The 41,244-nt window shown below is 73.7% G+C and carries 30 protein-coding genes (1 of these 30 cut by a window edge); 9 read left to right on the top strand and 21 right to left on the bottom strand.

Going from position 1 to position 41,244, the window contains the following annotated elements; all coding sequences use genetic code 11:
* Nucleotides 1-214 precede the first annotated feature (214 nt).
* The 6 genes from ACZ7H1_RS10075 to ACZ7H1_RS10050 form a co-directional block, all read right to left on the bottom strand.
* Nucleotides 215-1,510 (bottom strand): MFS transporter, encoded by a 1,296-nt coding sequence (locus ACZ7H1_RS10075; RefSeq protein ID WP_470785311.1) that lies wholly within the window; start codon nt 1,508-1,510, stop codon nt 215-217.
* The gene (locus ACZ7H1_RS10070) at nt 1,507-2,679 is read right to left on the bottom strand and encodes a PLP-dependent cysteine synthase family protein (RefSeq protein ID WP_470785310.1); all 1,173 of its coding nucleotides are present in this window, start codon (nt 2,677-2,679) and stop codon (nt 1,507-1,509) included. The genes ACZ7H1_RS10075 and ACZ7H1_RS10070 overlap by 4 nt, the downstream gene beginning before the upstream one ends.
* A 170-nt stretch (nt 2,680-2,849) precedes the next feature.
* Nucleotides 2,850-3,401, bottom strand: coding sequence for a hypothetical protein (locus ACZ7H1_RS10065; protein ID WP_470785309.1), 552 nt, complete (start codon nt 3,399-3,401; stop codon nt 2,850-2,852).
* 86 nt (nt 3,402-3,487) lie between these two features.
* A complete protein-coding gene (locus ACZ7H1_RS10060) occupies nt 3,488-5,404 on the bottom strand; it encodes an APC family permease (protein ID WP_470785308.1) in 1,917 nt (638 codons plus the stop codon).
* A gap of 66 nt (nt 5,405-5,470) precedes the next feature.
* Complete coding sequence (locus ACZ7H1_RS10055; protein ID WP_470785307.1) at nt 5,471-5,929, bottom strand: (2Fe-2S)-binding protein; 459 nt, start codon at nt 5,927-5,929, stop codon at nt 5,471-5,473.
* Nucleotides 5,930-5,943: 14 nt separating this feature from the next.
* On the bottom strand, nt 5,944-8,181 hold the full coding sequence (locus ACZ7H1_RS10050) for a xanthine dehydrogenase family protein molybdopterin-binding subunit (RefSeq protein ID WP_470785306.1): 2,238 nt from the start codon (nt 8,179-8,181) through the stop codon (nt 5,944-5,946).
* Between the two features lie 509 nt (nt 8,182-8,690).
* Here ACZ7H1_RS10050 and ACZ7H1_RS10045 point away from each other — a divergent pair.
* Nucleotides 8,691-10,112, top strand: coding sequence for a PP2C family protein-serine/threonine phosphatase (locus ACZ7H1_RS10045; RefSeq protein ID WP_470785304.1), 1,422 nt, complete (start codon nt 8,691-8,693; stop codon nt 10,110-10,112).
* Nucleotides 10,113-10,260: 148 nt separating this feature from the next.
* Here the strand turns inward: ACZ7H1_RS10045 and ACZ7H1_RS10040 are convergent, their stop codons facing one another.
* Nucleotides 10,261-11,754: a DNA-binding protein NsdB gene (locus tag ACZ7H1_RS10040; protein ID WP_470785302.1), complete on the bottom strand. Its 1,494-nt coding sequence runs from the start codon at nt 11,752-11,754 to the stop codon at nt 10,261-10,263.
* Nucleotides 11,755-12,019: 265 nt separating this feature from the next.
* Between ACZ7H1_RS10040 and ACZ7H1_RS10035 the strand changes: the two genes are divergently transcribed.
* Both ACZ7H1_RS10035 and kstD read left to right on the top strand, forming a co-directional pair.
* Nucleotides 12,020-13,165 (top strand): aminoglycoside phosphotransferase family protein, encoded by a 1,146-nt coding sequence (locus ACZ7H1_RS10035; protein WP_470785301.1) that lies wholly within the window; start codon nt 12,020-12,022, stop codon nt 13,163-13,165.
* Nucleotides 13,166-13,370: 205 nt separating this feature from the next.
* A complete protein-coding gene (gene kstD / locus ACZ7H1_RS10030; protein WP_470785300.1) occupies nt 13,371-15,140 on the top strand; it encodes a 3-oxosteroid 1-dehydrogenase in 1,770 nt (589 codons plus the stop codon).
* A gap of 51 nt (nt 15,141-15,191) precedes the next feature.
* Here the strand turns inward: kstD and ACZ7H1_RS10025 are convergent, their stop codons facing one another.
* The 8 genes from ACZ7H1_RS10025 to ACZ7H1_RS09990 all read right to left on the bottom strand — a co-directional run bounded on the left by ACZ7H1_RS10025 (nt 15,192) and on the right by ACZ7H1_RS09990 (nt 23,889).
* The gene (locus ACZ7H1_RS10025) at nt 15,192-15,692 is read right to left on the bottom strand and encodes a hypothetical protein (protein ID WP_470785299.1); all 501 of its coding nucleotides are present in this window, start codon (nt 15,690-15,692) and stop codon (nt 15,192-15,194) included.
* Nucleotides 15,693-15,839: 147 nt separating this feature from the next.
* The gene (locus ACZ7H1_RS10020) at nt 15,840-18,674 is read right to left on the bottom strand and encodes an ATP-binding protein (RefSeq protein WP_470785298.1); all 2,835 of its coding nucleotides are present in this window, start codon (nt 18,672-18,674) and stop codon (nt 15,840-15,842) included.
* Nucleotides 18,675-18,766: 92 nt separating this feature from the next.
* Nucleotides 18,767-19,171, bottom strand: a complete 405-nt coding sequence (locus ACZ7H1_RS10015) for an ACT domain-containing protein (protein ID WP_470785296.1) — start codon at nt 19,169-19,171, stop codon at nt 18,767-18,769.
* 150 nt (nt 19,172-19,321) lie between these two features.
* Nucleotides 19,322-19,561: a DUF397 domain-containing protein gene (locus ACZ7H1_RS10010; protein WP_470785295.1), complete on the bottom strand. Its 240-nt coding sequence runs from the start codon at nt 19,559-19,561 to the stop codon at nt 19,322-19,324.
* 92 nt (nt 19,562-19,653) lie between these two features.
* Nucleotides 19,654-20,829 (bottom strand): thiolase domain-containing protein, encoded by a 1,176-nt coding sequence (locus ACZ7H1_RS10005; RefSeq protein ID WP_470785293.1) that lies wholly within the window; start codon nt 20,827-20,829, stop codon nt 19,654-19,656.
* Complete coding sequence (locus tag ACZ7H1_RS10000; protein ID WP_470785292.1) at nt 20,826-21,890, bottom strand: thiolase domain-containing protein; 1,065 nt, start codon at nt 21,888-21,890, stop codon at nt 20,826-20,828. Before ACZ7H1_RS10000 ends, ACZ7H1_RS10005 begins: the two co-directional genes overlap by 4 nt.
* The gene (locus ACZ7H1_RS09995) at nt 21,890-22,849 is read right to left on the bottom strand and encodes a Zn-ribbon domain-containing OB-fold protein (protein ID WP_470785290.1); all 960 of its coding nucleotides are present in this window, start codon (nt 22,847-22,849) and stop codon (nt 21,890-21,892) included. The genes ACZ7H1_RS10000 and ACZ7H1_RS09995 overlap by 1 nt, the downstream gene beginning before the upstream one ends.
* A 239-nt stretch (nt 22,850-23,088) precedes the next feature.
* A complete protein-coding gene (locus ACZ7H1_RS09990; protein ID WP_470785288.1) occupies nt 23,089-23,889 on the bottom strand; it encodes a crotonase/enoyl-CoA hydratase family protein in 801 nt (266 codons plus the stop codon).
* A gap of 161 nt (nt 23,890-24,050) precedes the next feature.
* Here ACZ7H1_RS09990 and ACZ7H1_RS09985 point away from each other — a divergent pair, with 161 nt between their 5' ends.
* Nucleotides 24,051-25,673: an acyl-CoA synthetase gene (locus ACZ7H1_RS09985; protein WP_470785287.1), complete on the top strand. Its 1,623-nt coding sequence runs from the start codon at nt 24,051-24,053 to the stop codon at nt 25,671-25,673.
* 88 nt (nt 25,674-25,761) lie between these two features.
* Here ACZ7H1_RS09985 and ACZ7H1_RS09980 read toward each other — a convergent pair whose 3' ends face one another.
* Nucleotides 25,762-26,622 (bottom strand): alpha/beta fold hydrolase, encoded by an 861-nt coding sequence (locus ACZ7H1_RS09980; protein WP_470785286.1) that lies wholly within the window; start codon nt 26,620-26,622, stop codon nt 25,762-25,764.
* Nucleotides 26,623-26,715: 93 nt separating this feature from the next.
* Between ACZ7H1_RS09980 and paaK the strand changes: the two genes are divergently transcribed.
* From paaK to ACZ7H1_RS09965, 3 genes are all read left to right on the top strand, one after another.
* Entirely contained in the window at nt 26,716-28,041 is a 1,326-nt protein-coding gene (gene paaK / locus ACZ7H1_RS09975) for a phenylacetate--CoA ligase PaaK (RefSeq protein ID WP_470785578.1), read from the top strand.
* A 40-nt stretch (nt 28,042-28,081) separates the two neighbouring features.
* Complete coding sequence (locus tag ACZ7H1_RS09970) at nt 28,082-28,918, top strand: YhjD/YihY/BrkB family envelope integrity protein (protein ID WP_470785285.1); 837 nt, start codon at nt 28,082-28,084, stop codon at nt 28,916-28,918.
* A 130-nt stretch (nt 28,919-29,048) separates the two neighbouring features.
* Nucleotides 29,049-31,481: a penicillin acylase family protein gene (locus tag ACZ7H1_RS09965; RefSeq protein ID WP_470785284.1), complete on the top strand. Its 2,433-nt coding sequence runs from the start codon at nt 29,049-29,051 to the stop codon at nt 31,479-31,481.
* A gap of 58 nt (nt 31,482-31,539) precedes the next feature.
* Here ACZ7H1_RS09965 and ACZ7H1_RS09960 read toward each other — a convergent pair whose 3' ends face one another.
* The 3 genes from ACZ7H1_RS09960 to ACZ7H1_RS09950 form a co-directional block, all read right to left on the bottom strand.
* Entirely contained in the window at nt 31,540-32,667 is a 1,128-nt protein-coding gene (locus ACZ7H1_RS09960; RefSeq protein ID WP_470785283.1) for a calcium:cation antiporter, read from the bottom strand.
* A 140-nt stretch (nt 32,668-32,807) separates the two neighbouring features.
* Entirely contained in the window at nt 32,808-34,415 is a 1,608-nt protein-coding gene (locus tag ACZ7H1_RS09955; RefSeq protein WP_470785281.1) for an acyl-CoA synthetase, read from the bottom strand.
* A gap of 11 nt (nt 34,416-34,426) precedes the next feature.
* Nucleotides 34,427-35,533, bottom strand: coding sequence for a nitronate monooxygenase (locus ACZ7H1_RS09950; protein ID WP_470785279.1), 1,107 nt, complete (start codon nt 35,531-35,533; stop codon nt 34,427-34,429).
* A gap of 147 nt (nt 35,534-35,680) precedes the next feature.
* Here ACZ7H1_RS09950 and ACZ7H1_RS09945 point away from each other — a divergent pair, with 147 nt between their 5' ends.
* Together ACZ7H1_RS09945 and ACZ7H1_RS09940 are read left to right on the top strand one after the other, a co-directional pair.
* Nucleotides 35,681-37,534, top strand: a complete 1,854-nt coding sequence (locus ACZ7H1_RS09945; protein WP_470785277.1) for a serine hydrolase domain-containing protein — start codon at nt 35,681-35,683, stop codon at nt 37,532-37,534.
* Nucleotides 37,535-37,630: 96 nt separating this feature from the next.
* Nucleotides 37,631-38,335, top strand: coding sequence for a YoaK family protein (locus tag ACZ7H1_RS09940; RefSeq protein ID WP_470785275.1), 705 nt, complete (start codon nt 37,631-37,633; stop codon nt 38,333-38,335).
* Nucleotides 38,336-38,360: 25 nt separating this feature from the next.
* On the opposite strand, the gene ACZ7H1_RS09935 is transcribed toward ACZ7H1_RS09940, so the two are convergent.
* Together ACZ7H1_RS09935 and ACZ7H1_RS09930 are read right to left on the bottom strand one after the other, a co-directional pair.
* Nucleotides 38,361-39,935 (bottom strand): phytoene desaturase family protein, encoded by a 1,575-nt coding sequence (locus ACZ7H1_RS09935; RefSeq protein WP_470785273.1) that lies wholly within the window; start codon nt 39,933-39,935, stop codon nt 38,361-38,363.
* Between the two features lie 47 nt (nt 39,936-39,982).
* A protein-coding gene (locus ACZ7H1_RS09930; protein ID WP_470785271.1) for a serine/threonine-protein kinase crosses the window boundary here: on the bottom strand, nt 39,983-41,244 show its 3' portion. 1,174 nt of this gene lie beyond the right edge of the window; 1,262 of the gene's 2,436 nt are visible here — the last part of the coding sequence; the start codon falls outside the window, past its right edge — the gene reads right to left on this strand; its stop codon occupies nt 39,983-39,985.

Raw genomic sequence — 41,244 nt, 5'->3', positions numbered from 1 at the left:
CTACATAGCTGTTTCGCGAGGTGCTGGTACCCCCCTGCTTACCCCTTCCCCCAAAACCACCCCGTCCTCCCCCCCCCCCCCCCCCCCCCCCCCCCCCCCCCCCCCCCCAGGCCCGACCCGGCCCCACGTCACGGCGCCACCCGGCTACCGCCGTCCGGGACGGGGGCCGTGACGTGCACCCGCACCGGGGCGCGGACGGTGGGATCCGGGCCGCTCACCCCGTCGCCGTCACCCCCTCGCCCGCGGCACGGCCCGGCTGCCGCGGCACGGCGGGCGGGGTGCCCGCGCGCAGCGCCCAGGCGCACAGGACGCCCAGCAGTACCAGCGCCGCCCAGGTCAGGGACGCCGCGTCGGCGGCCCGGGCGGTGTCCAGTGCCGCGCCCGTCAGGAGGTTCCCCAGCGTGATCCCCACCCCGCACACGGTGTTGTACAGCCCGTAGTGGGTGGCGACGAGGCGTTCCCCGGCATGTCTGACGACGGTGTCCATCTCGAAGGGGTACGCCGCCATCGTTCCCAGCGCCAGCAGCAGCGCGGAGACCGCGGCCGGCCCCGCGGCCAGTGCCCAGCGGGCCGGGCCGGGGCCGGGCAGCGGTACCGCGGCGGCCGCCAGCATCGGGAGGAACGCCGCCGCCATGCACAGCAGGCCCCCGGCCATCGCCCGGTCCGGCCGCAGCCGCCGCCGGCACCAGGCGGTGACCCGCGTCTGGAAGAGGACCGTGCTCAGCCCGGACACCACGAAGAGCAGCGCGGTCGCCACCGTCCCCGCCGTGCCCGGACCGGCCACGCGCCTGGCCTCCAGCGGCAGCGCCAGGTAGACCTGGAAGGTCAGCACGTACGACCCGCTCATCGCCGCCGCGAACAGCAGGAACCGCCGGTTGGCCAGGATGCCCCGCCATTCGGACAGCACCCCGGGCCGGGGCCCCGGCCCGGTCTCCCCCCGCCGTGCGGGCAGGACCCGCACCTGAACCACGCCCAGGACGGCGAACACGGCCGCGGCCACCACGCAGGTGAGGCGGAAGCCCACCCCCACGAGCAGCATCCCGACGAGCGGTCCGAGCAGGATCCCCGCCTGGTAGAAGACGTTGAACAGGGCGAACGCCTCGACGCGCCGCTCCCCCGCGTCCTGTGCGAGGTAGGCGCGCACGGCCGGGTTGAACAGCGCCCCGGCGAACCCGGTGGCGGCGGAGGCCGCGATCAGCGCGGGCACCGAGTCGACCAGCCCGAGCGTGGCGAAGCCGGCGGTGCGCAGCAGCAGCCCCGCGACGATCAGCGGTTTGTACCCCAGCCGGTCGGCCAGCGTGCCGCCGATCAGGAACATGCCCTGCTGGCTGAAGTTGCGTACGCCGAGGACGAGTCCGACCAGCCAGCCCGCCAGCCCGAGCCCGCCGGAGAGGTGCTGGGCGAGGTACGGCATCAGCATGTAGAAGCCGAGGTTGATCGAGAACTGGTTGACCAGCAGCAGCTGCACGCTGCGGTCGTACGAGCGGACCTGGGCGAGCAGCCCGGTCACCGCGGGCCACCGCCCGCCGTGACCGGGTCGACCACGCGGGCGCAGCGGGTCCAGCGGGTGACCTCGCGCTCGCCGGGGTGGGCGAGTTCGTCCGGTCCCTCGGCCGGCACCCGGTCCAGCAGGCCGTGGCGGGCGCAGTACGCGTCGTCGTAGACGGACTCCAGGTACCGCTGCGGGCCGTCGGGGAAGATCGCCGCGATCCGGGTGCCGCGCGGCTGGGTGCGGGTGAGCCAGCCGGCGACCAGCGCGACGGCTCCGACGCTCCAGCCGCCGGTGGCGTAGTGCGAGGAGGCCAGTCGGCGGCAGGCCCAGACGGCCTCGGCGGGCGCCACCCAGTGCACCTCGCTGAAGCTGGGATAGGCAACGTTGCGCGGGTGGATGCTGGAGCCGAGGCCGCGCATCAGACGGGTGCGGGCGGGCTGGCCGAAGATCGTCGAGCCGATGGTGTCCACGCCGACGAGCCGCAGCCCGGGCTGGATCCGGTTCAGTACGCGGGAGACGCCCGCGGAGTGTCCGCCGGTGCCCACGCTGCACACGAGGATGTCGAGGTGGCCGAGCTGCCCGGCGAGCTCGAGGGCGAGCGGGGCGTACGCGGCGACGTTGTCGGGGTTGCCGTACTGGTCGGGGCACCAGGCTCCTGGCTCGCGGGCGAGGAGTTCGGCGACCCGGTCCCGGCGGGCCTGCTGCCAGCCGCCGCGGGGGTGGGGTTCGCGGACGGTGTCGACGCGGGCGCCGTAGGCGGTGAGCAGCCGGACCATGGAGGGTTCGAGCCCGGGGTCGGTGACCAGGGTCACGGGGTGTCCGTAGACGAGCCCGGCGAGGGCGAGCCCGAGGCCGAGGGTGCCGCTGGTCGACTCCACGATGGTGCGGCCGGGCCTCAGTTCCCCGCGGGTGCGGGCCCGTTCGACCATGTGCAGGCCGGGACGGTCCTTGATGCCACCGGGGTTGAAGCCTTCGAGTTTGGCCCAGAAGCCGCGGTCGGGGCCGGTGAAGGGCTGCGAGACGCGCAGCACGGGGGTGTTGCCGACCAGCCCGGCGAGGCCGGTGGCGGCCGCGAGCGCGGTCCCCTGGCCCAGGACGGGCAGGGGGACGGGCGCCTGGATCTGCCCGGAGGCGTGCAGGGGGGCGTGCACGGGGGTGTGTGCCGTGTGGTCCGTCGGTGAGTGCATGGGTTCGTTCGCCCTCGGTTCGGGTGCGGAAGCGGTACGACGGCTGCATGCGGGCAGGGCAGGGCACGCGGCATGTCCGGCCGGCCGCCGGGGCGGCGGGGCATGGCGGAGGCCGCCTCCGTGGCGGGGGCGGGGATCCGGGTACGCGAGTGGCCCTGCTGCCGGGCTTCCTAAAGACGCAGCACGGCCGACTGGGCCGCGTGCGGTATCGGCACGACGAAGCCGCCGACGGCCGCGGGCACGTGGGAGAGGGGGGCGGTCGGCGCCGCGCCGTCGCGGCACCCGGAGCCGAGGACGGAAGGGGCCGGCAGGGCCAGCACCGGGCCGGGCTGGGGCTGCGCCAGGACGCAGGCCTCCGGCGCGTACGCGGACCCGTGCCCGCCGTGATGCCCGCCGTGGTGGCCACCACGGCGGCCACCCGGGTGCCCGTCGTGTCCGCCCGCGCCGGCATGGCGCCCGGCAGGCAGCGCGGCGATGAGCCCGGCGGGCACGGCAGCAGGCATCACGGCGGGCAATTCGGCGCCGCGCCTCGCGTGGTCGCCGCGCACGCCCTGCTGCCCGGCCGGGACGGCGGCCGGGGCAACGAGATGGGCGGCGGCGGCATCGGGGACGGCCGCGTGGGTGAACAGCAGCCCGAGGAGCGCCAGTCCGGCCACGGCCAGCATCCGCAGGGCGGCCGCCGCACGGCCGCCCTGCGTGCCGGAACGCGGTCCGTCCGTCATCACGCCGTGATCCTAACCCCGGGCGCGGCCTGGGCAGTTGGGTACCGGTGGCCCGTACGGCCGAAACTCATCGCCCTTCCCGCCTGCTACGGACGCGCCGATTCGAGCCGGTAGGGCACGTCGATCACGGCGACTCCCGGGGTGAACAGCAACCGGGCCTTGAGCCGCAGCGCGTTCTGGTTGTGCAGGGGCTGCTCCCACCAATGGCCGACGATGTACTCGGGGATGACCACCGAGACCACGCCCGCGGGGTCCTCGGCCGCCCGCTGCTGGACGTACACGAGGACCGGGCCGACGACCTCGCGGTACGGCGAGTGCAGGATCGTCAGCGGCACGCCGAGGTCGTGGGAGTCCCATTCCGCGCGCAGTCGGCCGGCGTCCTCCTCGGCAGCGGCGACGGTGAGCGCGGTGAGGGTGTCGGGCCGCAGGGCCTGCGCGAAGCCGATGGCCTTGAGGGTGGGCGCGTGGACCGCCGCGACCAGGACGACGACGTGGTGCCGGGCGGGGGTCTTCGGCTTTGCTCCGGGTGCGAGGGCGACCTGCCGGGACACCCGGTCGTAGTGCCGGCGGACGCCCTTCATGCCGAGGAAGAGCAGCGGCATGGCGACGACGACCAGCCAGGCGCCGTGGGTGAACTTGGTGATGAGGACGATGACCAGGACCACGGACGTCATGACCGCGCCGACGGCGTTGATGATCCGGCGGCGGTGGATGTGCACGCGTTCGGCGGCCGGGGTCGCCGGGTCGGCGAGCTCCCGGCCCCAGTGCCGGACCATGCCCGACTGGGAGAGGGTGAAGGAGACGAAGACGCCGATGATGTAGAGCTGGATGAGGCGGGTCAGTTCGGCGTCGAAGGCGATGATCAGGGCGATGGCGGCGAGGGCGAGCAGCACGATGCCGTTGGAGTAGACGAGCCGGTCGCCGCGGTTGTAGAGCTGGCGCGGCGCGTACCTGTCCCGGGCGAGGATGGAGGCGAGCATCGGGAAGCCGTTGAACGCGGTGTTCGCGGCCAGGATCAGGACTCCGGCGGTGACGGCCTGGAGCAGGTAGAAGAGGAAGTGGAGGTCGCCGAACGTCGCCCGGCCGATCTGGGCCAGGGCGGTGGAGGTCGGGGTGCCGGGCGCGAGGCCCAGTTCCGTCGGGTCCGCCGCCACGTGGACCTTGTAGATCATGGCGAGGGCGGTGATGCCAGTGAACATGGTGACCGACAGCAGCCCCATCAGGGCCAGGGTGGTGGCGGCGTTGCGGCTCTTGGGCTTCTTGAACGCCGGGACGCCGTTGCTGATCGCCTCGACCCCGGTCAGGGCCGTGCAGCCGGAGGCGAAGGCGCGCAGGGCGAGGAACACCACGGCGATGCCGGTGTAGGTACCGGTCGCGGTGATCGGCAGCTCGGCGGATTCGGCTCGGATGGTCTCGCCGGCGGCGAGGCGGACCGCGGCGAAGGCGAACATCACGTAGATGACGAGGACGAAGCCGTAGGTGGGGATGGCGAAGATGCGGCCGGACTCGCGCAGGCCGCGCAGGTTCATGACGGTGAGCAGCACCACGAAGCCGATGGACAGGGCGACTTGGTGGTCGTGCAGGGAGGGGATCGCCGAGGTGATGGCTGCCACGCCGGAGACCACGGAGACGGCGACCGTGAGCACGTAGTCGACGAGGAGGGCGCTGGCGGCGGTGAGGGCCGCGCCCGGGCCGAGGTTCTCGGAGCTGACGACGTACGCACCGCCGCCGCCCGGGTAGGCGTGGCAGGTCTGCCGGTACGAGGCGACCACGACGACGAGCAGGAAGACGATGGCGGCGGCGGCGTACCAGGCCAGGTGCAGCAGGGCGACCCCGCCGAGAGCGAGGATGAGCAGGATCTCCTCGGTCGCGTACGCCACGGAGGAGAGCGGGTCGCTGCAGAAGATCGGCAGCGCGATCCGCTTGGGCAGCAGCGTCTCGCCCAGGCGCGCCGTGTCGAGCGGCTCACCGACCAGTACGCGCTTCGGATTGATACGCCTCATTTGGGCATGATCGATGCATTGGGAAGGTTTGCCCGGTTGTGACACACGGACGGGCGGGCACCCGCGTCACCGCATCCGGGCGGCCGCACTGCGGATCGCCTCGCGGATGCGGACGTACGTACCGCACCGGCAGATGTTGGCGATCGCGTCGAGGTCGGCGTCCGTGGGCTCGCTGGTCCGTTTGAGCAGGGCGACGGCGGCCATGATCTGGCCGGGCTGGCAGAAGCCGCACTGCGCCACGTCCTGCTCCAGCCACGCCTCCTGCACCGGGTGCAGGGTGTCGCCGTCCGCGAGCCCCTCGATCGTGGTCACCTCCCGCCCCGCCACCTGGGCGACCGGGACCACGCACGGCCGGATGTCCGCCCCGTCCAGGTGGCTGGTGCAGGCCTTGCAGACGTCGACCCCGCAGCCGTACTTGGGGCCGCGGATGCCGAGGAGGTCCCGCAGCACCCACAGCAGCGGCAGATCGTCGGGGGCGTCGACCGTGACGCTCTGCCCGTTGACGGTGAAGGTGTGCGAGGGCACGGCGGAACTCCTGGCTAGCGGGGGTAGGGGGTGAAGTCGACGTCGAAGTCGAGGGGGAAGCTGCGCGGCTTCGTCCCCGTGGCGCGTGCGTAGGCGTTGGCGATGGCACCGACCGCGGCGGGCACGCCCAGCTCGCCCGCGCCGCCCGGCTCGCCCGTCGCGGGCATCACGAAGATCCGCACGTCCGTCGGGGTGTCGCGCTGGCGGGCGTACCGGAACTGGCTGTAACTGCCCTCCAGCGGAAGACCCTTGTCGATGTGCAGACCGGCCCGGAGTGTGGTGGAGATGGCGTCCGTCAGTCCGCCGAGCAGCTGCGCCTCCAGACCGCGGGGGTTGACGGGGCGGCCGACATCGGCGGCGATGACGGCCTTGGTGACGCGCACGTGCTCCGGGTCGCGGGTGTCGATCTCCACCAGACAGGCCGTACGGGACTCGTACTCCTCGTGGAAGCCGACGCCCTGCGCCACGCCGGCCGGCAGCTCCCGGCCCCACTCCCCCTCGGCGGCCACCTTGTCCAGGACGGCCCGCTGGGCGGCGTTCTTGAGGAAGGTGCGCCGGAAAGCGACGGGGTCCTTGCCGAGCCGCCGCGCGAGCTCGTCGACCACGATCTCCTCGGCACCGCGGGTGTTGGCGGAGTACACCGAGCGCCAGGAGCCGGTGGGGATGCCCATCGGGACCTCGGCGAGCGCCTGGGTGGTGAGCCCGAAGTGGTAGGGGGACTTCACCGTGGTCAGGAACAGGGTCTGGGCGAGGGTGGCGTTGCCGATGCCCAGGGGCAGGTTCGCGGCCGTGGCGGTGAGCATCTCCCCCAGGCCGTGCCGGAAGTCCGTCTCGGCGGCGGCGACCCGGTGTTCGAAGGAGAGGACCTCGCCGAGCGCGTACGTGGCGCGGATCCGGTGGTGGGTCGCGGGGCGCATCCGGCCGTGCCGGGTGTCGTCCACCCGGGTCCACATCAGCCGGACCGGGCGGCGGCAGGCCTGCGACACCCGGGCGGCCTCCAGGGCCGCGTCGAAGAACAGCCGGCGTCCGAAGGAGCCGCCGGACTGGACCACGTGCACGGTCACCTTGTGCGCGGGCAGGCCGAGTTCGGCGGCGATCGTCTGCTGGGCGACGATGGGCGACTTCAGCCCGGACCAGATCTCGGCCCGGTCCGCGCGCACGTCGGCGACGGCGCAGTTGGTCTCCAGCGGGGCGTGGCTGACGAAGGCGAAGTCGAACTCCGCGTCGACGTACGGCGTGAGCAGCGGGGGGACCAGCAGCGGCGGGGTCGCGGCCCGCAGCCGGGCGCGGATGCCGACGTCGGAGAGGGCGTCGGCGGGGCCCGGCCCCCACTCGACCTGGAGGGCGGCACGGGCATCGAGGGCCTGCCCGAACGTCTCCGCGACCACGGCGACGCCCGTCTCGACGGTCACCACGTGCAGGACCCCGGGCATCGCCTCGACGGCGGCCCGGTTGGCGACGGACCGCACGGAGCCGCCGAAGGTCGGCGGGCGGCGCACCACACAGGGCTTGGCCCCGGGGACGTCGAGGTCCAGGGTGTACTGCTGACGGCCGGTCACCATCGCGCGGGCGTCGATGCGGTTCACGGGCCGGCCGACGAGGGCGTGCCGGGAGGCGGGCTTCGGGCTCGCGGGGAGCACCACCAGGCCCGGGTCGGCGGCAGCCTGCGCGAGGCTGCCGTATCCGGCGGTGCGGCCGTCCGGGGCGTGGACGGCGCCGTCGCGCGTGGTCAGCTTGGACGCGGGCAGCGACCAGGTGCGCGCGGCGGCCGCCACCAGCCTGGCCCGCGCCGCTGCGGCGGTGTGCCGGACCGGCCCGTAGAGCGAGCGGATGGCGTTGGAACTGCCCGTGAGCTGGTTGAAGAGCAGTTCGGGCCGAGCGTCCTCCAGCGCGATGTTCACCGACGTCAGCGGGGTGTCCAGCTCCTCGGCGACGAGCATCGCCACGGCAGTGGTCAGGCCCTGGCCGACCTCGGCGCGCGGCAGCCGGAAGTGGACCGAGCCGTCGGTCTCGACCCGCAGGACCAGCAGGTGCGCGGTGGGCGCGCCGGCAAGGATGAAGAGGTCCCCGAGGTCGACGAGGTCCGCGGGGGCGGGCAGGCTGGGCACGACCGCGTGCGCGGACTGCGGGGCGAGGGCGTCGACGCCGAGCCGGGTCGCCACGGCCAGCGTGGGCGCGGCGATCAGCCCCGTGAGGAACGTACGCCGGTCCGTGCCGCGGCCCCCGCCCGGACTCTGACTCTGCGCTGCCATGGCCCAGCCCCAACCCGCCTGCCGTCCGGGGCCGCTCCCCGGTTGATTACCGGCACGTAGAGTAGCGATCACCGGCCGACGGCGGAAGCCTCGGGGTTCCCGCCGGGTCGACCGGCCGTTTTCCGGCCGCACGGACGAGCGGTTACGGGGTCGTTCCCGGGCACTCGAGCCCCCGTCGCACAGTTCGGCCGTACGCTCGATGCCCGCGGTCCGCAACGTCGCTTTCAGGCCGTTCGCCCCGCAGGCCGATCCGACCTCCGGTCACGCGTACCGCCTGCCCCAGGCGCCCGTCCGCGGCGGCGACGCGGCGCACGTCCTGAAGCAATCGTTCCGGCAACTGACCGAAAACGTTCGCACAAGCCAAGGGCGCCGGAAGGCCGTAGACATATGCCAGAAGCAACCCCGTAACGGATGTTGCCAAAGCCCTTACGGGCCCTCGCGCCCTGTGCCACAGTCGTAACCGGCCTTCCATCAGTCCTGGCCGTGCCACGCCTGTATCGGAGTTCCCCATGTCCTCCCACCCGTTCGCGGACCGCCCCGCGCAACCACCCGAGCCCGGGTCGGTGGACGCGCTGATCTCGCAGACCCGGCGGCTGCGCGGCGACGTGGACGCGGTCCGGCGCGACACGGTCGTGGACGACGACGACGCCCAGGGCCGCTGGCACCGCGCACTGTGCGATCTGGCCGTCCACCACCTCGACGACCTGGGCGAGCACTTGGGACAGCTCAAGGAAGGCCTGCCGCCCGCTCCCGAGGTGCTGGAGCCGGCCCCGCAGCCCGCGCCGGAGCCCGAGATCCCCGCGGGACGGGTCGGAAGCGCCGAGTGGAACCTCCTCACGGACGAGGTGAGCTGGTCCGACGAGCTCTACCAGATCTTCGGCCGCTCCCCGGAGACCGGCCCGCTCTCCCTCGACGAACTGGGCTCCACCCTGTTCGCGGACGACCAGCCGCTGCTGACCGCGATGGTCACGGACTGCCTGGTGGACGGCAAACCCATCGACGGCGAGTTCCGCATCGTCCGGACCGACGGCCGCATCCGCACCCTGCACATGCGCGGCGAACCCACCCTCGACGCCGACGGCTGCACGGCCTCGATGTGGGCCGTCCTCCGCGACGTCAGCGAACTGCGCCGCAGCGAGCAGACGGTACGCGAGAGCCACGACTCCCTCCAGCAACGCAGGCAGATCGCCCGGACCCGGCACCGGCTCGCGGTCGAGCTGCAGGAAGCAGTACTGCCCTCCTGGCGCGGCTCACTGCGGTTCCCGCACGGCAGTACGGGCGGGCTCGACCTGGCCGCCCACTACCTGCCCTCCGCCACCAGCGCACTGATCGGCGGAGACTGGTACGACGCGCTCCAACTCCCCGACGGCAGCTCGATGCTGACGGTCGGCGACCTCACCGGGCACGGAGTCACCGCCACCTCGGGCATGGCCATGATGCTCGGCGCCCTGCGCGGCATGGCCATGGCGGGCATCGCACCCGGCCCGCTGATGGGCTGGCTCAACCACCTCCTGGAAGCGTCCGTCCAGCCCGCCCTGGGCAGCGCGGTGTGCTGCCGGTTCGACCCCGCGACCCGCACCCTGTCCTGGGCACAGGCCGGCCACCCCGCACCCCTGCTGTTCCGCGGAGGCACGGGGCGGGCGCTGGTACCGCCGGACGGCGTGCTGCTCGGCGCCACCTCGGGTGCCGTGTACGGGCAGGCCGAGGAGCGCCTCGAAGCCGGCGACGTCCTGGTGCTGCACACCGATGGGCTGGCGCCCCGCAGCATCGAGTTCGAGCTGACCGGCGGGGCCGCGCGGCTGCTGGCCCTGGCGCCCCGGTTCACCGGGGCGCGGTCCGCCCAGGACAGCCTCCGCATGATCGTGGAGGAGTTCGACGGAACCGACCGCGAGGACGACGCGTGCGTGCTGGTCGCACGCGTGGGCGGCTGAAACCCCCTGCCGGTACTGCACCGCCCCCTGCGTAACCGCCCCCTCGCCGGACCGCGCGCGGCCGAGTTCCCTGCGTTCGGATCGCTCTCAGAAGTCAGAGCACTCGCAGTTCACGGTGGTCGGAGCGCTCGGAGCCCTCGGAGCGTGCTCAGATCTCCGTGCCGCGCGGCTTGCGCGTCGGCCCCTTCGGCAGGGCCATCTTGATCTCCTCGCGCAGGTCCTCGATCTTCGCGTACCCCGCGTACTGGCCGGTCAGCCGGTACATCTCCCGCAGCCGGTCCCAGGTCCGGTGCGAGGAGGTCTCCCCCATGGAGACCAGCGCGAGGCGCGCGTACCGGTCGGCCTGCTCGGGATCGTCGGCGATGAAGCAGGCCGAGGCCATCGAGATGTAGTCGAAGATCTGCGAGCGCTGGTGGCCGTCGGCGCGCAGCCGCAGCGCCTCCTTGGCGTGTCGCTGGGCGATCGCCGCGGCGGAGGGGTCGTGGTCGGCGAGGGTACGGAAGGCCAGGGCCTGCATGCCGTGCATGTCGGCGTCGTCGAAGTGCTGCATCCAACTGGGCGGCGGCACATCGGTCTTGTCGGACACGAACAGGTCCTCGGCCTCGCCGAGGGTGCGCCGCATGGCCTGGCCCTTGCCCATCGCGGCCTGCGCCCAGGCCTCGATGGTGTGGAGCATGGCGCGGGTGCGCGGCAGGGTCTCCTCCCCGGAGCCGGACTGGGCGAGCTCCATCAGGTCCAGGGCCTCGTGCGGCTTGCCCAGGTGCACCATCTGGCGTGCGGCCCGGGAGAGCGCCTCTCCGGCCCGCGGGCGGTCGCCGCCCTCGCGGGCTGCGTGCGCGGCGATGACGAAGTACTTCTGGGCGGTCGGTTCGAGCCCCACGTCGTGGGACATCCAGCCGGCGAGCACGGCCAGGTTGGCCGCGACGCCCCACAGGCGGCGCTGGAGGTGGTCGGGGTGACGGTAGGCCAGCATTCCGCCGACCTCGTTCAGCTGGCCGACGACGGCCTTCCGCTGGAGGCCTCCGCCCCGGGAGGCGTCCCAGGCGCGGAAGACCTCGACGGACCGTTCGAGGGCGTCGATCTCCTGGCCTCCGATGGGGGCCGCCTCGTACCGGTCGTAGCCCGCGGGGTCGGCGTGGAGGGTGTTGTCGTAGCGGGGAGCGTCCAACGAGAGGGCCGGGTCGGCGTGCAGCCAGTCGTGCATGGCGCTGCTGAGTGCCGAGCCGGCGGTGAGCGCGGCGCCCGCGCCCATCAGTCCGCGTCGGTTGAGCATGAGGTCCATTCCCGTGAATTCGGTGAGGACCGCAGCCGTCCGTTCCGGCGCCCAGGGCAGCCCGTCGGGGTTTTCCTTCGCCCCCTGCGACTGCTTTCTGGTGGCGCGCCGTTGCCGTACGAACCCGAGGTCCTCGATGGTCACGACACGGCCGAGTCGCTCGGTGAACAGGGCGGCCAGCACCGTCGGCACCGGTTCGCGCGGGGTCTCCCCCATGTCGATCCAGCGCCGCACCCTCGAGGTGTCGGTGGCCAGCTGGTGGTGGCCCATGGCCGCCGCCTGCCGGTTGACCAGCCTCGCGAGTTCGCCCTTGGACCAGCCGGCCAGGCCGAACAGGTCGTTCAGGCGGGTGTTGGGTCCTCTGCTCACGTCAAGCCCCCAGGTTCTCGGCTGTGTTGACAGTAACCCGCCGTCAGATGCCGAGCGACTATTCGCCAGGGTTCGCCAGGGGGAGCCATGTGGTCCGCCACCCTCGGGGGGGTGTCAGGTAGGAATGCGCCTCCCCGACCCGGTCGCCGACCGGGAGCGGACCGGCACTCCCCAGGGTGTCCGCTCCGTTCTGAACCCGTTCGGAACGGTCCGGGACGGGAAGGCGTACGCAACTCGTCGGCGCACGAAGGGATCCGTATCCGTCATGTACGCAGCATCGTCCTCCGTGTCCGCGCCCGTACGGCCGTACCGCACCTTCCAGGCGGGTGGCGGCCCCTACCTCGAGCCGGGTCGCGGCCCGGTGCCGGCGCAAGGCGCCGCACGGGCCCGTCGCGCCCCGGGGACCGGGACCCAGCCGCTCAGTGGAAGACTCGACCTGTCCGGTCCCCAGGGCGCGCAACTGCGCTCGGCACTCGCCTCGGTGCACCGGATCTGTCCCGAGTTCGCACCCGTCCAGGTGCTGCGGCGCAGCGGGCGCTCGGTGCTCCTGGTCGGCACGACCGGACGGACGACCGCCGTCGCCAAGGTTTTACTGGACCACTCACCCGCGTGGGCCGAGCGGTACCGGCATGAAATAAGTGCATACCGGGCGTTCGTCCGGCACCGGCCGCCGGTCCGGGTTCCGCGGCTCATCGCCGCCGACCCCGAGAACTGCACGCTGGTGGTGGAGCGGATGGCCGGACGCGTGGCGGCCCTTCAGCGGCATCCGGTGGAGGCGCCGCCCCGGGCGGACGTACGGGCCGCCCTGGGGGCGGTGTGCCGGGTCAACCAGTGGCGCCCGCCGGCCGAGCTCTTCGGCCGCCCCCTCGACTACGCCTCCCGGATCTCCCGGTACCACGAGCTCGGTCTGCTGACCGACCGGGACCTGGGCGATCTGCAGAAGCTGCTGCACGGGCTGGCGCTGGCGGGCGGGAAGCAGCCCGGCGGACAGTGGCAGTTCAACCACGGCGACGCGCTGCTGTCGAACCTGCTCCTGTCCCCCGCGGGGCCGGTGCTGCTCGACTGGGAGCACGCAGGCTGGTACCTCCCCGGATACGACCTGGCGACGCTGTGGACGGTCCTGGGGGACGCTCCGGCCGCGCGCCGCCAGATCAGCCAGCTGGCACAGTCCGCCGGCCCGGTGGCGCGGGACGCCTTCCTGGTCAACCTGATGCTGGTGCTGACCCGGGAGATCCGGACGTACGAACTCGCCGTGCAGCGTTCGATGCAGGCCGGGGTGCCGGTCCTGCCGGGTGCCCTCGCGGGCGGTCCGGTGCACTCCGGCGAGGAGCAGCGGCTACTGCTGCGGCGGCTGCACGACGACTGCGGGATGGCGCGCCGCGCGGTCCGCGCAGCGGTGGGCACGCGGTAGCCCGACCGGACACTCCCGGCGGCCCGGGAGGACCGAAATCCCGTGGTGCGGGCACACACTGCCTGTACCACGGGATTTTCCGCGTCCGGGGAGCAGTGCGCGTGCCTTGACTTCACATGATCCCGCGAAGACCTTCTGACCCAGCATCAGACCGCCTGGTGTCCGCCGCCGCACCGCGCCCCTCCCACCCCGCTGGAGCCTGCCCATGTCCGCAAGCGCCTCACCGTCCCTCCCCTCCCGTCGCACCGTCCTCGCCGGCGCCGGTGCCGGGGCCCTCGCGGCCGGGCTCCCGGCCGCCGCCGCACGCGCCGACGACGGCCCGCTCCTCGGCACGTACGACGTCGTCGTGGTCGGGTCCGGCGCGGCCGGGATGACGGCCGCCCTCACCGCCGCCCGGCGCGGTCTGAGCTGTGTGGTGGTCGAGAAGGCCCCGACGTTCGGCGGGTCGGCCGCGCGGTCCGGCGCCGGTATCTGGCTGCCCAACAACAGCGTGATCCTGGCCGCGGGGGTGCAGGACACCCCGGAGAAGGCGTCCCGCTACCTGGCGGCCGTGGTCGGCCCCGAGGTGCCCGCGGCCCGCCGGGAGGCCTTCCTGGCCAACGGGCCGCGGATGCTGGACTTCGTGATGGCCTCCAGTCCGCTGCGGTTCCGGTTCATGGACGGCTACAGCGACTACTACCCGAACCTGCCGGGCGGGCTGCCCGGCGGCCGGTCCATCGAGCCGGACCAGCTGGACGGGAACGTCCTGGGCGCCGAACTGGCCCGGCTGAACCCGGCGTACATGCAGGTGCCCGCCGGCATGGTGGTGTTCAGCCAGGACTACAAGTGGCTGACGCTGGCCGCGGTGAACGCCAAGGGCCTGGCCGTGTCCACGGAGTGCCTGGCGCGCGGCACGAAGGCCGCCCTGTGCGGCGAGAAGCCGCTGACGATGGGACAGGCGCTGGCGGGCGGGCTGCGCGCCGGTCTGATGCGGGCGGGGGTGCAGGTCTGGCACGACACGCCGCTGGTGGACCTGGTCCAGGAGGGCGGTGCCGTCACCGGCATCGTCGTCGAGCAGGGTGGCGCGCGGGCCGTCGTGCGGGCGCGCAAGGGCGTCGTCGTCGGCTCCGGCGGCTTCGAGCACAACGCGCAGATGCGGGCGCAGTACCAGCAGCAGCCGGTCGGCACCCAGTGGTCGGTCGGCGCGAAGGAGAACACCGGCGACGGCATCCTGGCCGGCCGACGGGCGGGCGCGGCGCTCGGGCTGATGGAGGACGCCTGGTGGGGGCCTTCGATCCCGCTGCCGGGTGAACCGTACTTCTGTCTGGCCGAACGGACCCTGCCGGGCGGGCTGATCGTGAACGCCGCTGGAGCGCGCTTCGTCAACGAGGCCGCCCCGTACAGCGACGTGGTGCACGTGATGTACGAGAAGGACCGGGGGGCGACGGGCTCGCACATCCCGGCCTGGCTGATCGTCGACCAGAACTACCGCAGCAAGTACCTGTTCCGGGACGTGCTGCCGACCTTCGCGTTCCCGGACTCGTGGTACGGGTCGGGTGCGGTGAAGAAGGCGTGGACGTGGGACGCGCTGGCGGGTCAGATCGGCGTCCCGGCGGGGGCGCTGCGCGCGACCCTCAACCGGTTCAACGCGCAGGCGTGGAACGGCACCGACCCGGACTTCCACCGCGGGGCCACGGCGTACGACCACTACTACACCGACCCGGGTGTCACACCGAACTCGTGTCTGGCACCGGTGTGGGCCCCGCCGTTCTACGCCTTCAAGATCGTGCCGGGGGACCTGGGCACGAAGGGCGGCATCGTCACCGACGAGCGGGCGCGGGCGCTGCGCCCGGACGGTTCGGTGATCCGGGGTCTGTACGCGGCGGGCAATGCGAGCGCGGCCGTGATGGGGCACAGCTATGCGGGCGCCGGGTCCACGATCGGGCCCGCGATGACGTTCGGCTACATCGCGGCGAACGACATCGCGGACGCATGAGCACGTGAGCGCGTGCGCCACTCGGGTGGGTGGCGCACGCGGGGCGTTCGGTCAGCCCTGCTGGAACAGCTCGGCGGGCAGCGGCTTGAGCAGCGCGTAGAGGTCGTCGCTGATCGGCCGGTCCCAGCTGGCGATGGTGACGAGGACGTTGTCGCTGCGGTCGAACTGGACACAGGAGATCCGGGTCTCGGACAGCTTGATCTTGCGGACGATCAGGAGGTTATCGCCCTGCATGACCGGGCAGTCCTCGGTGCCGGTGACCTCGACGTCCTCGTCGTTCTCGAGCGCGGCGAGCAGCTGGGCCACCTCGAAGGGGACCTGCCCCTCGGAGAGCTCGCGGGCCGGGGAGCCCTCGGGGAGGTTACCGATGATCATCGCGGGGCCGCGGCCGCCGAAGAGGTCGTAGCGCAGGAAGACGCCCTGGCAGCTGCCGTCGGGGGCGGGAAGGAGGCCGGCCCCGAGATTCCCAGGCCAGTCACCCGGGTCCATGGCCAGGACGTCGAAGTCCGGGCCGGCGGGTGTGGCGGCGCTGCGGCGGCGGAGGAAGGACATGCGGCCATGGTACGTGTCCGGGGCCTTTCCCCGGGCCCCGGGTCCGCCACTGGCCGGTGCCGCCGGGGACGGTGCCCCGGGTGGTCCCGGGCGCGGCCCCGCAAGGCCTGCGCCGGGACCGCCCGGGCGCTCCTCAGGGGCGCGGGATCAGGACAGGGCCTCCCCGAGGCCTGCCAGGTCCGTGCCGAGCTTGCGGTATGCGGAGGACAGCAGCCGGGCGACTTCCAGCTCGGTGGTGGCCAGGGCGGCGGCGACCTTGGCGGCCGGTTCCCCCGCGGCCGTGAGCCGGGCGGCCTGCTCCTCGCGGGCGGTCAGCTCGCCGCCGCCCGCCAGTGCCGGGCGCGGCCGGGAGCCGACGCCGGAGAGGGCCTCCCGTGCCGTGGCGGCCAGGCCGTCGGCTCCGCAGGCCACGGCCGTCTCCAGGCCCTCGTGCAGGACCGAGGGGCGGCGCAGCTCGATGCCCAGTGCCACCTGGGCGCAGGCGAGCTCGTAGCCCGCCGGGGAGGCGGACAGCACCTCGACGGCTTCTTCCAGGCCGGTCCCGGTGACGTCGGCGGCCATCCGCAGTGCCTGCCCGATGGCGGACTGGGTGCCGAACGCGCGGGCGCGCCGGATGGCGTCCTCGGCCAGGTCGCGGGCCCGGCCGGGGTTCTCCCGGGCTTCGGCGCGGGCGAGGTGCAGCTGCCACGGGCACCAGGACGGGTTCTGGATGCCGCGCGGGGTGAGCCTGCGGCCGACGGCTTCCAGTTCCGCGACGGCGGCCTTGCGGTCGCCCCGGGCGAGGAGCAGTTCGGCGTACACGGTCTGCGAGTCGGGGAAGACCACGGCGGCGGGGAACGGTTCGCCGAATTCGTGGTCGCGGCCCAGCTGCCAGGCCTCCTCCACCCGGCCCCGCGCCAGCAGGATCTCGATGAGGATGGTGACGGCGTACCAGTGCACGGGCGTGCGGCGCCCGACGCGCTCGGCGAGCCGCAGTCCGGAGCGGGCGTAGTCCTCCGCTTCGATCAGGCGTCCGCGCCGGAAGCGGATGTAGCCGAGGAGGCTGTACGCGAAGGACAGGTGCGCGCCGCGCCAGCCCTGGCGTTCCAGTTCGGCCGTGCCTGCGGCGAACAGCTCCTCCGCCCGGCCGGGCCGGTCGGCGTACATGTAGGTGAGCGCGACCACGACGGGCAGCTCGAAGCCGCGGTCCTCGTACGCCCAGCTGAGCTCGTCGCCGAGGGCGCGCCGGGAGTGGTGCAGGACGGTGTCGACGTGTTCGCCGCGCAGGGTGGCGTCCCAGGCGCGCATGCCGATGATGTACCGCTCGGTGAGGTCGCGGCCGCTGAGCCGGTCGGCGAGCTTGGACAGGCGCCGGGAGCGGGCGGGCGAGTCGGGTTCGTCGGACCGGAACGCGTCCCACATGAACTGCTCGGACTGCAGGCGCAGCCGGGTGCGGGCGTCGGGTGCGCTGGCGATCTCCCGGGCGAGGACGGCGGAGGCCTCGTCGTGGCGGTTGCTGTGGGCGAGCACCTGGGCCAGGCGGACGACGATGCCCTGGCGCAGGGCGGAGCCCTCCTCGGACTCGGCGAGCGCCGCGCGCAGGTGGTTGACGGTGTTGGCGGGTTCGGTGAGGAGGGAGGCGCAGCCCAGTTCGTACAGGACGGCGGCGCGCTCGTCGAAGGAGGGCGGTTCCTGGAGGGCGCGGGCGAGCTGCCTGCGGGCGGCTTCGGGTGCGCCGGCGCGCAGGTGCTCCGCGGCGGATTCGCGCAGGAGCTGCACCACGTGGTCCTCGCCGTCGGGGTGCGTCTCGAGCAGGTGCCGGGCTGCGGCGGAGGCCCCGAACCCCGCGTCGACGACGGCCATGGCGGCCTGGCCGTGCATGGCGACCCGTACGGCGTCGGGGATCGCGCGGTAGACGGCGGTGGCGATGAGCGGGTGCTCGAATTCGAGGGTGCCGTCGGCGGAGACCGTGCCGGAGAGGATGCGGGCCTCGCGCAGCCGGTCGGTGGCGTCGGCGGCTTCCTCGGTGCCGAGGGCCGCGACGCGCGCGGCGAGTTCCTGGGGTACGGCGATGCCGAGGACCGCACAGGCCCAGGCGAACCGGACGGTGGAGGCGCCGAGGCGTTCGAGCCGGGCGACGAAGCCGCTGCCGCGCTGGGCGGCGGCGAGGTCGCGCAGCAGCGACGCTCCGGATTCGTCGGGGGTGAGGCCGCGGTCGCGGACCTTGGCGGTCAGTTCGACGGCCTGGAACGGGTTGCCCGCGGTGACGGCCCAGCATTCGCGGCAGAAGGCGTCGTCGGCCTCGTCTCCGACGGTCTCGCGGACGAGCCGGCCGACGGCGTCGGGCGTGAGCGGTTCGAGGTCGATGGGGCGCTGTCCGGCGCGGCCGGGCAGGAACCGGAAGGACTCGGCGTGGTCGGGGAGTTCGTCGGGGCGGTACGCGACGACGGCGAGCAGCGGCAGGTGTTCGGTGCGCGGCGCGAACGCGGCGAGCCAGCTGAGGGATTCCGAGTCGGCCCAGTGGGCGTCGTCGAGGACGAGGACCATCGGGGCGCGCTGGATGGCGAGGTGGGTGAGGACCCAGTCGAGGCCGTCGCGCAGACCCTGGGGGTCCGGCGGTGCGCCGTCGACCGCGGCGCACAGGCCGAGCGCCGGGCCGACGATGGAGTACCAGCTGCCGAGGGTGTCGCGGAGCTCTCCGGCGGAGGTCCCGGCCAGTTGCGGCTGGATCAGCTGCCGGGCGACGTGGAACGGGACGGTCTGTTCCATCTCGCCGCCGCGGGCGCTGAGTACGGTGCAGCCGAGGGCGTGGGCGCGGCGGCGCACCTCGGCGAGCAGGGTGGTCTTGCCGAGACCCGCGGGTCCGGCGAAGGCGAGCAGACCACCGCCGGGGCCGGTCGTCGGCCCGGGTCCGGTGAGCTCGCCCAGAGCTTCGTCCACGGCGGCAAGTTCGGCCTCGCGTTCGAACATGGTGCGCCGCATCCGGAGCTGGCGTTCCGTCATGGCTGGTACCCCCCAGGGCGGTTCGGGGCCATCAGCGTACGCCCGCGCACACGCGGGCGGAGGCCAGATGTCGGGTACTGATCGGATCTTTCTCAGTCGGTCACGGACCGCGCGGCGAGAGCTTCGAGCACGGCGACTGCCTCGGCGGCCCGCTCGGCGGGCACGAAGAGGTGGTCGTGGTGGAAGCCCGCGACGACGTTGCAGCTCAGGCCTGCGGCGGCCAGTTCGCGGGCGAAGGCGCCGGTGAGCCCGACCGCGTCGAGGGCGGAGTGGACCCGCAGGGTGATCCACGCGGCGACGTAGTCGTACCGGAGTCCGGCCGCGTCGGCGTCGTCCTGGGACAGGACCAAGGTCAGCCCTTCGGGTTCCCGCACCGTCGCGACGGGCGTCACTCCTTCGGGGACACCCGCGGGGACGGTGGTGAAGACGTACCGTCCGGGGTTCAGCTCGGGCCGCATCCCGCTGAGGAGGGTGGCCAGGTCGCGCTCGCCGCTCATGGGGGCACCCTACCCGCGCGTGCGGCGCGGCCCGGTGCGCGCGACGGCGGAGTCGGCGGCTGCGGCAGAGCCGACGGCGGAGGTGGGGGCGGCCGTTGCGGAAGGCCGGGCAGCGGCTCTGCCCGGCGGTCCGCCGTGCGGCACCCCGGCTCAGGTGAGGTCGAACTCCCCTTCGCGGGCGTTGAGTACGAACGCCCGCCACTCGTCCGGGGCGAAGATCAGGGAGGGACTCTCCGGCCGCTCGCTGTTGCGCAGGGCGACGAAGCCCTCCACGAACGCGATCTGGACGTCTCCCGTTCCCTGGCTGCCCGACTGCCAGTCCGCCGTGCTGAGATCGAGCTCGGGTTTGCCCCATCCGGTGAAGGACTGGGTCATCGTGCTCTCGGCCATGTGCGTGCTCCTCCCGGTTCCGTCGTCCGTGGGCCAGGGTAGCGACGGACCCCGGTGCGGGACAGGCCGCGCCGGGCGCCGGGGCGGCGCGGTCAGCCGGTCGGCGGGGCGGCGCCCACCAGCCACATGGCGAAGAACTGCGCGCCGCCGCCGTAGGCGTGGCCCAGGGCCCGCCGGGCGCCGGGGACTTGGTGCTCCCCGGCCTGGCCGCGCACCTGGAGGGCGGCCTCGGCGAAGCGGATCATGCCGGAGGCGCCGATGGGATTGGTGGAGAGGACTCCGCCGGACGGGTTCACGGGCAGGTCGCCGTCGAGTTCCGTGACGCCGGCCTCGGTGAGCTTCCAGCCCTCGCCCTCCTGGGCGAAGCCCAGGTTCTCCAGCCACATGGGCTCGTACCAGGAGAAGGGCACGTACATCTCGACGGCGTCGATCTCCCGGCGCGGGTCGGCGATGCCGGCCTGCCGGTAGACGTCCGCCGCGCAGTCCCGGCCGGCCTGCGGGGAGACGAAGTCCTTGCCGGCGAAGAGCGTCGGCTCGCTGCGCATCGCGCCGCCGTGCACCCAGGCGGGGGGACGGGGGGCGCGGGCCGCTCCGGACCGGTCGGTGAGGACCATCGCGCAGGCGCCGTCGGAGGAGGGGCAGGTCTCCGAGTAGCGGATCGGGTCCCACAGCATCGGCGAGGCCTGGACCTTCTCCAGCGTGATGTCGTGCTCGTGCAGGTGTGCGTACGGGTTCTTCAGCGCGTTGCGCCGGTCCTTGTACGCCACGAGCGAGCCGACGGTGTCGGGGGCGCCGGTGCGGCGCATGTAGGCCCGTACGTGCGGGGCGAAGAAGCCGCCTGCCCCGGCCAGCAGGGGCTGCTGGAAGGGGACGGGCAGGGACAGGCCCCACATCGCGTTGGATTCGGACTGCTTCTCGAAGGCGAGGGTCAGGACGGTGCGGTGGACGCGGGCGGCGACCAGGCTCGCGGCGACGAGGGCGGTGGACCCGCCGACGGATCCGGCCGTGTGGACGCGCATCATGGGCTTGCCGACGGCGCCGAGCGCGTCCGCGAGGTACAGCTCCGGCATCATCACGCCCTCGAAGAAGTCGGGGGCCTTGCCGATGACGACCGCGTCGATGTCCGCCCAGGTCAGCCCGGCGTCGTCGAGGGCCCGTACGGCGGCCTCGCGGACCAGGCCGGCGAGGGAGACGTCACGGCGGGCGGCGACGTGCTTGGTCTGGCCGATTCCGACGATGGCCACGGGCTCCTTGGCCGTCTTGCTCATGACGGGTCCCCTTCCAGGACGGCGACCAGGTTCTGCTGGAGGCAGGGGCCGGAGGTGGCGTGGGCGAGGGCGCGGTCGGACGTGCCGTCGTGGATGCGGGCGGCGGCCTCGCCGATGCGGATGAGGCCGGCGGCCATGACGGGGTTGGCCGCCAGGGCGCCGCCGGACGGGTTGACGCTGACCGAGTCGTCCAGGCGCAGGGCCTTGCGCAGGACGACCTCCTGGGAGCTGAACGGCGCGTGCAGTTCGGCGGTGTCGACGGCGCGGGTGAAGGCCCCGGCGCGTTCCGCGGCGAGCCGGGTGGACGGGGAGTCGGTCAGGTCCCGCAGGCCGAGGCCGTGGGCCTCGATGCGGTGGTCGATGCCGGTGATCCAGGCGGGGCGGGAGCACAGCCGCCGGGCGGTGTCGCCGGCGGCGAGGACGACGGCCGCCGCGCCGTCGCCCACGGGCGGGCAGTCGCCGGTGCGCAGCGGGGCGACCTGGTATTCGCCCTGGGGGACGGCGCCGCGGAGCTGGGCGTGCCGGTTCGTCGCGGCGGCGGTGCGGCTGCGGGCGGCGATGGCGGCGAGGGCTTCCTCGTCGGTGTCGCCTGCGTCGACGAGCGCCTGGGCCTGGAGGGCGGCGAGGGCCACCGAGTCGGGCCACAGGGGGGCGAGGTAGTACGGGTCGAGCTGGCGGGTGAGCACGTCGCGCACCGGGCCCGGGGAGGATTTGCCGTACGCGTAGACGAGCGCGGTGTCGGCCTCGCCGGTCTGGATCTTGACCCAGGCCTCGTACAGGGCCCAGGCGCCGTCCATCTCGACGTGGGACTCGGAGATGGGGGGCCAGGCGCCGACGCCGTCGAGGGTCATGGTGAAGGAGAAGGCGCGTCCGGCGAGGTAGTCGCTGGATCCGGAGCAGGTGAAGCCGATGTCGCCGGCTTTGAGGCCGGTCTGCGCCAGGACCTGGTGCAGGACCGGCATGACCATTTCGACTTCGCTGAGTTCGTCGGTGCGGCGCAGGTGGTCGCTCTGCGCGAAGGCGACCACTGCAACGTCACGTATGCCATTGCCGTGTGCCATCACAGCAGCTCCTTGTACGCGTCGTAGTCGGCGTCGGGCTCGCCGGTGGGGCGGTAGTGGTCGGGGTGGCGGCCGCCTTCGGTCCACACGGGCTCCACCCGCAGGCCCATCCGGACCTGGTCGTACGGGATGCCGCCGATCCGGCCGTGGAGCGCGAGGCCGGCGCCGTCGAGGGCGATGTGGGCGTAGACGTACGGCACCTCGATATCGAGGTTCTTCGCCTTGATGTTGACGATGCAGAAGGTCGTCACCGTGCCCGCGGGGCCGACCTCGACGTGGTCGGTGGTGGCCACCCCGCAGGTGGGGCAGGCGCCCCGGGGCGGCACGTACACCTTCCGGCAGGAGGGGCAGCGTTCGCCGACGGTCTTCCGTTCGGCGAGGGCGTTGATGTACGCGGTCTGGGCCCGGCCGGGGCTGTACGTGTAGTCGAGCCTGGCCGGGGCGACGATGCCGGTGACGGGGTGCTCGAAGACGCCGTCGTGCGGGGCGGGTCCGGTGCCCGCCGGACCGTCGTACGCCTCGAAGCACGCGATGTCGGTGATGGCGCCGGACCGCTCGGCCGCCCACCGGACGCGCACCCGCATGCCGGTGGCGACGGCCCCGGGGCCGGGCGCGTCGAGGGCGTGCAGCAGGGCGGTGTCGGCGCCGTCGAGGCGGACCAGCACCCAGGCGAAGGGGGTGGCGAGGGGCTGGTTCGGGCGGGGGTCGGGGTTCCATGCCCAGGTGGTGACGGTGCCGGTGGCGGCGACCTCCACGAGTTCGCGGATCTCCTGCGCCGTCACCGGATCGTACTCGGCGGGCGGGACCATCACACGGCCGTCGGAGGTCTTCACGCCGAGGACGACGCGTTCGCGCAGGCCGGTCAGGAAGGCGCTCTGCACGGGCCCGAGGGAGCGGGTGAAGGGGAACTCGACGACGAGGGGTGCGCGCAGCACCTCGGGTACGGGCGCGGCTGTCACGGGCGGCTCTCCGATTCTCCGCGGCGGGCGGAAGCCGGGCGGACGTCGATCCGGCGCGGGCGCGGTGCGGGCGCGCGCTGGACGGTGCGGGGCGGTTCGTGCGGCAGGTGGCGGGGCGGGGCGGTGATGCGGGCGGTCGTACGGGGCGGTCGTACGGGGCGGTCGTAGGGTGGGGAGCCGGCCGGCGGGGCCCGGACGGCCGGTGCTGCGGTCGGCAGGATCCGGGCCGGCCCGCCGCGTCAGGCGCGGCGGAAGACCGCCGGGCGGCGCTCGGCGAAGGCGCGGGCGCCTTCCTTCGCGTCCGCGGTGTCGAAGACCGGCCAGCCGCGGGTGAGTTCCGAGGCCAGGCCGTCGGTCTCGGTCATCTCGGCGGTCTCGTACACCGAGGCCTTGACGGCCTCGACGGCGAGCGGTCCGCACGCGTTGATCTGCTCGGCGATCTCCAGGGCCTTGTCGAGCGCCGTGCCGTCGGGCACGACCTGGCCCACCAGCCCGATCCGCGCGGCCTCGGCCGCGCTGTACGGGCGGCCGGTCAGCAGCATCTCCAGGGCGTGGGTGCGGGCGATCTGGCGGGGCAGGCGGACGGTGGAGCCTCCGATGGGGAACAGGCCGCGCCTGACCTCGAAGAGCCCGAAGGTGGCGCCTTCGGCGGCGACGCGGATGTCGGTGCCCTGGAGGATCTCCGTGCCGCCGGCGACGCAGTAGCCCTCGACGGCCGCGATGACGGGTTTGCGGGGCCGGTGGTGGCGGAGCATGGCCTTCCAGTGCAGGTCCGGGTCCGCCTTGAGGCGGTCCCGGTAGTGGTCGCCCGCCATGCCCTTGCCCGCCAGGGCCTTGAGGTCCATCCCGGCGCAGAAGTCGCCGCCCGCGCCGGTGAGCACCACCGAGCGGATCCCGTCATCGGCGTCCGCTTCGAGCCAGCCGTCGTAGAGCCCCACCAGCAGGGGCAGCGAGAGCGCGTTCTTCGCCTCGGGCCTGTTCATGGTGAGCACCAGCGTGGCGCCGTGCCGTTGCACGCCGAGGTGTTCCGTCCCACCCATTGCCGTCCTCCCGTCTCAAGACCTAGAACAGGTTGCAGGAGGGGCGGTTCCAGTTCAATAGCTTTCTGACACTCAGTCAGATTTCTTCGGGTGCCTCCCTTCCGCATTGCGTTGGCTGGCGCTCTAATGACCGCCATCGGATTCCGGGGTCAGGAGGAACGGTGGAGTACAACCTTGCCGACCTGTTCGAGTCGGTCGTCGACGTGGTCCCCGACCGTGAGGCCCTCGTCTACGTGGACCACCCCGGGACCGGCGCCGAGCGGCGGCTGACGTACCGGGAACTGGACGAGGCGGCGAACCGCGTCGCGCACCACCTGCTGGACGCCGGCCTGCGTCCCGGCGAGCACCTGGGGCTGCACCTCTACAACGGCGTCGAATACCTCCAGACGGTGCTGGCCTGCCTCAAGGCCCGGCTGGTCCCGGTGAACGTGAACTACCGGTACGTGGAAGAGGAGCTGGTCTACCTCTACCGGGACGCCGACCTGGCGGCGCTGGTCTTCGACGGGGAGTTCACCGAGCGGGTGGCGGCCGCCCTGCCGCAGACGCAGAAGCTGCGGCACCTGGTCCGGGTGGGCGCGGTGCCGGACGGCGCCCCGGAGCTGCCGGCCGTGGCCTTCGGCGAGGCCGAGGCCGCCGGTTCGCCCGCCAGGGGCTTCGGGCCGCGCTCGGCCGACGACCTCTTCATCATCTACACCGGCGGCACGACCGGCATGCCCAAGGGCGTCATGTGGCGCCAGGAGGACCTGTTCTTCGCCGGGCTGTTCGGCGGCGAGCCGACGGGCGAACCCGTCAAGCGGCCCGAGGAGCTGGCCGAGCGGGTCGCGGCGCGCGGCGCCGGGCTGACCTTCTTCCCCACTCCCCCGCTGATGCACGGCACCTCGACCCTGACGTCGTTCGTGGCCTTCAACTACGGCCAGCGGATCGTCATCCACCGCAAGTACGTGCCCGAGGAAGTGCTGCGCACCATCGCGAAGGAGAAGGTCTCCAGCGTGTCGCTGGTGGGCGACGCGATGCTGCGCCCACTGGTCGACGCACTGCAGGGCCCGCTCAGGGGCACCGACATGTCGTCGCTGTTCAGCGTTTCCTCGTCCGGGGCCGTCATGTCGGACACGGTGCGCGCCCAGTTCCAGGAGCTGGTGCCCAACGTCCTGCTGCTGAACAACTTCGGCTCCTCCGAGTCCGGTTCCAACGGCAAGGCGACGGCCGACTCGGGCCCGGAGAAGGGCTTCCGGCTGGAGGTCAACGAGCGTACGCAGGTGGTGGACCCGGCGACGCACGATCCGGCGCCGGTGGGCGTGCCGGGGCGGCTGGCGCAGCGCGGGTACGTCCCGCTCGGCTACTACAACGACCCGCAGAAGACCGCGGAGACGTTCTTCCGGCGCGGCGACGAGCGGTGGGTGCTGCTCGGCGACATGGCGACCGTGGACGAGGAGGGCATCGTCACGGTGCTCGGGCGGGGCTCGCAGTGCATCAACACCGGCGGGGAGAAGGTGTACCCGGAGGAGGTCGAGCAGGCGCTGAAATCGCATCCCGACGTGTACGACGCGCTGGTCGCCGGCGTTCCGGACGCGAAGTGGGGCAGCCACGTCGCCGCCGTGGTCCAGGTCCGCGCGGGAGCACCGGAGCCGACCCTCGACGAGATCCAGGCCCACTGCCGCACCAGGCTGGCAGGCTACAAGGTCCCGCGCCAGCTGGTGATCGCCCCGGCGATCCAGCGCTCCCCGAGCGGCAAGGCGGACTACCGCTGGGCCAAGTCGGTCGCAACGGCGGCGGACGCGGGCTAGAACTCCGCGGCCCGATCGGCGCCGCACCCGCCGTGCGGCGCCGGTCCGGTCGTCCGGAGCCGGTCCGGTCGTCCGGAGCCGGTCCCGGTCAGGCCGCCCCGGTGCCGTCGGCCAGGAAGCGGGCGATACGGGTGGCGAACCACTGCGGGTCGTCCAGCCACGGGTAGTGGCCGGCGCCCCGCCGGACCTCGCACTCGGCGTGCGGGAAGAGCGCGGCCAGTTCCGCGGCCCGCGCCGGGTTCGGGTTGCCGTCGAGACCGCCGGCCAGCACCAGCACACGTACCGCGAGCCCGCCGAGCGCAGCCCGTACCGCCCCGGGGTCGCAGTCGCCCTCCGGGCGGTAGCGCAGCGCGGCCTTGCCGTTGGCCTGGCCCGCCTCCTGCGCGACGTGCGCGCGGGCCGCGTCGTCCCAGCGGGCGTAGAAGAAGGGCGCGACGAGGTCCCATGCGTCCTCCCCGTCCGCCCGGCCGGTGAGCAGCTCCTCCAGGACCGGGTAGGCCTCCTCGTACCACGGCTCCCCCGCCCGCAGCCGGGCCGCCGCGAGCCGGTGCTCCAGCGGGGTCGCCAGGCCCGCCGCCCAGACCGGGGCGGTCACCATGACCAGCTTCCGCACGCGGTGGGGGTGCGCGGCCGCGTACAGCACGGCGAGGTTCCCGCCCGCCGAGTGGGCCAGCAGGTCCATCTTCTCCAGCCCGAGGCGGACGCGCAGCGCCTCGACGTCCGCGACCTGGCGGTCGGCGCGGTAGGTGTCCTCGTCGGCCGGGATCTGCGAGTCGCCCGTACCGCGCAGGTCGAGGAGGACGAGCTGCCGGTGGCGGTCGAGGCCGCCCAGGTCGCCCAGATAGGCGGAGGCGCGCATGGGCCCGCCCGGCAGGCACACCAGCGGCTCGCCCTCCCCCCGTATGTGAGCGGCCAGTTGTGTTCCGTCGTACGTCGCGAAGATCAGCATGACCGCATCCAAGCAGAGCGCTTGACCAAACCGCCCGCCCTTTGATTGCCTACGATGACCGAACGATCGGTCGGTATCGGGGAGGCAGTGGTGGTGGCGGATCTCCTGGACGCGGCGGAGCGGCTCGACCGCGCGGAACTGACGGCCCTGCAGCTGGAACGGCTGCGGGAGACGCTGCGGTACGTCTACGAACGGGTCCCCTTCCACCGGGCGGCCTTCGACAAGGCGGGGGTCCGCCCCGAGGACTGCCGCACCCTCGCCGACCTGGCCCGTTTCCCGTTCACCACCAAGGCCGACCTGCGGGACACGTACCCCTTCGGCATGTTCGCCGTCCCCGGACCGGAGGTCCGGCGGATCCACGCCTCCAGCGGCACCACGGGGCGCCCGACCGTCGTCGGCTACAGCGACCGCGACCTGCAGACGTGGGCCGAGGTGGTGGCGCGCTCCATCCGCGCCGCCGGCGGCCGCCCCGGCCACAAGGTCCACGTGGCGTACGGCTACGGCCTCTTCACCGGCGGCCTCGGCGCGCACTACGGCGCCGAGCGGCTCGGCTGTACGGTCATCCCCGCGTCCGGCGGGATGACCGAGCGCCAGGTCCGGCTGATCCGGGACTTCGAGCCCGAGATCATCATGGTGACCCCCTCTTACATGCTCACCCTCCTGGACGAGATGGAGCGGCAGGGGATCGACCCGCGCCGGACCTCTCTGCGGACGGGCATCTTCGGTGCGGAGCCGTGGACCGAGGAGATGCGGCGGGAGATCGAGGACCGGCTCGGGATCGACGCCGTCGACATCTACGGACTGTCGGAGGTGATCGGCCCGGGGGTGGCGCAGGAGTTCGCCGAGACCAAGGACGGCCTGCACGTGTGGGAGGACCACTTCCTGCCGGAGGTGGTGGACCCGGTGACGGGCGAGGTGCTGCCCGACGGCGAGCTGGGCGAGCTGGTCTTCACCTCCCTCACCAAGGAGGCCATGCCGGTGATCCGCTACCGCACCCGGGACCTGACCCGGCTGCTCCCGGGCACGGCCCGGCCGGCCTTCCGCCGGATGGAGAAGGTCACCGGCCGCTGCGACGACATGATCATCCTGCGCGGGGTGAACCTCTTCCCCTCCCAGATCGAGGAGATCCTCCTGCGCACGCCCGCGGTGGCCCCGCACTTCCAGCTGCGGTTGACCCGGCAGGGGCGGATGGACGCACTGACGGTACGGGCGGAGGCCCGGCGGGACGCGGGGGCGGGCGAGCGGGAGGCCGCGGCCGGGGCGGTGGTCCGGGCGGTGAAGGAGACCATCGGGGTGTCGGCGGCCGTGGAGATCGTCGATCCGGAGACCCTGGAGCGCTCGGTCGGCAAGATCAAGCGGATCGTGGACCTGCGCGAGGCGCCGTCGGACGAGGAGGATGGTTCCACCCGTTTGGTCTGATAATGACCGCATTGAGGAGGGTTCGGGGTAGTCGAATCCTGTGACGCACCCTCGCCCGCACCGGCTCAGGCACCTGCACGACCGCATCCAGGCCTCCCCCACCGGGCTGGCGTGGAGCCGCGGCCGCGAGATCGAGCTGATGCACCGGGCCATGGGCTTCGCGGCGCTCGGCTTCCTCACCCTGGTGCCGCTGCTGATCGTCGTGGCGGCCGCGGCGCCGGCCAGCGGCGAGGGCTTCGGCCGCTGGCTGGGGCAGGCCCTCGGGGTCTCCGCCGACTCTCGGCGGCAAGTGGAGATCCTGTTCGGCATGCCGGGCCAGGCGCTGGAGCGGACCACCGCCTTCGGTCTCGCCGCCCTGTGCGTCTTCGGCCTGACCTTCGGCTCCGTGGTGCAGACCGGGTACGAGAAGGTGTGGGACCTGCCCACCGCCCGCTGGCACACCATGTGGCGGCACGTCGTCTGGCTGGCCCTGCTGATCTTCTACCTCGGGGTGCTCGTCGCCGTCTCGGTCCCGTCCGACAGCGTCTTCGCCACCCTGTTGGGCGGCACCGCCGACCTGCTGAGCACCTGCCTCTTCTTCTGGGGCTCACAGCGGCTGCTGCTCGGCGGCCGGGTCCGCTGGCGGGCCCTGCTGCCGGGGGCCGTCGCCACCAGCCTGGGCCTGCTGGGCCTGCGCGTCTTCTCCCAGCTGGTGTTCTCCCCGCTCATCGCCTCCAACGCCGTGACCTACGGGCCCTTCGGAACCCTCCTCGTGGCCCAGTCCTGGCTGGTGGGAGTGGGCTTCGTGGTCTACGGCGGGGCGCTGGTCGGGCGCCTGGTCCACGAGCACCTCACCCTCAGGCGGCTGCGCGAGTCCGGAACCCTGCCGGGGGCGTGAGCGGCCGGCCGCGGGCCGCCGTGCCCGTGCCTGTCGCCGGATGCCGACGGGGGCTCAACCCTGCTGCGTGAGTTCGGCGTCACCTCTGCCAGGATCAACCAGAAGAATTCACAAGCAACTTGGGGGAACATTGCACCTCCGTACGCGCTTACGACGGGTCGCGCTGCTCGGCGCCGCACTGCTCACCGCGGGCACCGCCGTCTCCCCGGCCGCCGCCGCGCCCGAGCCCTCCGCGAACGGCTCCGCGCCGTCCGGCAGCGGCCTCTCCGCGGTCCTGCGCTACACCGAGCACGGCATTCCGCACATCGTCGCGAAGGACTACGCCGGCCTCGGCTTCGGCACCGGCTGGGCACAGGCCGCCGACCAGGTGTGCGTCCTGGCGGACGGGTTCGTCACCGTCAGGGGCGAGCGCTCGCGCTGGTTCGCTCCGGACGCGGCGACCGACTTCTCGCTGTCCTCCGCCGGCCGCAACCTCTCCAGCGACCTCTACTTCCGCGGGGTCCGGGAGTCCGGCACGGTCGAGCGGCTTCTCGCCGCACCCGCCCCGGCCGGGCCCAGCCGTCCGTTCAAGGAGCTGATGCGCGGCTGGGCCGCCGGGTACAACGCCTGGCTGGCGCAGCACCCGGTCACCGACCCCGCGTGCAAGGGCGCCGGCTGGGTGCGTCCCGTGACCACCGAGGACGTGGCGGCGCGCGCCTTCGCGGTCTCGGTGCTGGGCGGCCAGGGCCGCGCGGTCGACGGCATCACCGCCGCCGCGCCGCCCGGCACGGGCATGCGTACCGACGGCCGCCGGGACCCGGATCCCGAGACGGCCGCAGCAGCGGCGCGCGAGCTGTTCGACACCGGGCGCGCCGACATGGGCTCCAACGCCGTGGCGTTCGGCGGCACGGTCACGGCGAACGGCCGCGGGCTGCTGCTGGGCAACCCGCACTATCCGTGGCAGGGCGGCCGGAGGTTCTGGCAGTCCCAGCAGACCATCCCCGGCGAGCTGAACGTCGCCGGCGCCTCGCTGCTCGGCACCCCGGTCGTGAACATCGGTTACAACGACAAGGTGGCGTGGAGCCACACCGTGTCCACCGGTGTCCCGGCCAACCTGCACCAGCTGTCCCTGGTCCCGGCGGATCCGACGGCGTACCTCGTCGACGGGAAGCCGGAGCGCATGACCAGGCGGACCGTGACGGTTCCGGTGCGCGACGGGCAGCCGGTCACCCGCGCCCAGTGGTGGACCCGGTACGGGCCGGTGGTGAGCTCCCTCGGCGCCGGGCTCCCGCTGCCGTGGACGGCCACGACGGCGTACGCCCTCAACGACCCGAACGCACAGAACCTGCGCGGCTCCGACACCGCCCTCGCCTTCGGCAAGGCCCGCTCGGTGGCCGGGGTGCAGGACGCGCTGCGGCGCACGCAGGGGCTGCCGTGGGTGAACACGGTCGCGGCGGACGCCGCCGGCGGCACGCTGTTCACGCAGGCGCAGGTGCTGCCCCGGATCACCGACGAGCTGGCGGCGCGCTGCTCGACGCCGCTGGGCCGGGCGACGTACCCGGCGTCGGGACTCGCCGTACTGGACGGCTCGCGCGGGGACTGCGCGCTCGGCTCGGACCCGGACGCGGTGCAGCCGGGTGTGTTCGGCCCGGCGAAGGCGCCCGTGCTGCGCAACGCCCCGTACGCCGAGAACTCCAACGACAGCGCCTGGCTGGCCAATGCCGACCGGCCGCTGACGGGGTACGAGCGGATCTGGGGCACCATCGGCACGCCCCGCTCGCTGCGCACGCGCGGGGCGGTGGAGGACGTGTCGGCGATGGCTTCGCGGGGCCGTCTGACGGTCTCCGACCTCCAGCGGCAGCAGTTCGCGAACCGCGCTCCGGCGGGTGACCTGGCGGCGGCCGACGCGGCCGCCGTCTGCGCCGCGCTGCCCGGCGGTACGGCCACCGCGGGCGACGGGACGGTGGTGGACGTCTCGGCGGCCTGCGGAGTGCTGGAGCGCTGGGACCGTACGACCGACACGGGGAGCCGGGGGGCGCTGCTGTTCGACCGGTTCTGGCGGCGGGTGACGGCGTCGGTGCCGGCGAAGGAGCTGTGGCAGGTGCCGTTCTCGGCGGCCGATCCGGTGCGGACCCCGCGCACGCTGAACACGGCGGCTCCCGGCATCGGGCGGGCGCTGGCGGACGCGGTACTGGAGCTGCGGAGGGCCGGGTTCGCCCTGGACGCGCCGCTGGGCGAGCACCAGTTCGTGGTGCGCGGCGGGAAGCGGATCCCGGTCGGCGGCGGCACGGAGGCCCTCGGGGTCTGGAACAAGATCGAGGCGGCGTGGGACACCGCCTCGGGCGGGTACGCGGACGTGGTGCACGGGACCAGTCACGTGCAGGCGGTCGGCTGGGACGGCGGGCGCTGCCCGGTCGCGCGGACCCTGCTGGCGTACAGCCAGTCCTCGAACCCGAACTCGCCGTACTACGCCGACCAGACCCGGCTCTACTCCGGTGAGCGCTGGGTCCGGGCGCGGTTCTGCGAGCGGGAGATCCTGGCCTCGCCCGCGCTGCGGGTGGTGTGGGCGCGCGAACGGCGCTGACCCGGCCGGGGCGGCCGCCCCTTGCCCCCGGCCGGCCCGGCAGCTGCTGCCGGGCCGGTCAGGGGCTCACCGCGAGGAAGAGGTAGGCCGCGAGGATGACCAGGTGCACGCCGCCCTGGAGGAGGGTGGCGCGGCCGGGGACGATCGTGAGGGCGCCGACGACGACGGTGAGCGCGAGCAGCACCATGTGGGTCGGGCCCAGGCCCAGCAGCAGCGGGCCGGAGAGCCAGATCGAGGCGAGGGCGATGGCCGGGATGGTCAGGCCGATGCTCGCGATGGCGGAGCCGTAGGCCAGGTTGAGGCTGGTCTGCACCCGGTCTCGGCGGGCCGCGCGGACGGCGGCGAGGGTTTCGGGGAGCAGGACGAGCAGGGCGATGATGACGCCCACCACGGCGTTCGGCAGGCCGGCGCTCTCGACCCCGGACTCGATGGTCGGCGAGACGGCCTTCGCGTCGCCGACGACCGCGACGAGGGCGAGCACGAGCAGACCGAGGCTGATCAGGGCGGCGCGGACGGTCGGCGGGCTGGCGTGGTCGTCGGAGGTGGCGTCCGCGGGGGCGGCGGGGTCTGCGGCGGGGGCGGTGGTGGTCACGGGCAGGAAGTAGTCGCGGTGCCGGACCGTCTGGACGGCGATGAACAGGCCGTACAGGGCGAAGGAGGCGACGGCGGCGAAGGTGAGCTGCGCCGCCGAGAACTCCGGGCCGGGCTTGGACGTGGTGAAGGTCGGCAGGACCAGGCTGAGGGTGGCCAGGGTGGCGACCGTGGCCAGCGCGGCACCCGAGCCCTCGGCGTTGAAGACCGCGACGCGGTTGCGCAGTGCGCCGACCAGCAGGGACAGCCCGACGATTCCGTTGCAGGTGATCATCACGGCGGCGAAGACGGTGTCCCGGGCGAGGGACGACGTCTTGTCGCCGCCGTCGGCCATCAGCGTGACGATGAGCGCGACTTCGATGACGGTGACGGCGACGGCGAGTACGAGGGATCCGAAGGGTTCGCCGACGCGGTGGGCCACCACCTCGGCGTGGTGGACGGCGGCGAGCACCGCCCCGGCGAGGCAGAGGGCGACCAGGGCGACGGCGAGCGGGGGCAGGTCGCGGCCCCAGCTGAACACCAGCGCGACGAGCGCCACCACGGGGACCACGAGGGTCCAGTCGGTCAGGGGAGATGTCCGCGTTGCCGTACTCATGCCCGCTACGCTGTCATAACGTCACCTCTGCTACAAAAATCCCACGCGCCGCCACATCGGATCGTCACATCACACGGCGTCATCGCACCTGTGACATTGCACGGTCACATGTCGCGGCCCGTCGCAGCCGCCTCGCGCGGTCACATCGCCCGCTCGTGCCCTTCCCAGTACGGGTCGCGCAGCCTGCGCTTGTAGAGCTTGCCGTTGGGGTCGCGCGGCATCGTCTCCACGAAGTCGACGGTCTTGGGCCGCTTGTACCCGGCGAGCTGCCGCGTGCAGTGGGCGAGGATGTCGGCGGCGAGCGCCTCCCCGGGCGTACAGCCCTCCGCGGGCTCGACGACGGCCTTGACCTCTTCGCCCCAGTCGGCGTGCGGGATCCCGAACGCGGCGGCGTCGGCCACGGCCGGGTGGGTGAGGAGGGCTGATTCGATCTCGGCCGGGTAGACGTTCACGCCGCCCGAGATGATCATGTCGATCTTGCGGTCGCGGAGGAAGAGGTAGCCCTCCTCGTCCAGCAGGCCGAGGTCGCCGACGGTGAAGAAGTCGCCGATGCGGTTCTTGCGCGTCTTGCCCTCGTCCTTGTGGTAGCTGAAGCCGCCGGTGCTCATCTTCATGTAGACGGTGCCTAGTTCGCCGGCCGGGAGCCGGTTGCCGTCGTCGTCGTAGATGGCGAGCTCGCTGATGGGCCAGGCCCTGCCGACGGTTCCGGGCTTCTTCAGCCAGTCCTCGGCGGTGGCGAAGGCGCCGCCGCCCTCGCTGGCCGCGTAGTACTCCTCCACGCAGCCGCCCCACCAGTCGATCATCGCGCGCTTGACGTGGTCCGGGCAGGGCGCGGCGCCGTGGATGGCGTGCCGCATCGAGGACACGTCGTACGCCGTGCGGGTCGCCTCCGGGAGGGCGAGCAGGCGGTGGAACTGCGTGGGGACCATGTGGGTGTGCGTGCACCGGTGGGTGTCGATCAGGCGCAGCATCTCCTCGGGCGTCCACTTGTCCATCAGCACCAGCGGGTGCCCGATGTGCAGCGACGCTCCCGCGAACTGCAGAACCGCCGTGTGGTAGAGCGGCGAGCAGACGAGGTGGACGTTGCCGTCGAAGGGGCGGATGCCGAAGATGCCGAGGAACCCGCCGAGGTGGGTCTCCTCCGGCGGTTTGCCCTGGAGCGGGCGGCGGATGCCGCGGGGGCGGCCGGTGGTGCCGGAGGTGTAGTTCATGACCCAGCCGAGCGTGCGGTCCGCGGGGGCGGAGTCCGGCTGCCCGTCGAGGAGTTCGGCGTACGGGCGGAAGCCCTCGAAGGCACCGGCACCGGCACCGGCCTCCGCCTCCGCCCCCGCCTCCGCCCCCGCCTCCGCGACGCCGTACCGGCGGCCGGCCGGGAGGCCCGCCTCGTCGGCGGCGGCGGTCGCGGCGTCCGCGAAGCGCTCGTGCGCGATGAGCACCTTGGCGCCGGAGTCGGAGACGATCCAGGCGATCTCGGGTCCCACGAGGTGGTGGTTGACCGGAACGAGGTAGAAGCCCGCCTGGGAGGCGGCGAGGTAGGCGGTGAAGAACTCGACGCCGTTGGGCAGCACGACGGCGAAGGAGTCACCGCGCTCGAGGCCGGCCGCGCGCAGGCCATGGACGAGCCGGTTGGCGGCGGCGTGCAGGCGGCCCGCCGTCCACTGCTCGCCGCCGGGGGCGACGAGGACGACGCGGTCCGGGTCGGCGGCTGCCTGGGCCCAGAAGCCGGTGGGCGGCTGCTTGTCGGTCATGGGTGTCCTCCTCAGGACCGGCCGGCGATGCGGTTGACGCGGTCGATGGCCCGCTCGAATCCGCGGGTCAGGTCGTCGAACATGGCCTGGACGCTGCGTTCGGAGTTCATCCGGCCGACGATCTGCCCGACGGGCGTGCCGAGCAGCGGCCGGACTTCGTACTTCTGGATGCGCGAGACCGCCTCGGCCACGAGCAGGCCCTGGAGGGGCATGGGGAGCGGGCCGGGGCCGTCGGGGCCGTCCCAGGCCTCGGTCCACTCGGTGCGCAGCTGGCGGGCGGGCTTGCCGGTGAGGGCGCGGGAGCGGACGGTGTCGCCGGAACCGGCCGCGAGGAGCTTGTCGGTGAGGGCGCGGGAGTGCAGGTCGGCCTCGGTGGCGGTGAGCCAGAGGGAGCCCAGCCAGACGCCCTGGGCGCCGAGTGCGAGTCCGGCGGCTATCTGCTCGCCGCTGCCGATGCCTCCGGCGGCGAGTACGGGCAGCGGGGAGACGGCTTCGACGACCTCGGGTACGAGCACCATGGAGGCGATCTCGCCGGTGTGGCCGCCGGCCTCGTAACCCTGGGCCACGACGATGTCGATGCCCGCATCGGCGTGGCGTCGGGCGTGCTTGGCACTGCCGGCGAGGGCCGCGACGAGGATGCCGTGGTCGTGGGCGCGGGCGATCACGTCGGCGGGCGGGGAGCCGAGGGCGTTGGCGAGGAGCTTGATGGGGTAGCCGAAGGCGACGTCGAGCTGGCTGCGGGCGACCTGTTCCATCCAGCCGGTGATCCGCCAGCCGGAGGCCTCGCCCTCGGGGAGGTCCGGTACCCCGTGCTTGGCGAGGGTGTCGCGGACGAACTCCCGGTGCTCTTGCGGGATCATCGCCTCGATGTCGGCCTCGCTGATGCCGTCGACGGCCTTCCTGGCGGGCATCACGACGTCGAGGCCGTACGGCTTGCCGCCGGTGTGCTCCTGCATCCAGTCGAGGTCGCGCGCGAGGTCGTCGGGGTCGGCGTAGCGCACCGCGCCGAGGACGCCGAAGCCTCCCGCCCGGGTGATGGCCGCGGCGACCGCCGGAAAGGGCGTGAAGCCGAAGATGGCGTGCTCGACTCCCAGTTTCCTGCTCAGCTCCGTCTCCATGGGCGGCAGGATGCCGCAGCCCGGCGGTCGAGGGAAGAGATTTTCTGATGCAGTGTCAGATTCTTTGCGGGTCCGTCCGGGCGGGGAGTGCCGGGTGGGCGGGCAAGTACTCGGTAGCGTGCGCGGGTCGGGACAGGAGGGCCGGTCATGGACGAGTTCACGGGGGCACGAGGGGCGGAGGCCGACGGGTCCGCCACGGCGGGCGGCGAGTCCCCTGCGGCGGGCCGCGGGCTCAGCCGCAGGCGGCTGGGTGCACGGCTGCTCGCGCTCGGCGGCGTGCTGGTGCTGCACGCCCTGCCCGGCGCGGCGGGCGCCGCCGGGAACCCGGTGGAGCGGCGCGCCCTCCAGGGCCTGCGCCTGCGCTACGGATCGGCGCGGCAGGCGGGACTCCTGGACCGGCAGCTGGAGGCGGTGGCGGACGAGGCGGCGCGGTTCCTCGGCCCCTCCCCCGAGCACCCCTACTACGCAGGGGCGGTGGTCCTCGCCGGGCGGGGACGGACGGTGGCCCTGCACCGGGCGATGGGCGACGCCGTCCGGTACGCGGACTACGACGGCCGGACCGACCTGGCCCGGGAACTGCCCGCGGCCGAGCGGGTCGCCATGGCCGAGGACACGGTCTTCGACCTGGCGTCGCTGACCAAGCTCTTCACCTCGGTGCTGGCCGTGCAGCAGATGGAGCGGGGCCGGCTGAGCCTGGAGGCGCCGGTGCACCGCTGCCTGCCCGAGTTCACGGGCGGCGGCAAGGAGCTGATCACGGTCCGTCAGCTCCTCACCCACACCTCCGGACTGCGCTCGTGGGCGCCCTTCTACCAGGAGACCACCCGGGAGAGGCAGCTGCGCCTGCTGTGGTCGGTGCGGCCGCAGGAGGCTCCCGGCAGCGTCTACCGCTACTCCGACCTCAATCTGATCGCCCTCCAGCTGCTCCTCGAACGGATCACCGGCCGCACGCTGGACGTGCTGCTCCACGACGAGATCACCGCTCCGCTCGGGATGCACCGCACTCGTTACAACCCCCCGCTCTCCTGGCGCCGCGTGACCGCCGCCACCGAGGTGCAGCGCCCGCCGTGGTCCGGCCTGGACCGCGGACTGGTGTGGGGCGAGGTCCACGACGAGAACGCGCACGCCCTGGGCGGGGTCGCCGGCCACGCAGGCGTCTTCGGCACCGCCTGGGACCTCGCCGTCCTGGCCCGCACCCTGCTCGACGGCGGCGCCTACGCCGGCCGGCGCATCCTGCGGCCCGCCTCCGTCGAACTGCTCTTCACCGACTTCAACACCGCCTTCCCCGGCCACGACCACGGCCTCGGCTTCGAGCTCTACCAGCACTGGTACATGGGCGCGATGGCCACCCCGCACTCGGCCGGCCACACCGGCTTCACCGGCACCTCCCTCGTCCTCGACCCGTCCACCGACTCGTACCTGATCCTGCTCGGCAATTCCGTACACCCGGTGCGCACCTGGCGGGCCGGCAGCGCGCCCCGGGTCGCCGTCGGCAACGCCTTCGCGCGGGCCGTGCCCGTACGCACCCGGCACGGCGGCGCCGCCTGGTTCTCCGGCATGACGCCCGGCGGCTCCGGCACCCTCACCCTGCCCCCGCTCACCCCCGCCGGCCCGGACGCCCGGCTGCGCTGCGCCGTGTGGTGGGACACCGTGCCCGACGAGGGCGCCTTCCATCTGGAGGCCTCGGCCGACGGCACCACCTGGCAGCCCCTGCCCTTCACGACGGTGCGCACCTCGGGCGGCAGCGCCGAGCACTGGCCGCAGGGCACGGCCGGCGGCTGGTCGGGCCGGATCTGGCACCGGCTGGAGGCCCCGCTCGCGGCCTGGGCGGGCCGCGAGGTCAGACTGCGGCTGCGCCACACCGCCACCGGCCGCTACGTGGGCCGCGGCGTGTACGTGGACGTCCTGCGCGTGTCGGAACCGGCCGGGCTGCTCTTCGCCGAGGACCGGCCCGCCGACGCGGCCCGGATCGAGGCGGTGGGCTGGAGCCGTTCCGCCGACTGACGGGAGCCGGGGGCGGTGGCGGGCGCGGCGGACCGGCCCCGGCCCGCTCCCTGCCCGGACACTGGCGGCAGCGAGGTCCGAGCCCCGGGAGGTGCCGTGCAGGCGGAGAAGCCGGTGGCCGCCCTGGCCGTGCTGATGGCCGTACTGACGCTGGCCACCGGGATGATCGAGGCGGCCAGTCTGCTCGCACTCGGGCCCGTCTTCACCGGCATGCAGACGGGCAACGTCCTCTTCCTGGCCTTCGGCACCCTCGGAGAGGGCGGCCTGTCGGTGGTGGCTCCCGCCACCTCGCTGTGCGCGTTCGTGGTGGGGGCGGTCGCCGGCGCCCGGCTGGAGGGGCGGCTGGAGTCGCACGGGCACCGGTGGCTCGTGGCCGCCGCGCTCACCGAGGCAGTGCTGGTCGCGGCCGCGGCCGCGACCGCCTGGGACCTCCCACCGGTCAGCAGCGCGCCCACGGCCCGTCACCTCGTCACGGCCGCCGTCCTGTCGGCGTCGATGGGCCTGCGCAACGTGACCGCGATGCGGGTGAGCGTGCCCGACATGCCGACCACCCTGGTCACGCGGGCGATGACGGCGTTCCTCGGCGGCTCGCTCCTCGGCCACGACCCGGCCTTCGGGCACACCCGGGGCGCCACGGCCCGCCGCGCCGCGTCCGTCGCGGCGATGTTCGCCGGGGGCCTGGTCGGTGCGGCTTTCATCCGCCTCGGCTGGCCGCTGCACGCCCTGCTGCTCCTCGCCGCCGCCCTGGCCCTGGCGGTGGGCCTCGCCAAACTGCGGCTGCCGCGCGTGTTCACCGGATAGCCCCGCACCGCCGGCCGGGCCGTGGCTAGCGGCCCAGCGCCGCCATCGCGGCGTTGTGCCCGGGGATGCCGCTGACACCGCCGCCGCGCACCGCGCCCGCCCCGCACAGCAGGACGTTCGCGTGGGCGGTCGCCACGCCCCAGCGGCCGGCGCCGCCGGCGGCCTCCGCGTACGGGAAGGCCAGGTCCCGGTGGAAGATGTGACCGCCGGGCAGCCGCAGTTCGCGCTCCAGGTCGAGCGGGGTCTTGGCCTCGATGCACGGGCGGCCGTCGGCGTCCTCGGCCAGGCAGTCGGCGAGCGGCTCCGCGAGGTGGGCGTCGAGCTGGGCCAGGGTCGCGGCCAGCAGCCGGTCCCGGGCGTCGTCGTTGTTCTTCTCGAACAGCCGGGCGGGCGTGTGCAGTCCGAACAGCGTCAGGGTCTGGTAGCCGCGCTCGACGAGTTCCGGGCCCAGGATCGACGGGTCGGTCAGGGAGTGGCAGTAGATCTCCGAGGGCGGGGCTGCGGGCAGTTCCCCGGCTGCCGCCTGGGCGTGGGCCCGGGCCAGTTCGGCGTACCCCTCGGCGATGTGGAAGGTCCCGGCGAAGGCCTCGTGCGGATCGACCGCGCCGTCGCGCAGCCGCGGCAGCCGCTTCAGGAGCATGTTGACCTTCAGCTGGGCGCCCTCGGCCGGTGCGGGCGGCTCCTCGCCGAGCAGTGCGGCCAGTTCCTGCGGCGAGGCGTTGACCAGTACCTTCCGGGCGGCGACCCGGCCTTCGCCGTCGGCGGTCCGGTAGGCGACGGACGCCTCGGCGGCGCCGTCCGTCTCGATGCCGACCGCCTCGTGGCCGGTGGCGATCTCGGCTCCGGCCGCGCGGGCGGCCTCGGCCAGCGCGGCGGTGAGCGCGCCCATCCCGCCGACCGGCACGTCCCAGTCGCCCGTGCCGCCGCCGATGACGTGGTAGAGGAAACAGCGGTTCTGCACCAGCGAGGGGTCGTGGGCGTCCGCGAAGGTGCCGATGACAGCATCCGTCAGGACGACCCCGCGGACCAGGTCGTCGGTGAACCGCTCTTCCACGGCGCGGCCGATGGGCTCCTCGAAGAGCATCCGCCAGGCCGTCTCGTCGTCGATCCGCTCGCGCAGCTCGGCGCGGGCGGGCAGCGGCTCGGTGAGGGTGGGGAAGACCCGTTCTGCGACGCGGGCCGTGGTGGCGTAGAAGGCGCGCCAGCGCTCGTACTCCCGGGCGTCCCCGGTGAGCCGGGCGAAGGACTCGCGGGTGCGGTCCTCGCCGCCGCCCACCAGCAGCCCGGTGGCCCGTCCGCCGCGGACGGCCGGCGTGTACGAGGAGACCGTGCGCTTGCGGACCGCGAACTCGAGGCCCAGTTCGGTCACGATCTTCCGCGGCAGCAGCGAGACGAGGTACGAGTACCGCGACAGGCGGGCGTCGATCCCGGCGAAGGGGCGGGTGGAGACGGCGGCGCCGCCGGTGCGGCCGAGCCGCTCCAGGACGAGCACCGTGCGCCCGGCGCGGGCCAGGTACGCGGCGGCCACCAGGCCGTTGTGGCCCCCGCCCACGATCACTGCGTCGTACAGGTCCTTCGAGAACACTGCGGCTCGGCTCATGGCTCTTGGTAGCACGGGACGATCAGCGGGGGCCAGACCCCGGCCGGTCAGCTGGGCAGTGGCGGCAGCGGGCTGCCGTACGCCAGGCCCTGGCCGCGCAGGGCCGCCACCCGGCGGTGGAGCTCCGCGGCCTCGGCGGCCCGGCCCAGGCGCTCCAGGCAGTGCGCCTCGTCGCCGAGTGCGGCGAGCGTGTCGGGGTGGGCGGCTCCGAGGGCCTGCTCACGGCCCGCGGCGACCTCCCGGTACACCGACAGGGCCTCGGTCCAGCGGCCCAGCCAGCCCAGCCCGACGGCGACCTCCCGCCGGCTGACGAGGGTGTCGGGGTGGTGGGCCCCCAGGACGCGTTCGCGCAGGGTGCCCACCTCGCGGGCCTCGTCCAGGGCCTCGTCCCAGCGGGCGAGCCGGCCGAGGTTCACGCCGAGGCCGTGCCGGGCCCGCAGCGTCTCGGGGTCGGCGGCGCCGTAGGCGCGGGTGCGGTCGCGGACGAGCGTGCGGTACAGATCCAGGGCCTCGGTGCTGCGGCCGAGGCGGCCGAGGCTTATGCCGACCTCGTACCGGGCGGCCAGCGTGTCGGGGTGGTCGCGTCCGAGGGACTCCTCGCGGGCCGCCGCGACTTCGCGGTAGGCCTCCAGGGCCTCGGTCCAGCGGCCCAGCTGGCCGAGGGCGTACGCGGCCTCGTAGCGGGAGACGAGGGTGTCGGGGTGAGCGGGGCCGAGCACCCGGGCGCGGGCGTCGGCCACTTCGGCGGCCATCCGGCGGGATTCCTCCAGACGGCCCAGCCGGGAGAGGTTGAAGGCGAGGTTGTGGCGGCAGCGCAGGGTGTCGGGGTGGTCGGCGCCCGCGATGCGCTCGCGGGCCGCGAGCACCTCGCCGTACACCTCGTGCGCCTCCTGGTGGCGGCCGAGCTGGCCGAGGACGTACCCGGTCTCCTGACGGGCGGCCAGGGTGTCGGTGTGCTCCGGTCCCAGGACGCGGCTGCGGGCCTCGGCGACCTTGCCGTACTCGAGCAGGGCGTCCCCGGCGCGGCCGGTGCGGCTGAGGGCGAACGCGACCTCGTAGCGGCTGGCGAGGGTGTCCGGGTGGTCGGGCCCGAGCGCCGCGGACCGGGCCGCGGCGACCTCGCGGTGCACGCCGCCGGCCTCCTCCCAGCGGCCGACGCGGCCGAGACCGAGGGCCGTGGCGTGCCGGCTCTCCAGGGCCGCGGCGGGGCCGGCCTCGGGTCCGGGGCCCGGGCCGGGGGCCCGCTGCGTGATCCGCGGGTCCTCGCGGCCGTCCGGGGCCGTGACGGCGGGCGCGGGCCCGGTGGTGC

The sequence above is a fragment of the Streptomyces sp. NPDC037401 genome, assembly GCF_055602345.1.
Note: the sequence above shows the minus strand (reverse complement) of the source record. Positions and strands in the feature narration are given on the sequence as shown.

Coding starts and splice junctions, on each gene's coding strand:
- ACZ7H1_RS09955 (WP_470785281.1), bottom strand. CDS start 34,415: ATGACCGACAAGCAGCCGCCCACCGGCTTCTGGGCCCAGGCAGCCGCC.
- ACZ7H1_RS10005 (WP_470785293.1), bottom strand. CDS start 20,829: ATGAGCAAGACGGCCAAGGAGCCCGTGGCCATCGTCGGAATCGGCCAG.
- ACZ7H1_RS09950 (WP_470785279.1), bottom strand. CDS start 35,533: ATGGAGACGGAGCTGAGCAGGAAACTGGGAGTCGAGCACGCCATCTTC.
- ACZ7H1_RS10020 (WP_470785298.1), bottom strand. CDS start 18,674: ATGACGGAACGCCAGCTCCGGATGCGGCGCACCATGTTCGAACGCGAG.
- ACZ7H1_RS10050 (WP_470785306.1), bottom strand. CDS start 8,181: ATGGCAGCGCAGAGTCAGAGTCCGGGCGGGGGCCGCGGCACGGACCGG.
- ACZ7H1_RS10015 (WP_470785296.1), bottom strand. CDS start 19,171: ATGAGCGGCGAGCGCGACCTGGCCACCCTCCTCAGCGGGATGCGGCCC.
- ACZ7H1_RS09990 (WP_470785288.1), bottom strand. CDS start 23,889: ATGGGTGGGACGGAACACCTCGGCGTGCAACGGCACGGCGCCACGCTG.
- ACZ7H1_RS10025 (WP_470785299.1), bottom strand. CDS start 15,692: ATGTCCTTCCTCCGCCGCCGCAGCGCCGCCACACCCGCCGGCCCGGAC.
- ACZ7H1_RS09980 (WP_470785286.1), bottom strand. CDS start 26,622: ATGCTGATCTTCGCGACGTACGACGGAACACAACTGGCCGCTCACATA.
- ACZ7H1_RS10070 (WP_470785310.1), bottom strand. CDS start 2,679: ATGCACTCACCGACGGACCACACGGCACACACCCCCGTGCACGCCCCC.
- ACZ7H1_RS10035 (WP_470785301.1), top strand. CDS start 12,020: ATGTACGCAGCATCGTCCTCCGTGTCCGCGCCCGTACGGCCGTACCGC.
- ACZ7H1_RS10065 (WP_470785309.1), bottom strand. CDS start 3,401: ATGACGGACGGACCGCGTTCCGGCACGCAGGGCGGCCGTGCGGCGGCC.
- ACZ7H1_RS10060 (WP_470785308.1), bottom strand. CDS start 5,404: ATGAGGCGTATCAATCCGAAGCGCGTACTGGTCGGTGAGCCGCTCGAC.
- kstD (WP_470785300.1), top strand. CDS start 13,371: ATGTCCGCAAGCGCCTCACCGTCCCTCCCCTCCCGTCGCACCGTCCTC.
- ACZ7H1_RS09935 (WP_470785273.1), bottom strand. CDS start 39,935: ATGAGCCGAGCCGCAGTGTTCTCGAAGGACCTGTACGACGCAGTGATC.
- ACZ7H1_RS10045 (WP_470785304.1), top strand. CDS start 8,691: ATGTCCTCCCACCCGTTCGCGGACCGCCCCGCGCAACCACCCGAGCCC.
- ACZ7H1_RS09945 (WP_470785277.1), top strand. CDS start 35,681: ATGGACGAGTTCACGGGGGCACGAGGGGCGGAGGCCGACGGGTCCGCC.
- ACZ7H1_RS09960 (WP_470785283.1), bottom strand. CDS start 32,667: ATGAGTACGGCAACGCGGACATCTCCCCTGACCGACTGGACCCTCGTG.
- ACZ7H1_RS10010 (WP_470785295.1), bottom strand. CDS start 19,561: ATGGCCGAGAGCACGATGACCCAGTCCTTCACCGGATGGGGCAAACCC.
- ACZ7H1_RS10000 (WP_470785292.1), bottom strand. CDS start 21,890: ATGGCACACGGCAATGGCATACGTGACGTTGCAGTGGTCGCCTTCGCG.